The sequence below is a fragment of the Nocardioides sp. NPDC000445 genome, from assembly GCF_040300245.1.
Classification (GTDB): domain Bacteria; phylum Actinomycetota; class Actinomycetes; order Propionibacteriales; family Nocardioidaceae; genus Nocardioides.
The window spans coordinates 54286-110244 of sequence record NZ_JBEPDH010000007.1; the positions used below are offsets into that span (position 1 = coordinate 54286).

At 69.4% G+C, this 55959-nt stretch carries 59 protein-coding genes (2 of these 59 cut by a window edge); 39 read left to right on the forward strand and 20 right to left on the reverse strand.

The features are described 5' to 3' along the window. The 18 genes from secY to rplQ all read left to right on the forward strand — a co-directional run. Positions 1-890 carry the 3' portion of a preprotein translocase subunit SecY gene (gene secY / locus ABT304_RS11200; protein ID WP_160027016.1) on the forward strand. It extends 421 nt beyond the left edge of the window, so the window shows 890 of its 1311 coding nt (coding positions 422-1311); the start codon falls outside the window, past its left edge; the stop codon is at positions 888-890. Then, on the forward strand, positions 887-1462 hold the full coding sequence (locus tag ABT304_RS11205) for an adenylate kinase (RefSeq protein WP_160027018.1): 576 nt from the start codon (positions 887-889) through the stop codon (positions 1460-1462). The genes secY and ABT304_RS11205 overlap by 4 nt, the downstream gene beginning before the upstream one ends. A gap of 30 nt (positions 1463-1492) precedes the next feature. Further along, the gene (gene map, locus ABT304_RS11210) at positions 1493-2308 is read left to right on the forward strand and encodes a type I methionyl aminopeptidase (RefSeq protein ID WP_350715166.1); all 816 of its coding nucleotides are present in this window, start codon (positions 1493-1495) and stop codon (positions 2306-2308) included. 7 nt (positions 2309-2315) lie between these two features. Next, positions 2316-2927 carry a 4'-phosphopantetheinyl transferase family protein gene (locus ABT304_RS11215; protein ID WP_350715168.1) on the forward strand — a complete coding sequence of 204 codons (612 nt, stop codon included), beginning with the start codon at positions 2316-2318 and terminating at the stop codon, positions 2925-2927. Positions 2928-3099: 172 nt separating this feature from the next. Then, positions 3100-4284 (forward strand): enterochelin esterase domain-containing protein, encoded by a 1185-nt coding sequence (locus ABT304_RS11220; RefSeq protein ID WP_350715170.1) that lies wholly within the window; start codon positions 3100-3102, stop codon positions 4282-4284. A 33-nt stretch (positions 4285-4317) separates the two neighbouring features. Next, positions 4318-5352 (forward strand): LLM class flavin-dependent oxidoreductase, encoded by a 1035-nt coding sequence (locus ABT304_RS11225; RefSeq protein WP_350715172.1) that lies wholly within the window; start codon positions 4318-4320, stop codon positions 5350-5352. A gap of 362 nt (positions 5353-5714) precedes the next feature. Further along, the gene (locus ABT304_RS11230; RefSeq protein WP_350715174.1) at positions 5715-6983 is read left to right on the forward strand and encodes a sensor histidine kinase; all 1269 of its coding nucleotides are present in this window, start codon (positions 5715-5717) and stop codon (positions 6981-6983) included. A 29-nt stretch (positions 6984-7012) separates the two neighbouring features. Continuing rightward, the gene (locus tag ABT304_RS11235) at positions 7013-7462 is read left to right on the forward strand and encodes a roadblock/LC7 domain-containing protein (RefSeq protein WP_091052410.1); all 450 of its coding nucleotides are present in this window, start codon (positions 7013-7015) and stop codon (positions 7460-7462) included. Next, positions 7459-7803 (forward strand): DUF742 domain-containing protein, encoded by a 345-nt coding sequence (locus tag ABT304_RS11240; RefSeq protein ID WP_350715176.1) that lies wholly within the window; start codon positions 7459-7461, stop codon positions 7801-7803. Before ABT304_RS11235 ends, ABT304_RS11240 begins: the two co-directional genes overlap by 4 nt. Continuing rightward, a complete protein-coding gene (locus tag ABT304_RS11245; protein WP_160027033.1) occupies positions 7781-8371 on the forward strand; it encodes a GTP-binding protein in 591 nt (196 codons plus the stop codon). Before ABT304_RS11240 ends, ABT304_RS11245 begins: the two co-directional genes overlap by 23 nt. Before the next feature lie 33 nt (positions 8372-8404). After that, positions 8405-9658, forward strand: a complete 1254-nt coding sequence (locus tag ABT304_RS11250; protein WP_350715177.1) for a styrene monooxygenase/indole monooxygenase family protein — start codon at positions 8405-8407, stop codon at positions 9656-9658. Between the two features lie 233 nt (positions 9659-9891). Further along, a complete protein-coding gene (gene infA, locus ABT304_RS11255) occupies positions 9892-10113 on the forward strand; it encodes a translation initiation factor IF-1 (protein WP_011757309.1) in 222 nt (73 codons plus the stop codon). Between the two features lie 27 nt (positions 10114-10140). Next, the gene (gene rpmJ / locus ABT304_RS11260; protein WP_008361054.1) at positions 10141-10254 is read left to right on the forward strand and encodes a 50S ribosomal protein L36; all 114 of its coding nucleotides are present in this window, start codon (positions 10141-10143) and stop codon (positions 10252-10254) included. A 160-nt stretch (positions 10255-10414) separates the two neighbouring features. Continuing rightward, positions 10415-10792 (forward strand): 30S ribosomal protein S13, encoded by a 378-nt coding sequence (gene rpsM / locus ABT304_RS11265; RefSeq protein ID WP_008361056.1) that lies wholly within the window; start codon positions 10415-10417, stop codon positions 10790-10792. A 71-nt stretch (positions 10793-10863) separates the two neighbouring features. Next, on the forward strand, positions 10864-11265 hold the full coding sequence (rpsK, locus tag ABT304_RS11270) for a 30S ribosomal protein S11 (protein ID WP_091052417.1): 402 nt from the start codon (positions 10864-10866) through the stop codon (positions 11263-11265). Between the two features lie 34 nt (positions 11266-11299). Further along, positions 11300-11908 carry a 30S ribosomal protein S4 gene (gene rpsD / locus ABT304_RS11275; protein WP_160027044.1) on the forward strand — a complete coding sequence of 203 codons (609 nt, stop codon included), beginning with the start codon at positions 11300-11302 and terminating at the stop codon, positions 11906-11908. Between the two features lie 149 nt (positions 11909-12057). Continuing rightward, positions 12058-13074 carry a DNA-directed RNA polymerase subunit alpha gene (locus ABT304_RS11280; protein ID WP_008361061.1) on the forward strand — a complete coding sequence of 339 codons (1017 nt, stop codon included), beginning with the start codon at positions 12058-12060 and terminating at the stop codon, positions 13072-13074. A gap of 74 nt (positions 13075-13148) precedes the next feature. Next, complete coding sequence (rplQ, locus tag ABT304_RS11285; protein ID WP_160027046.1) at positions 13149-13676, forward strand: 50S ribosomal protein L17; 528 nt, start codon at positions 13149-13151, stop codon at positions 13674-13676. A 48-nt stretch (positions 13677-13724) separates the two neighbouring features. Here the strand turns inward: rplQ and ABT304_RS11290 are convergent, their stop codons facing one another. Continuing rightward, the gene (locus ABT304_RS11290) at positions 13725-14393 is read right to left on the reverse strand and encodes a hypothetical protein (protein WP_350715180.1); all 669 of its coding nucleotides are present in this window, start codon (positions 14391-14393) and stop codon (positions 13725-13727) included. A 69-nt stretch (positions 14394-14462) separates the two neighbouring features. Beyond that, the gene (locus ABT304_RS11295; RefSeq protein ID WP_350715182.1) at positions 14463-15410 is read right to left on the reverse strand and encodes a ketopantoate reductase family protein; all 948 of its coding nucleotides are present in this window, start codon (positions 15408-15410) and stop codon (positions 14463-14465) included. 44 nt (positions 15411-15454) lie between these two features. On the opposite strand from ABT304_RS11295, the gene truA reads away from it, so the two are divergent. The 4 genes from truA to ABT304_RS11315 all read left to right on the forward strand — a co-directional run bounded on the left by truA (position 15455) and on the right by ABT304_RS11315 (position 18435). Next, positions 15455-16318, forward strand: coding sequence for a tRNA pseudouridine(38-40) synthase TruA (gene truA, locus ABT304_RS11300; RefSeq protein ID WP_160027052.1), 864 nt, complete (start codon positions 15455-15457; stop codon positions 16316-16318). Further along, positions 16305-16922: a class I SAM-dependent methyltransferase gene (locus ABT304_RS11305; protein WP_350715184.1), complete on the forward strand. Its 618-nt coding sequence runs from the start codon at positions 16305-16307 to the stop codon at positions 16920-16922. Before truA ends, ABT304_RS11305 begins: the two co-directional genes overlap by 14 nt. A 135-nt stretch (positions 16923-17057) precedes the next feature. Next, entirely contained in the window at positions 17058-17819 is a 762-nt protein-coding gene (locus ABT304_RS11310; RefSeq protein ID WP_350715185.1) for a hypothetical protein, read from the forward strand. A 235-nt stretch (positions 17820-18054) separates the two neighbouring features. Continuing rightward, positions 18055-18435, forward strand: coding sequence for a hypothetical protein (locus ABT304_RS11315; protein WP_160027055.1), 381 nt, complete (start codon positions 18055-18057; stop codon positions 18433-18435). A gap of 4 nt (positions 18436-18439) precedes the next feature. Here ABT304_RS11315 and ABT304_RS11320 read toward each other — a convergent pair whose 3' ends face one another. Both ABT304_RS11320 and lipP1 read right to left on the reverse strand, forming a co-directional pair. Next, complete coding sequence (locus tag ABT304_RS11320; protein WP_350715187.1) at positions 18440-19780, reverse strand: cytochrome P450; 1341 nt, start codon at positions 19778-19780, stop codon at positions 18440-18442. Positions 19781-19849: 69 nt separating this feature from the next. After that, positions 19850-20776 carry a LipP1 family hormone-sensitive lipase gene (gene lipP1, locus ABT304_RS11325; protein WP_350715188.1) on the reverse strand — a complete coding sequence of 309 codons (927 nt, stop codon included), beginning with the start codon at positions 20774-20776 and terminating at the stop codon, positions 19850-19852. A gap of 118 nt (positions 20777-20894) precedes the next feature. On the opposite strand from lipP1, the gene ABT304_RS11330 reads away from it, so the two are divergent. Together ABT304_RS11330 and ABT304_RS11335 are read left to right on the forward strand one after the other, a co-directional pair. After that, positions 20895-22592: an ABC-F family ATP-binding cassette domain-containing protein gene (locus ABT304_RS11330; RefSeq protein ID WP_350715190.1), complete on the forward strand. Its 1698-nt coding sequence runs from the start codon at positions 20895-20897 to the stop codon at positions 22590-22592. Further along, complete coding sequence (locus ABT304_RS11335; RefSeq protein ID WP_350715192.1) at positions 22589-23611, forward strand: GNAT family N-acetyltransferase; 1023 nt, start codon at positions 22589-22591, stop codon at positions 23609-23611. Before ABT304_RS11330 ends, ABT304_RS11335 begins: the two co-directional genes overlap by 4 nt. A gap of 115 nt (positions 23612-23726) precedes the next feature. On the opposite strand, the gene ABT304_RS11340 is transcribed toward ABT304_RS11335, so the two are convergent. From ABT304_RS11340 to ABT304_RS11350, 3 genes are all read right to left on the reverse strand, one after another. Beyond that, the gene (locus tag ABT304_RS11340; RefSeq protein ID WP_350715194.1) at positions 23727-25076 is read right to left on the reverse strand and encodes a S1C family serine protease; all 1350 of its coding nucleotides are present in this window, start codon (positions 25074-25076) and stop codon (positions 23727-23729) included. A 68-nt stretch (positions 25077-25144) separates the two neighbouring features. Further along, on the reverse strand, positions 25145-26050 hold the full coding sequence (locus ABT304_RS11345) for a TIGR03621 family F420-dependent LLM class oxidoreductase (protein WP_350715196.1): 906 nt from the start codon (positions 26048-26050) through the stop codon (positions 25145-25147). A 76-nt stretch (positions 26051-26126) separates the two neighbouring features. Continuing rightward, positions 26127-26666, reverse strand: a complete 540-nt coding sequence (locus ABT304_RS11350; RefSeq protein WP_350715198.1) for a MarR family winged helix-turn-helix transcriptional regulator — start codon at positions 26664-26666, stop codon at positions 26127-26129. 70 nt (positions 26667-26736) lie between these two features. On the opposite strand from ABT304_RS11350, the gene ABT304_RS11355 reads away from it, so the two are divergent. After that, positions 26737-27987, forward strand: coding sequence for an MFS transporter (locus ABT304_RS11355; RefSeq protein ID WP_350715200.1), 1251 nt, complete (start codon positions 26737-26739; stop codon positions 27985-27987). Here the strand turns inward: ABT304_RS11355 and ABT304_RS11360 are convergent. From ABT304_RS11360 to ABT304_RS11380, 5 genes are all read right to left on the reverse strand, one after another. After that, positions 27984-28622 carry an HAD-IA family hydrolase gene (locus ABT304_RS11360; protein ID WP_350715202.1) on the reverse strand — a complete coding sequence of 213 codons (639 nt, stop codon included), beginning with the start codon at positions 28620-28622 and terminating at the stop codon, positions 27984-27986. The genes ABT304_RS11355 and ABT304_RS11360 overlap by 4 nt on opposite strands. Further along, positions 28619-29923, reverse strand: coding sequence for a citrate synthase (locus ABT304_RS11365; protein ID WP_350715204.1), 1305 nt, complete (start codon positions 29921-29923; stop codon positions 28619-28621). The genes ABT304_RS11360 and ABT304_RS11365 overlap by 4 nt, the downstream gene beginning before the upstream one ends. A 69-nt stretch (positions 29924-29992) precedes the next feature. Next, complete coding sequence (locus tag ABT304_RS11370) at positions 29993-30184, reverse strand: hypothetical protein (RefSeq protein WP_091052443.1); 192 nt, start codon at positions 30182-30184, stop codon at positions 29993-29995. Between the two features lie 35 nt (positions 30185-30219). Then, the gene (locus ABT304_RS11375; protein WP_350715206.1) at positions 30220-31248 is read right to left on the reverse strand and encodes a helix-turn-helix domain-containing protein; all 1029 of its coding nucleotides are present in this window, start codon (positions 31246-31248) and stop codon (positions 30220-30222) included. Positions 31249-31300: 52 nt separating this feature from the next. Continuing rightward, positions 31301-32305 carry an alpha/beta hydrolase gene (locus ABT304_RS11380; protein WP_350715207.1) on the reverse strand — a complete coding sequence of 335 codons (1005 nt, stop codon included), beginning with the start codon at positions 32303-32305 and terminating at the stop codon, positions 31301-31303. Positions 32306-32478: 173 nt separating this feature from the next. Here ABT304_RS11380 and hrpA point away from each other — a divergent pair, with 173 nt between their 5' ends. The 4 genes from hrpA (at position 32479) to ABT304_RS11400 (ending at position 39124) form a co-directional block, all read left to right on the forward strand. Next, positions 32479-36351 carry an ATP-dependent RNA helicase HrpA gene (gene hrpA, locus ABT304_RS11385; protein WP_350715209.1) on the forward strand — a complete coding sequence of 1291 codons (3873 nt, stop codon included), beginning with the start codon at positions 32479-32481 and terminating at the stop codon, positions 36349-36351. A gap of 39 nt (positions 36352-36390) precedes the next feature. Next, positions 36391-36987, forward strand: a complete 597-nt coding sequence (locus ABT304_RS11390) for a hypothetical protein (RefSeq protein ID WP_350715210.1) — start codon at positions 36391-36393, stop codon at positions 36985-36987. A gap of 240 nt (positions 36988-37227) precedes the next feature. Next, positions 37228-37638, forward strand: coding sequence for a type II toxin-antitoxin system PemK/MazF family toxin (locus tag ABT304_RS11395; protein ID WP_350715211.1), 411 nt, complete (start codon positions 37228-37230; stop codon positions 37636-37638). A gap of 154 nt (positions 37639-37792) precedes the next feature. Further along, complete coding sequence (locus ABT304_RS11400; protein ID WP_160027098.1) at positions 37793-39124, forward strand: ABC transporter substrate-binding protein; 1332 nt, start codon at positions 37793-37795, stop codon at positions 39122-39124. An 87-nt stretch (positions 39125-39211) separates the two neighbouring features. Here the strand turns inward: ABT304_RS11400 and ABT304_RS11405 are convergent, their stop codons facing one another. Together ABT304_RS11405 and ABT304_RS11410 are read right to left on the reverse strand one after the other, a co-directional pair. After that, a complete protein-coding gene (locus tag ABT304_RS11405; protein ID WP_350715212.1) occupies positions 39212-40498 on the reverse strand; it encodes an HRDC domain-containing protein in 1287 nt (428 codons plus the stop codon). A 58-nt stretch (positions 40499-40556) separates the two neighbouring features. Then, positions 40557-41195 (reverse strand): DUF3000 domain-containing protein, encoded by a 639-nt coding sequence (locus ABT304_RS11410; protein ID WP_160027100.1) that lies wholly within the window; start codon positions 41193-41195, stop codon positions 40557-40559. 70 nt (positions 41196-41265) lie between these two features. Here ABT304_RS11410 and hemE point away from each other — a divergent pair, with 70 nt between their 5' ends. Then, positions 41266-42348 carry a uroporphyrinogen decarboxylase gene (gene hemE, locus ABT304_RS11415; protein WP_350715214.1) on the forward strand — a complete coding sequence of 361 codons (1083 nt, stop codon included), beginning with the start codon at positions 41266-41268 and terminating at the stop codon, positions 42346-42348. On the opposite strand, the gene ABT304_RS11420 is transcribed toward hemE, so the two are convergent. After that, positions 42327-43271, reverse strand: coding sequence for a LysR family transcriptional regulator (locus tag ABT304_RS11420; RefSeq protein ID WP_350715216.1), 945 nt, complete (start codon positions 43269-43271; stop codon positions 42327-42329). The genes hemE and ABT304_RS11420 overlap by 22 nt on opposite strands. Before the next feature lie 146 nt (positions 43272-43417). On the opposite strand from ABT304_RS11420, the gene ABT304_RS11425 reads away from it, so the two are divergent. The 8 genes from ABT304_RS11425 (at position 43418) to hemG (ending at position 51879) form a co-directional block, all read left to right on the forward strand. Then, positions 43418-44659, forward strand: coding sequence for an acyl-CoA dehydrogenase family protein (locus ABT304_RS11425; protein WP_350715217.1), 1242 nt, complete (start codon positions 43418-43420; stop codon positions 44657-44659). 161 nt (positions 44660-44820) lie between these two features. Continuing rightward, entirely contained in the window at positions 44821-45927 is a 1107-nt protein-coding gene (gene sfnG / locus ABT304_RS11430) for a dimethylsulfone monooxygenase SfnG (RefSeq protein ID WP_350715219.1), read from the forward strand. Continuing rightward, on the forward strand, positions 45924-47132 hold the full coding sequence (locus ABT304_RS11435) for an SfnB family sulfur acquisition oxidoreductase (protein ID WP_350715221.1): 1209 nt from the start codon (positions 45924-45926) through the stop codon (positions 47130-47132). Before sfnG ends, ABT304_RS11435 begins: the two co-directional genes overlap by 4 nt. A 31-nt stretch (positions 47133-47163) precedes the next feature. Further along, positions 47164-48312 (forward strand): LLM class flavin-dependent oxidoreductase, encoded by a 1149-nt coding sequence (locus ABT304_RS11440; RefSeq protein ID WP_350715222.1) that lies wholly within the window; start codon positions 47164-47166, stop codon positions 48310-48312. 11 nt (positions 48313-48323) lie between these two features. Beyond that, entirely contained in the window at positions 48324-49658 is a 1335-nt protein-coding gene (locus ABT304_RS11445) for an MFS transporter (protein WP_350715224.1), read from the forward strand. Then, on the forward strand, positions 49658-50155 hold the full coding sequence (locus ABT304_RS11450) for a flavin reductase family protein (protein WP_160027116.1): 498 nt from the start codon (positions 49658-49660) through the stop codon (positions 50153-50155). The genes ABT304_RS11445 and ABT304_RS11450 overlap by 1 nt, the downstream gene beginning before the upstream one ends. A 95-nt stretch (positions 50156-50250) precedes the next feature. Beyond that, the gene (locus tag ABT304_RS11455) at positions 50251-50541 is read left to right on the forward strand and encodes a ribosomal protein L7/L12 (protein WP_350715226.1); all 291 of its coding nucleotides are present in this window, start codon (positions 50251-50253) and stop codon (positions 50539-50541) included. 33 nt (positions 50542-50574) lie between these two features. Continuing rightward, a complete protein-coding gene (hemG, locus tag ABT304_RS11460) occupies positions 50575-51879 on the forward strand; it encodes a protoporphyrinogen oxidase (protein WP_350715228.1) in 1305 nt (434 codons plus the stop codon). Between the two features lie 3 nt (positions 51880-51882). On the opposite strand, the gene ABT304_RS11465 is transcribed toward hemG, so the two are convergent. From ABT304_RS11465 to ABT304_RS11485, 5 genes are all read right to left on the reverse strand, one after another. After that, entirely contained in the window at positions 51883-52518 is a 636-nt protein-coding gene (locus ABT304_RS11465; protein WP_350715230.1) for a protein TPRXL, read from the reverse strand. After that, entirely contained in the window at positions 52511-53152 is a 642-nt protein-coding gene (locus ABT304_RS11470; RefSeq protein ID WP_350715232.1) for a hypothetical protein, read from the reverse strand. The genes ABT304_RS11465 and ABT304_RS11470 overlap by 8 nt, the downstream gene beginning before the upstream one ends. Beyond that, entirely contained in the window at positions 53152-54360 is a 1209-nt protein-coding gene (locus ABT304_RS11475; protein ID WP_350715233.1) for a hypothetical protein, read from the reverse strand. The genes ABT304_RS11470 and ABT304_RS11475 overlap by 1 nt, the downstream gene beginning before the upstream one ends. Positions 54361-54372: 12 nt before the next feature. Beyond that, complete coding sequence (locus tag ABT304_RS11480) at positions 54373-54669, reverse strand: flagellar protein FlgN (protein ID WP_160027126.1); 297 nt, start codon at positions 54667-54669, stop codon at positions 54373-54375. A gap of 196 nt (positions 54670-54865) precedes the next feature. Next, positions 54866-55786, reverse strand: coding sequence for an alpha/beta hydrolase (locus ABT304_RS11485; RefSeq protein WP_350715235.1), 921 nt, complete (start codon positions 55784-55786; stop codon positions 54866-54868). 71 nt (positions 55787-55857) lie between these two features. Here ABT304_RS11485 and hemQ point away from each other — a divergent pair, with 71 nt between their 5' ends. Beyond that, positions 55858-55959 carry the 5' end (the start) of a hydrogen peroxide-dependent heme synthase gene (gene hemQ / locus ABT304_RS11490; protein WP_160027130.1) on the forward strand. It continues 618 nt past the right edge of the window, so only the first 102 of its 720 coding nucleotides appear in the window; its start codon is at positions 55858-55860; its stop codon lies off the right edge, out of view.

Genomic DNA, 55959 nt, shown 5'->3' on the forward strand with positions numbered 1-55959 from the left:
GCGACCTGCTCCAGGGCTGCACCCAGCCGCTGCTGCACGACGACGGCACCGCCACCTTCCTGGTCATGGTCATCACCATGACCGCCGGCACCGCGGTCATCATGTGGCTCGGTGAGCTCATCACCGAGCGCGGCATCGGCAACGGTATGTCGATCCTCATCTTCACCCAGGTCGTCGCCACGTTCCCGGCCACCATGTGGGCGGTCAAGAACGACAAGGGCTGGTGGACCTTCGCGATCGTGATCGTCATCGGTCTGGCGATCATGGCGGCGGTCATCTTCATCGAGCAGGCCCAGCGCCGGATCCCGGTCCAGTACGCGCGCCGCATGGTCGGTCGCAAGATGTTCGGCGGCTCGTCGACGTACATCCCGCTCAAGGTGAACCAGGCCGGTGTCATCCCGGTCATCTTCGCCTCGTCGCTGCTCTACCTGCCGGCGATGGCGGCGCAGTTCAACCAGAACGCGCAGAACCCGCCGGCGTGGGTCGACTGGATCAACAACTACTTCGTCCAGGGCGACCACCCGGTCTACATGGCGACGTACTTCGCGCTGATCATCTTCTTCACCTACTTCTACGTGTCGATCACCTTCAACCCGCCGGAGGTCGCCGACAACATGAAGAAGTACGGCGGCTTCATTCCTGGAATTCGGGCCGGGAAGCCGACCGAGGACTACCTGTCCTACGTTCTGTCCCGTATCACACTGCCGGGCTCGCTCTACCTCGGTCTGGTTGCGCTCATCCCGCTGATCGCGCTGGCGCTCATCAACGCGAACCAGAACTTCCCGTTCGGTGGCACCTCGATCCTCATCATGGTCGGCGTCGCCCTCGACACGGTGAAGCAGATCGAGAGCCAGCTCCAGCAGCGCAACTATGAAGGGTTCCTCCGATGAGACTGATCATCATGGGCCCGCCGGGAGCCGGTAAGGGCACCCAGGCGAAGTTCATCGCCGAGCACTTCGAGATCCCGGCGATCTCGACCGGCGACATCTTTCGCGCCAACGTCTCCCAGGGCACGCCCCTCGGTGTCGAGGCCGCGTCCTACATGGACAAGGGAGAGTACGTCCCGGACACGATCACGAACCTGATGGTCCGCAACCGGATCGACGAGCCCGACGCGGCCCAGGGATTCCTGCTCGACGGCTACCCGCGCACGCTCGCGCAGGTCGAAGAGCTCGACGGGATGATCAAGTACACCGGCCACGCGCTGGACGCAGTGGTCGTGCTGACGGTCGACAAGGACGAGATCGTGCAGCGGCTGCTGCAGCGTGCCGAGCTCGAGGGTCGCGCCGACGACACCGAGGACGTCATCCGCCGCCGCCAGGAGGTCTACCTCGAGGAGACCGCGCCGCTGATCGAGGTCTACAAGGGTCGCGGCCTGGTCCACGAGATCGACGGCATGGGTGACGTCGACGACGTCACCAAGCGGATCTTCGACGAGCTCGACATCGTCCCTGAGTCCTGAAACAGACATCTTGTACGCAACGGGGGAGCAGTGGGCTTCTTGAACAAGGTCCAGATCAAGACCCCTGAGCAGATCGAGAAGATGCGTCGGGCCGGCCTCGTGGTCGGCGAGACGCTCGAGGTGCTCCGGGCCGCCGCGCGGCCCGGAGTCACCCTTCTCGAGCTCGACGCCATCGCCGAGGACTCGATCCGGTCCCGGGGTGGCGTGCCGTCGTTCAAGGGCTACCACGGCTTCCCGGGCTCGATCTGTGCTTCGGTCGACGAGGTCGTGGTCCACGGCATCCCCGGTTCCCGGGTGCTCCAGGACGGCGACATCATCTCGATCGACTGCGGCGCCATCGTCGATGGCTGGCACGGCGACGCCGCGATCACGGTGCCCATGGGCTCGGTGCCCGAGGAGGTCTCCGAGCTGATGCGCGTCACCGAGGAGTCCATGTGGCACGGCATCGCCGCTGCCCGCCTCGGCGGACGGGTCACCGACATCTCGCACGCCATCGAGACCTACGTCGACTCCCAGGGCGACTACGGCATCCTCGAGGACTTCAGCGGCCACGGCATCGGCACCGAGATGCACATGGAGCCGTCGGTGTTCAACTACGGCAAGCCCGGCAAGGGGCCGAAGCTGCAGCGCGGCATCGCGCTCGCCGTCGAGCCGATGCTCACCCTCGGTGGCCCCGAGGTCACCACCCTGGAGGACGACTGGACCGTCGTGACCGACGACGGCTCCTGGGCTGCCCACTTCGAGCACACCTTCGCGCTCACCTCCGACGGCGCCTGGGTGCTCACCGCTCTCGACGGCGGCGAGGAGATGCTCGGCAAGCTCGGGATGCCCTGGGGCGGTCACTGAGCCGCGCATGACCGAGATCGTGCGCTTCGCGGCAGTGGCCGAGGTCGACGCCGATCTGGGGCTGCTCTCGACCGCGGAGCGGGCGCGTCACGAGCGGCTGGTCGCCGATACGGACAAGCAGGCGTACGCCGCCGCGCACGTCCTCGTCCGCGAGTGCGCCGCGGAGCTGTTGGGCACCGTGCGCGAGGAGATCGTCATCGAGCAGCGCTGCGCTCGCTGCGACAGCACCGAGCACGGAGCCCCGTCGGTGGCCGGTGCCGCAGCGGTCCGGGTGAGCCTCAGCCACACCCGCGGCCAGGTCGCCGCGGTGGCCGCCGGACGACGCTGCGGCATCGACGTGGAGAAGGTCTCGCGCGGTCCCGACCGGGCGCTCTCGCCGCGCGAGGTGGCCTGGGTGGCGGGACAGGAGGACGCTGCGTACGCGTTCACCCGGTTGTGGGTGCGCAAGGAGGCGTTGGTCAAGGCCGGCCACGGAAGCATGGCGGCGGCGCAGCGCCTCGACGTCCTCGCCGGCGACGTCCCGGCGGAGCAACTCGGGGAGGTCCGGCTCACCCAGTGGGAGGGCTCCGGATTCCTCGGCGCGGTCGCGATCTGTGCCGACATGTGGACCGAAAACTGATAGGAAACTGAACGATTCCCGCTTACCAACGCGTTTGACTAGCGGATATGCGACATCACCTATCAGTTGACAGAGAAAGGGACCTCGGCATCTCGCGTAGGGCCCCCGACTGTGAGTAACTTGGTCAGCCCGCGGGGACAGAGAGAGCCCCGTACTCGGGAGGAAGAACCGGATGAGTACGCAGTTGCGACCACCAACGGCGGCGCGACCCAATCCATCAGCACGGACGCGGAGCGCGATCATCGACCGCCTCAGTCCTGAGGACATCGACATGTTCTGGGACCAGATCGCCACCTCGCTCCCGCTCGTCGAGGAGACGGGCGCCGGCGCCGCGGACCATGAGGTGATCGTCACCTTCTGCTGGCGCGATGACGAGGCCGAGGAGGTGCTCCTCTTCGCCAACAGGCTGACCGACGAGCGTCATCTCGCCGAGACGATGCTCGAGCGGAAGGAAGGCACCGACCTGTGGCACGCCTCGTTCCTGATGAACGGCGACTGGCGGGCCTCGTACTCCTTCCTGTGCAAGCACCCCGGCGAGCCGGCCCCGTGGGAGAGCGAGGGTCAGGTCGAGCTGCGTGCCGTGCTGCACCGCGGCTACCTCGACCCGCTCAACCCCGACTGGTGCCACAACCGGCAGGGCATCAAGCAGTCGGTCGTGTCCCTGCCCGATGCCCCGCTGCAGCCATGGCTCTTCCGCCGCGACGACGTCGTCGCCGGCACGGTGACGCTGGAAGTGGGTCCCGACGGCCGCGACGTCTGGCTCTACGACCCCGCCGGCGCCGGTCTCAACGTCGACCTGCCGCTCGTGGTCGCCCTCGACGGTGAGATCTGGACCGACCACCACTCGCTGCCGACCACGCTCGACAACCTGATCGCCGACGGCCACCTCCGCCACGTACGCTGCGTCCTGCCCGCCTCCGGCGGCCGCGACAAGCGGTGGGAGGAGCTCGCCGGCGGCGAGGGTGCCGACTACATCGTCAACCAGCTGCTGCCGTGGGTGCGCGAGCGCCGTGCGGTCTCCGAGGAGACGTACGTCGTGGGTCAGAGCCTCGGCGGCGTCACCGCGCTGCGTGCCGGCCTGACCTATCCCGAGCACATCCACGGGGTCGCCAGCCAGTCGGCCTCGCTGTGGCTCGACGACCTCGCCGACGCTGTCACGGCGGAGGCGAAGACGCGTGTGCACCTGGCGCACGGCACACAGGAGTGGGTCCTCGACGAGCTCCACCACGACCTCGTCGACCGACTCCGAGCGGCGGGGATCGACGTCACGTCCGCCGAGCACAACGGTGGCCACGACTACGCCTGGTGGCGCTCGGCCGTCGCCGACGGCCTGCGCGCGCTGCTGCCGCCGGAATAACGGACGCCCCGGGGCGGGTTGAGACTTCACGTGATGCTGAGCGTTCTCGACCTCGTCCCGGTCCGCAAGGACCAGTCCTCCGCAGATGCCCTGGCCGCGACGCTGTCGTTGGCGAAGGTGGCCGACGAGCTCGGGTTCGAGCGCTACTGGCTCGCCGAGCACCACAACATGCCGGCGGTCGGGTCGACCAACCCGCCGGTGCTGATCTCACTGGTGGCCGGCGCGACCGAGCGGATCCGGGTCGGGTCCGGGGGAGTGATGCTGCCCAACCACGCACCGCTGGTGGTGGCCGAGCAGTTCTCGCTGCTCGAGGCGGCGTTCCCGGGACGCATCGACCTCGGCATCGGCCGCGCGCCGGGGACGGACCCGGTGACCTCCTGGGCGCTGCGTCACGGCGCCGGCGGGGTGAGCGACGACGCCGTCAACCGCTTCCCGGAGTACCTCGACAACATCGTCGCGATGATGGCGCCGGAGGGCGTCGGGCTGATGGCCGGCGGTCGCCAGCACGTCCTGCATGCGACCCCGTCGGCCGCGTCGGTCGCCGAGCTCTGGCTGCTCGGTTCCTCCGACTACTCCGCGCGTCTGGCGGCCGAGAAGGGCCTGCCGTACGTCTTCGCCCACCACTTCGCGGGCAACGGCACCGACACCAAGGCGATGATCGAGCTCTACCGCTCGACCTTCCAGCCCTCCGAGCTCCTCAGCGAGCCGAAGACGTTCCTCACCGTGAACGCGAGCGTGGCCGAGACCGCCGAGGAGGCCGACCGCCGGGCGCTGCCCCAGCTGCTGACCATGCTGAAACTGCGCACCGGCCAGCCGCTGACCGCGCAGCCCAGCATCGACGAGGCCGAGAAGACGGAGATCCCCGAAGCCCACCAGGGGCTGGTCGAGACGATGCGTGGCCGTTGGATCATCGGCTCCGCCGCGTACGCGAAGGCTCGCCTGGCCGGGATGGCCGAGGAGTACGGCGTGGACGAGGTCATGGTGAACCCGGTCGGATCGGCGTACGAGGGCACGGACCCGCGCACCGCGCCGGCTCGTGAGGAGACGCTGCGCCTGCTGGCCGGCTGAGTTGGCCGGCCGCGTAGGATCGGGCGACCTCGTCGTGAGGTGACGGCGCGCCTGAGCCACTTGGGACGAGGGACCTAGGACACTGTCTGCTTCTGGGTGCGTAACTCTGCACTCGCGCACCGGTTGTGCCAGTCTGATCAACGCTCTGTTTCCTTCTCCACATTTGAAAGTGCCGCCTCATGACACGCTGGAGCCTGCGCTGGTTGAAGCGCCGGGGGCCCCAGACTGCGACGCTCGCTGAGCAGTCAGATCCGGGTCTTGCTCGCTCATTCCCTCCGACCGGGGGTCAGACCGTGCCTTTTCCGCCGGTGCCGTCGAACCCCGCCATGCCACCGATCTCCTCCATGCCACCGATCTCCTCCATGCCACCGATCTCCTCCACGCCACCTCCCCTCCAGGAGGAAGAGGACGAGGCCTGGCCCGAGATCATGGAGCAGTTCGGGCTCCACCTGATCAGCTTGGCCGAGCAGATGCGGATCTCGCTCGACGGCCTCGAGGCCGACGAGGACGACCCCGATCGGCTGAAGAAGCTCTATGAGGTCGACCACGCCGTCACCCGCATGCGGCGCGCGAGCCGCGACCTGCGTACGCTCGCCGGCCGCGCCGAGGACGAGATGGGTGGCATCGACACCTCGCTGCTGGACATCATCCGGATGGCGCTGTCGGGCATCGAGCGCTACAACCAGGTCACGATCGGCCGAGTGAGCGACCTTGCCGTCATCGGCTACGCGGCCGACGACGTCTCCTGCCTGATCGCCGCGCTGCTGGACAACGCGACCAAGTACTCCCCGGGTGCGGTGACGGTCAACGTCCACCTCGCCGACGCCGGCGACGTGCTGTTCCGCATCGAGGACACCGGCATCGGCATCCCGGAGCGGTCGGTGGGCCGCCTCAACGCGCTGCTGGCGGGCCCGATCGTGGAGCTGGTCAGCAAGTCCGGGAGCCACACCGGCTTCCCGGTGGTGCACCGGATCGCCCGCAAGTACGACATCGACGTACGCCTCGCCACCCGCCCCGCGCCCGGCAACGGGATGATCGCGATGGTGACGGTGCCGGCCCAGCTCCTGTGCGAGGTGCCGGTCACCCCGCTCGAGCCGGCCGAGCTGCCAAGGGCCTCGAGTGCGAGCAGCGTCGCGGTCCTGCCTCCCGCCCCGCGGCGGCGCGGACCCCAGTCCGCGGCGCAGCCGCCCGCGCAGCCGGTGCGGCGCGAGGCGCGACCCTCCTCGCTCCAGCCGTTGCGACGGCCGACGCCGTCGGCCGAACAGGCGCCGCAGACCGGGCAGCAGCCCGTGGTGCACCAGCCTGTGCAGCCGCCGGCGGCGCAGTTCGCACCAGCACCCAGCGAGCAGCCGTCGCCGGATCTCGCCACCGACACGATGAAGACGTCGATCCCGGTCCCCGGCGAGACGGATGGGACGGATGAGACGAATGAGGCCTCCGTGCCCGCTGAGCAGAGCAGCCCAGTAGAGTCAGGTGCGCTCCCGCGCCGGGAGCCGGTCAGCCTGCGCAGCAAGCCGGCCGTGCCCGAAGCAGCCGCTGGACCGCAGATGGATGAGTCCTCGCCCGAGGACCAGTCGGCGGCCCGGCACTCCTTCGCCGACGATCTCGACGCGTTCTCCCTTGGTAGCTAAGACCCAGCAGTGAAAGGAACCCTTTCGTAATGGAAAGCCCGGTCGTCCCCCGCGACCCCAAGGAATTCAGCTGGCTGATCGACAACTTCGCCAGCTCCACCCCCGGTGTGACCCATGCGCTCATCGTCTCCTCCGACGGACTCCCGCTGATCGGTGCCGGTGGCATGTCCGCCAACGTCGCCGACCCGCTCGCCGCGATGACGGCCGGAGTGATCAGCCTCGGCAACAACATCGCGCGCGAGGTGGGCGAGCCCGGCTGTGACCAGGTGATGCTGAAGTTCCACACCGGTCACTTCCTCTTCATGGGCATCGGTGACCTCGCGGGCTTCGCCGTCCTCGTCGGCGCCGGCGCGAACCTGGGCGTCGTCGCCCACAAGATGGCCCAGATGGTCGACGCCGTCGGCCACGTACTCACTCCCCAGATGCGCGACGAGCTGCGCCAGATGACTGTCAGCTCGATGGCGGGAGAGCGCGCGTGAGTTCGAACCCGTGGGTGCGTCCTTACGTACTGACGGGAGGCCGCACCAAGACCAAGCACCAGCTGTACGTGCACACGCTGGTCTCGGCGGCGCACTTCGACGCGCGCGCGGCCGCCAAGCTGACGCCCGAGTCGCGCCGGCTCTACGACCGCGTACGCCTCGGGCCACAGTCGGTCGCGGAGCTGTCCGCACACTGCGGGATCTCGCTCGGGGTGACGCGCGTGCTGCTCGAGGATCTTGCCTCGACCGAGCACCTGCAGATCAATGAGGGGGCTTACGACTCCCCGTTCGACCACCGTCTGTTGAAGAGAGTTATCGATGGCCTTTCCGAGCTCGGCTGACCGCCCGGCACTGACCGTCACCTCTGCAAAGCTCGTGATCGCGGGAGGGTTCGGCGTCGGGAAGTCGACCCTGGTCGCGTCGGTCTCAGAGATCCCGCCGGTCAACACCGAGGCGTGGATGACGCAGGCCGGCGAGTCGGTGGACCCGCTCTCGGACGCGAGCGCCAAGACGACCACCACGGTCGCGATGGACTTCGGCCGGGTCACCCTCGCCCCCGACCTGCTGCTCTACCTGTTCGGCACCCCGGGCCAGCCCCGGTTCTGGCCGATGTGGGACGACCTGTGCCGCGGTGCCAGCGGTGCCGTCGTACTCGTCGACACCCGCCAGCTCGACGCGTCCTTCCCCGCGGTCAACTACTTCGAGAACGACAGCGACGTCCCGTTCATCGTGGCGGTCAACCTGTTCGACGGGAAGCTGACCCACTCCCTGGAGAAGGTGCGCGACGCGCTCTGCCTCGACGAGCGGACGCCACTGGTGACCGTGGACGCCCGCGACCGCAGGTCGACGGCCAAGACGTTGGTCGCCTGCCTGTCGCACACGATGAAAACCACCCCCACACGCGCCTGAGCCCGGAGGCGTACCCACTCCGAAGGAGTTTCATTGCGCAAGATCCTGATCGTCGGCGCCGGACAGGCGGGCATGCAGCTCGCTCTCAGCCTCCAGGCCGAGGGCTACGAGGTGACGGTCATGTCCGCGCGTACGCCCGATGAGCTGCGCGACGGCTGGCCGATGTCGACGCAGGTCATGTTCGACCCTGCGCTGCAGTACGAGCGCGTCTACGACCTCAACCTGTGGGAGGACGAGGCGCCCCGCATCCCCGCGGTCGGCATCTCGGTCAGCCCGGAGCCCGGAGTCCGTGCGCTCAAGTTCGACGGGCCCTGGGAGCCGTACGCCATGTCCGTCGACCAGCGCCTGAAGATGTCCTCGTGGCTGGAGCTGTTCGAGGACCGGGGCGGCCGGATCATCTACCACCCGGTGATGACCTCCGACCTGGCCGGCCTCGCGTCGATGTACGAGCTGACCCTGATCGCGGCCGGCAAGGGCGAGATCGTCGAGCTCTTCGACCGCGACCCGGTCCGGTCCAAGTACGACACCCCCGGCCGTGCGCTCTCGGCGATCTACCTCCACGGCATGGTCGAGCCCGACGACTTCCCGGCCGGGAGCATGCGGATCAACGTCGCTCCCGGGGTGGGGGAGCTGTTCGTGATCAGCGCCCTGACCCAGTTCGGGCCGAGCCGGGTCGCGTTCGTCGAGGCGATCCCCGACGGTCCCTTCGACTGCTTCTGGGACCGCCCCCGCCCCGATGAGCACCTGCGCCGGCTGCAGCACGTGATGCTCGAGCACATGCCGTGGGAGGGCGAGCTGATGCGCGACTGCGAGCCCACCGACGCCCGCGCCTCGCTCTCGGGCGCCTTCACCGGCACGATCCGCAAGCCGTACGCCGAGGTCGCGGACGACACCTTCGTCTTCGGCATGGGTGACGTCGTCGTGGTCAACGACCCGATCGCGGGGCAGGGCTCCAACAACGCCGCCCACTGCGCCGGGATCTACACGCAGGCGATCCTCGAGCGCGGCGACCGGCCGTTCGACCCCGAGTGGATGCAGGCCACCTTCGAGACCTTCTGGGAGACGCGTGCGCAGCACTCGACCGGTCTGACCGACGCGCTGCTCAACCCGCTTCCCGACCACGTGCAGCAGGTGCTCGGCGCGGCCACACAGCACCAGGCGGTGGCGGACCGGTTCACCCGGCTGTTCCCGCACCCCGAGGACCTCGGACCGTTCCTCGGCGACCCGGAGGCGGCGCTCGCGTACGTCGCGGAGGTCGCTCAGGCGGACGCGGCCACCCGGGCTTGACGATTAGGGCATTGCTGTTCTAGGGGTCTAGGCTTGGTAGTCGGTCCAACGTGGGTCTGTCTCGTCGTGCCTCGCGGCTGCCCGGTCAGCGCGCTTCTGTGCGCTCGCGGGTGAGACATGCAGATGGCTTCACGAGGTCCACTCCGAGTTTTCGGAGAGGTTCCCGGACCGCCCGCGGGTCATCCGATCCGTGGTTTGAACGGTAGATGACCGACCAACAGATTGCAGAGGGCATGCCGAAGAAAGAAGGCGTGATCGAGATCGAGGGCACCGTAGTGGAGGCCCTCCCCAACGCCATGTTCCGTGTGGAGCTGAGCAACGGACACAAGGTTCTCGCCCACATCAGCGGCAAGATGCGACAGCACTACATCCGGATCCTTCCTGAGGACCGCGTGGTGGTGGAGCTGTCTCCCTACGACCTGACGCGCGGTCGGATCGTCTACCGGTACAAGTAACCAGCCGACGATCAAGAAAGGGCTGACATGAAGGTCAACCCGAGCGTGAAGAAGATCTGTGACAAGTGCAAGGTGATCCGTCGCCACGGCCGCGTCATGGTGATCTGCGAGAACCCGCGCCACAAGCAGCGCCAGGGCTGAGCCCAGCTCGCAGCAACAACTGAATATTCGCATCGAGTCGCTAGGACGTTGAACCAGATTTCTGGAGTCCGAAGTCACCTCCGGAGCAGAGGCCGGAGCCCGAGGGTGCCACCCCGGGGCGCGACCCGACCGACACCTCTGTCGAAACGTAAGGAACACAATGGCACGCCTCCAAGGTGTTGACCTTCCGCGCGACAAGCGCGTGGAGATCGCTCTCACCTACATCTACGGCATCGGCCGTACCACCTCGCAGAAGCTCCTCGAGGCCACCGGCGTCAACCCGAACACCCGGGTGCACGCTCTGGCTGAGGACGAGCTGGTCAAGCTCCGTGACGAGATCGAAGCCCAGGGCATCCAGACCGAGGGTGACCTCCGTCGTGAGGTCCAGGCTGACATCCGCCGCAAGATCGAGATCGGCAGCTACCAGGGTCGCCGCCACCGTCAGGGCCTTCCGGTCCGCGGTCAGCGCACCAAGACCAACGCGCGCACCCGCAAGGGCCCGAAGCGCACCGTCGCCGGCAAGAAGAAGGCCAAGTGATCCGACGCGCCCTGCGCGTTGATCCGGCTTTCGCCTCGATCTCACAGACCAGCCAACACAGGAGTTAATGCATGCCTCCGAAGACCCGACAGGGTGCGACGAAGGTTCGTCGCAAGGAGAAGAAGAACGTCGCTCAGGGCGAGGCCCACATCAAGAGCACGTTCAACAACACGATCGTCACGATCACCGACCCGACCGGTGCGGTGATCTCGTGGGCCTCGGCCGGCACCGTCGGTTTCAAGGGCTCGCGTAAGTCCACCCCGTTCGCCGCTCAGATGGCCGCCGAGGCCGCTGGTCGCCGTGCGATGGACCACGGCATGAAGAAGATCGACGTCTTCGTGAAGGGCCCGGGCTCGGGCCGCGAGACCGCGATCCGTTCCCTGGGTGCGATCGGCCTCGAGGTCGGCACCATCCAGGACGTCACGCCGGCCCCGCACAACGGTTGCCGTCCGCCCAAGCGCCGCCGCGTTTGATCCCCACCGAGACATAGAAGGAGACTGAAGAGTAATGGCCCGTTACACCGGACCCATGACCCGCAAGTCGCGCCGTCTCGGTGTCGACCTTGTCGGCAACGACGCGGCGTTCGAGAAGCGCCCCTACCCTCCCGGCCAGCACGGCCGCGGCCGCATCAAGGAGAGCGAGTACCTCCTCCAGCTTCGTGAGAAGCAGAAGGCTCGCTTCACCTACGGCGTGATGGAGAAGCAGTTCGCTTCCTACTACGCCGAGGCCCACCGTCGTGGTGGCAAGACCGGTGACAACCTGCTCCAGCTGCTCGAGGGCCGCCTGGACAACGTCGTCTACCGTGCCGGCTTCGCCCGCACCCGCCGCCAGGCCCGCCAGCTGGTCGTTCACGGCCACTTCCTGGTCAACGGCAAGAAGGTCAACGTGCCTTCGTTCCAGGTCTCGGCTCACGACGTCATCGACGTTCGCGAGAAGTCGCTGGAGATGACCCCGTTCATCGTGGCTCGCGAGACCCACGGCGAGCGCGTCGTCCCGGCCTGGCTCGAGGCTGTCCCGAGCCGGATGCGCATCCTGGTTCACCAGCTCCCCGTCCGGGCTCAGATCGACGTCCCGGTCCAGGAGCAGCTGATCGTCGAGTACTACTCGAAGCTCTGATCAGCCCCACGCAGTAACCACGGTGAGTCCCCGGCGTTCAAACTTCACAGAAGACGTACGCCGGGGCCTTGCCGCCCCCACAGCCTTCCGTCATCACCCCTTGAAGTTCGGGTCCGTCAAATAGCGGTCGGCCCGGAAAGGACAAATCAGTGCTTATCGCACAGCGCCCCACCCTGTCGGAAGAGTCCGTCGAGGAGTTCCGCTCCCGCTTCGTGATCGAGCCCCTCGAGCCGGGCTTCGGTTACACGCTGGGCAACTCTCTTCGCCGCACCCTGCTCTCCTCGATCCCCGGTGCTTCGGTCACCTCGATCAAGATCGACGGCGTCCTCCACGAGTTCTCGACCATCGAGGGCGTCAAGGAAGATGTCACCGAGATCATCCTCAACCTCAAGGGTCTGGTCGTCTCCTCGGAGCACGACGAGCCCGTCACCATGTACCTGCGCAAGTCCGGTGCCGGTGACGTCACCGCCGCCGACATCGCGCCGCCGGCCGGTGTCGAGGTGCACAACCCCGACCTGAAGATCGCGACGCTGTCCGACAAGGGCAAGATCGAGCTCGAGCTCGTCGTCGAGCGTGGCCGTGGCTACGTCTCCGCCGTCCAGAACAAGGGCGCCGAGAACGAGATCGGCCGCATCCCGGTCGACTCGATCTACTCGCCGGTCCTCAAGGTCAGCTACAAGGTCGAGGCCACCCGTGTCGAGCAGCGCACGGACTTCGACAAGCTCGTCATCGACGTCGAGACCAAGCCGTCCATCGCTCCCCGCGACGCGATCGCCTCGGCCGGTAAGACCCTGGTCGAGCTCTTCGGTCTGGCCCGCGAGCTGAACGTCGACGCCGAGGGCATCGACATCGGCCCGTCGCCGGTCGACGAGCAGCTCGCCGCCGACCTCGCCCTCCCGGTCGAGGACCTGCAGCTGACCGTTCGTTCCTACAACTGCCTCAAGCGTGAGGGCATCCACACCGTGGGTGAGCTCATCTCGCGCTCGGAGCAGGACCTGCTCGACATCCGCAACTTCGGCGCCAAGTCGATCGACGAGGTCAAGCTGAAGCTGCACGAGATGGGCCTGTCCCTCAAGGACAGCGCTCCGGGCTTCGACCCGTCCGCCGCCCTCGCCGCCTACGGCGACGATGACGACGACGCGTTCGTCGAGGACGAGCAGTACTGAGTTTCCACCAAAACCGCCCCGTGAGGGGCGTCTACCCCGGTACCTGATACGGCCGGAGAGAAGGAGCAGGCACGATGCCTACCCCGAAGAAGGGTGCCCGTTTCGGCGGTTCGCCCGCGCACCAGAAGCTGATCCTCTCGAACCTCGCCACCGCGCTGTTCGAGAACGGCCGCATCACCACCACCGAGGCCAAGGCTCGGCACCTCCGCCCCGTCGCGGAGAAGCTGATCACCAAGGCCAAGAAGGGTGACCTGCACAACCGTCGCGAGGTCCTCAAGACCATCCGCGACAAGTCCGTCGTGCACACCCTCTTCACCGAGATCGCCGAGCAGTTCGCGGAGCGTCCGGGTGGCTACACCCGGATCACCAAGATCGGTCCCCGCAAGGGCGACAACGCTCCGATGGCTGTGATCGAGCTCGTCAACGAGGCCTACGAGCCGAAGACCAAGGCTGCTCCGGCTGCCGCGGCTCCGGTTGCGGCCCCCGTCGAGGAGAAGGTCGAGGAGGCGCCGGTCGAGGAGACCGCCGCCGACGAGACCACCGAGGCCGCCGCCGAGGAGGCTCCCGCTGCGGAGACCACCGAGGACGAGGCCAAGGCCTGATCTGGTTCTGAACTGTGGCCCGTCACCCGCGAGGGTGACGGGCCACTGTCATTTCCCGGCGGTCTGTTCTGATCGGGCCAGCAGCCAGCAGACGATCCCGCCGACGACCATGACGACGGTCGTCGCCACGGTCGAGGCGGCCGACAGCAGCTGTGCCGCGGCGATGTTGTCGAAGGACATGGCGGGCGCGAGCGCGAGGGACAGCGGCGTCTGCACCACGATCAGCAGGACGTAGGTGATCGGCAGCCCGATCAGCCATCGGCGACCGGTCCACGCGGCACATCCCCAACCGGCCAGGACCATCAGGAGGAACAGCGGTCCGAGAAAGCCGATGACGGCCGGGTTGTAGAAGTCCAGCAGTCGGATGAGGCCGTACCAGAACACCGTGCTCAACAGCCAGGAGAGCATCGGCAGCACGATGCCGAGGAGCCGGCCCGTCGGGGTGCGGGCGATGAGCGCGGCGCCACCTGCGACCACGGCGTACAACAGTGCGTTGAGCACGATGGTCACGATGTTGGAGATGGACATGCTGGCGATCGTGCCGCCGAGGAAGTACGTCAGCAGGAAGCCGATCACGGCGATCGCGATCTGCAGGACCACCACCGCCGCGATCACGACGATGGTGATGGTCATGGTCGACCGAGGGGCGGCACCGGTGGCGTGGGTCGGTGGCAGCGGCGTCGGTGGCGGCGGGGGAGGCGGCGCGGCGTGGCTCATGGCAGGCAGCCTGCCGGACCCGCTGTGTGCCTGCCACCCCTTTCAGAGACGGGTTTCCGCGGTCGGCTGTCAGAGGCCGGCGAGGAAGGTGGCGCCGTCGATGCTGCCGGGCTCGGCGCCGGTGCGGGCGATGTCGTGGACCGCGCGCTGGATGGCCTCGTTGACCGGGGTCGGGACGCCGTGGAGGCGACCGAGCAGCACGATCTCGCCGGAGAGATAGTCGATCTCGACGCCGGTCCCGCGGGTGAGGCTCTGCCAGGTCGAGCTGTTGTTGGCACGGCCGCGTCCGGTGATGTGGCCGGCCCGCCGCGTACGGTCCTGGTCGGCGGTCACGACGCCGATCCCGGCGGCGGCGAGTGCGGCTTCCGCCTCGGCCAGGCAGCGGGCGTGGATCTCCTCGTCACTGGGGCCGGGGGCGATCGCGGCGTTGATGCCGTTGCCGAGGTTGTTGAGGAGCTTGCGGTGCTTCCAGGCCATGATGTCGGCGCGCGGCTCGCTCAGGAACGCAGCCTTGACCAGGTCGTTCGCGATCTCGGTGGCGGTGTCGTCGATGCCGGTGGGGTAGCGGCCGATGTCGAGGATGCCGGGCGTGTTGCCGGAGTCCTGGACCACCGCGCCGGGGGTCAGGAAGGTGGCGGGGAGGATCACGTGGATGGCGTACGTCCGGGCGAAGCGGCGCAGGATCCGCGGCTCGTTCGCGACGCCGTTCTGCATCGCTACGACCGGCGTGCCAGACGGCGCGTACGCCGCCAGGTCCTCGAGCGCAGCCTCGGTCTGCTGACCCTTGACGCTGAGGAGGACGACGGTGTCCTCGGTCCAGGCGACCTGGCTCGCGTCCTCGACGGCGGGTACGTCGAGGGTGAGCACGCCGTCGGGGGTGTCGAGGGTGAGGCCCTGCTCGCGGATCACCCGGAGGTGCTCGCCGCGGGCCACGAGAGTGACGTCGACACCTGCACGGTGCAGCAGCCCGCCGGTCACCCCACCGACAGCCCCGGCACCGAAGATCACATAGCGCATGCGCCGAGTCTGGCAAACGACGTGGTCGCTGCGAGAATGGGCCCGTGCGCATCAGGATCGACCTCGCCTACGACGGCACCATGTTCCACGGCTGGGCGACCCAGCCGGGGCTGCGTACGGTCCAGGGGGAGCTCCAGAACGCGCTGGCGACCGCGCTGCGGGTGCCGGCGACGGGGGAGCGGTCCCAGGTGTGGGTGACGGTCGCCGGGCGTACGGACTCGGGTGTGCACGCCCGCGGACAGGTCGCCCACTTCGACATCGACGCCGACGTGCTCGAGTCCTCGCGGGGACGGTCGGAGCAGTCGCCGCTGGACTCGCTGGTGCGCCGGCTGAACGGGATCCTCCCGGCCGACCTCCGCGTACGTGCCGCGGTCGAGGCGCCGGTGGGCTTCAACGCCCGGTTCTCGGCGCTGTGGCGACGCTACGTCTACCGGATCGTGGACGACCCGGCGTACGTCGACCCGCTGCTGCGCGGGCACGTGCTCTACCGGACCCGGCCGCTCGATCTGTCGCTGATGAACGTCGCCTCCGCCGACCTCATCGGGCTCAACGACTTCGCCAGCTTCTGCAAGCCGCGCGAGGGCGCGACCACGATCCGCGATCTGCGCCAGCTCAGCTGGGAGCGGCGCCCCGACGGGATCATCGAGGCGACCGTGCTCGCCGACGCCTTCTGCCACTCCATGGTGCGCTCGCTGGTCGGCTGCCTGATGGTGATCGGGGAGGGGCGCAAGGACGTCAGCTGGGCCAAGGAGTCGCTTGCCTCGCGTTCACGGTCCTCGTCGATCCCGATCGCGCCGGCCAACGGCCTGACCCTCGAAGAGGTCGCCTACCCGCCCGACGAGCTGCTGGCGGCCCAGCACGAACGCACCATGAACCGCAGAGAGGCGAGCGAGCTTGACCGGGACTGACGACGAGCACTACTTCTCCGCCGACCCGTCGGTGCCCTTCGAGCGGATCCCCGTCTCGACGACCGTGTGGGACATGGACCTGTCGTTGGTCTCCGGGTCGGGCGTCTTCGCCAAGGGGCGCCTCGACATCGGCACGTCGGTGCTGTTCAAGGAGACCGAGCCGCCCTCGCTGAAGCCCGGCGCGCGGGTCCTCGACCTCGGCTGCGGTTACGGCATGATCGGGCTCGCTCTGGGTCTCGCGGTGCCGGAGGCGTACGTCACGGGCGTCGACGTCAACGAGCGAGCGGTCCTGCTGGCCAACGAGAACGCGGCGAAGCTGGGTCTGGGCGACCGGTATCGCGCCGCAGTGCCGGCCGAGGTCGACCCCGAGGTGACGTACGACGAGATCTGGAGCAACCCGCCGATCCGGATCGGCAAGCCGGCCCTCCACGAGCTGCTCCTCACCTGGCTCCCGCGTCTCGCCCCTGACGGCCGAGCGGTCATGGTCGTCGGCAAGAATCTCGGCGGCGACTCGCTGCAGCGCTGGATCACCGAGCAGGGCTTCCCCACCACCCGCATCGGCAGCGCCAAAGGCTTCCGCGTCCTGGAGACACGCCGCGCCTGAGGCTTCGCCACGGCGCGGGAGCCGACAGTTCGGTGACATCACCTGCGGAACGTGGACTCATGCGTCAGGCTCCCTGCGTGAGCGTGGACGAGGCGATAGCAGGATCCGGTACCGAGCGGGCGGGCTGTTGCGGGCGTGGTGCAGATCCGCTTCGCCAGCCTCGGGCCGGACTGGCTGCCTGACGAGAGCCGCCGGGCCTACGTCGAGGGCCAGGTGCTCACCGGTGCCGTTGCGCTCTGGGCGGTGGTCACCTTGCTCGCCGGTTTGATCGCGCGGGTCGCGATCCCCGCTCTCCTGACCGTCGTGGCGGCGGTGGTCATCTTCGCGACTCGCTTCGGCCCGGCTGACCAGGAGCTCGTCAGGCCGCTCTTCGATGCGGAGGGGCCGGGAGCGTTCCTGGGCGATCTCGGCGAGCTCCTGTTCGGACCACTTCTGCTTGCCCCGCTGATCGGAGCTCTGGCGATCCGTGACCTGTGGCGGCTGATCGCCTGGGTCGTGGGGCGAGTGCCGCGTCCCCTCTGGGTCGCTGTTGCCAAGGTGGTGATCCCGGTGCTGGCGTTGGTCGCCTCGGATGTTGCGTACGCCATCCACATGCGCGAGAAGATCGTTGACTCGACGATCGCGGTGCAGCTGCCAGGAGCGGACTCGGAGTGGCAGGTCGTTCAGGGATCACTGCAGATGACGGCCTGGCCGGAGTACGACGTAGTGGAGTACCGGATTCAAAGAGGTGGCGTGATCTGGGACGTGTTTCTGTTCCCAGACGACAGGGCTGGTTTCCGGCTATCCGGGGACGTGGCTCGCGACGACGGCTCCAACGCAGCCGAGATCTTCATGGAGATGGAGCCAGGCACACCCGGCGAGCTTGTCAGGGCCAACTGCTGGGCCTGCCCGGGCTAACTGGGACAGGGTCGCTCACTCGGCGACTATGGCAGAGGGTCCGAGTTCGTGAATCGTTCACAAACTCGGATCCTCCGCCATAGTCAGGTGCAATCCTCGTAGGCGCGGGCGGACCGGCAGGGCCAAGGGCTTCTGAGTCCTCGAGCCCGCCGCGCCTGAACGGTCCAGATGCCGGTTTCCGCCGTCTCGCGCGTCTCGCGGCCGGTCGCGCCTGGCGCGCTGCGAGACTCCGGCCATGACCAACCGTGCGATGACGACTCCCGCACTGACGAACCGTCAGCGCCTGGCCCGCTCCTACAAGGCCTGGGGCGTCGCCGCGCTGGTGAGCCTGGTGACGGTGCTGCCTGTGTACCTTGCCGTGACGAGCTCCGGCATCGAGATGTCGCGGCTGGTGAGCGTGCCGGTGATGGTCGTCGTGGGGTTGATCGGGCCGGTGGTCGGAGCGTTCTTGAGCATGCGCGCCGGGCTGGGGCGGTTCTGCACCGGGGCCGCGTTCGTGATCATCGCGACCCCGATGACGAGCCTGCCCTTGCTGGCAATCCCGGCGTACGTCCTGGCACCCTGGATCGCCGTGGCGATCAGCGAGGAGCCGGTGCCTCAGCGCCGGAACGGCTGAGCGCTCAGGCGGGGACCGGGTCCTTGGCCAGGCGGACCGGGAGGCGGTCGAGGCTGTAGACGACCGAGAGGTCGCGCCAGCCGAGGTCGCCGGGGTCGTCGGTGGCCATGGCCAGGTCGGGGAAGCGGCGGGCGAGGCCGGTGAGGGCGGCGCGGAGCTCCATGCGGGCCAGCTCGGCGCCGACGCAGCGGTGCATGCCGTGGCCGAAGGCGAAGTGCATGGTGTCGGCGTTGCGGAGGTCGAACTGCTCCGGCTTCGGCATCACCGCGGGGTCGCGGTTGGCGCCGGTGAGGCTCACCAGGACGACGGCGCCCTTCTTGATCGGTACGCCGAAGAGGTCGTGGTCCTCACGGGCGAACCGCGGGAACGCGAGCTGCACCGGGCAGAGGTAGCGGAGCAGCTCCTCGACGACCTTGTCGACCTCGGCCCTGTCGCCGGAGCGCAGGATCTCGTACGCCTCCCGGTTCTGCATCAGGACGTAGGCGCCCATGGAGAGCATCGAGGCGGAGGTCTCGTAGCCGCCGAGGAAGACGCCGTCGGCGAGACCGCCGAGCTCGACGTCGTCGTACTCCGCGCCCTTGTTGCGGATGATCTCGCCGATCATGCCGTCGCCGGGGTTGGCGCGCTGCTGGCGGACCTGCTCGATGAGGAACGTCCTGGTCTCGGTCGCCGCGCCGAAGGCTCCGGCGCCCCCCTCGGAGAGGTCGAAACGGGCCATGCCGAGCTTGTGGAACTCGTCGCGTACGTCCTCGGGCATGCCCAGCAGCTCACAGATCACCCGGAACGGGATCTCGAAGCCGAAGTGGTGGACCAGATCGACCTCAGGGCCGTGGGCCTCCATGCCGTCGAGGGCGTCGGTGACGATCCGGTCGATCATCTCGTTGAGCCGGCCGAGGCGGCGCATGGTGAACTCCGGGGTCAGCAGCCCGCGGAGCTTGGTGTGGTCGGGCGGGTCGGTCATGCCGAGGCCACCGATGCCCTCGGCGTCGGTGCGCTTGCGCGTGCCGAGCAGGTGGCGCATGTCGTTGGAGTAGGCGTTCTTGTCGGCCAGGACGTGCTTGGACTCGGCGTGCCCGGTGACCAGCACGATGTCGAGGCCGAGCACCGAGCCGAGCTTGGTGACCGGCGCCTGCTCGCGGCTCTCGGCGAGCAGCGGCACCGGGTCGACGCCGTCACGGCGCAGCGGGAAGGTCAGGTGCTCGGGGATCTTGCGCAGCGTGGTGATGTCGGGAATCGGCGACTCCTTGCCCCGCATCGCGAACTGCAGGGCAAACTTGCGGACACGCTCCGTCAGCGGTCGCGTCATCGCCCGTCCAAAGGAACGTAGCTGGGCAGCAATCGGCATGCGGCCAGTCTGGACCATCGTCAATCGACGGTCATCAGGAATACCCCTGGTTTGACCGTGTGTCTTGGCTCACCCGTGGAGCACGGTCCTGAACAGCGCACACGTCTCCTCGATCGCGAGCTGTGCGGCCTGCGAAAGATGGCCCATGGCGAAGAAGCCGTGGATGAGACCGTCGCAGTGGCGGTACGTCGTCGGGACGCCTGAGCTCTCCAGCGCCTTGGCGTACGCGATGCCCTCGTCGCGCAGCGGGTCGAACTCAGCGGTCACCACGACCGCCGGGGCGAGGCCCTCCAGGTTGCCCTTGATCGGGCTCAGCCGGGGGTCGGCGCGATCGGCGTCGCCCACGTAGTTGTCCGAGAACCACTTCATCGTCGGCAGCTCGAGGAAGTAGCCGTGGCCGTTCTCCGCGTACGACGGGTAGCCGCTGGTCATGTCGATCCCCGGGTAGATCAGCAGCTGGCCCGCGAGCTCGCGTCCTTCGTCGCGGAAGGCCTGGGCGACCACGGCCGACAGGTTGCCGCCGGCGCTGTCGCCGGCCACCGCGACCCGGCCGTCACCACCGAGCGTCGCGGCGTTGTCGCTGACCCAGCGAGCGGCGGCCACCGCATCGTCGTACGCGGCGGGGAACGGGTGCTCCGGGGCGAGCCGGTAGTCCACGGCGACGACCACGGCGTCGCAGATGGTGGCGAGGTTGCGGGCCTGGTCCTCGTGGGTGTCGAGGTCGCCAACGACCCATCCGCCACCGTGGAACATCACGATCGTGGGCAGCGGCCCCTGCGTGGTGGGCCGGTAGATGCGCACGTCCAGGTCGCCCGCCGGCCCTGGGATCACCCCGTTCTCCACCGAGCCGACCGGTGGAAGCGGGATGCCCTCGCCCAACGCACGGTAGAGCGCTCGTGCCGTCGGCGGGTCGAAGGACTCCAGGGGCTGGCCCTTCGCGAAGAGGGTGAGCAGGTCAGCGATCTGGCTGTCGAGCGGAGGCATGGCGTCAGTCATATCGCTATTCGCCAAAATGTGTCGAGCGTCACGTTCTACTGATGGGACCGCTCGACTCAGAACGTCTGCGGGGCCGATACGGAATAACCATTCGACACGGGTGCCAGACTGGACGGTTGTGGGACATGTGGACGTTGCTGGAGTGAGTTTCCAGCTGCCTGACGGACGAGTGCTGCTCGACGACGTCTCCTTCCGGGTGGGCGAGGGTGCGAAGGTCGCGTTGGTCGGCGCCAACGGCGCGGGAAAGACGACGCTGCTGCGGATCGTCACCGGTGAGCTGGCCCCGACGACGGGATCCGTCGTGCGCTCGGGCGGCCTCGGGGTGATGCGGCAGATGGTCGGCAAGGGCTCCTCGACCGTCGGTGAGCTGCTGCTCTCGGTGGCGCCCGCGCGGGTACGCGAGGCGGCGGCCGGGGTGGAGGCGTGCGAGCTGGAGCTGATGTCGTCGGAGGACGAGCGGCTGCAGATGCGCTACGCGACCGCGCTGGCCGAGTACGCCGACGCCGGCGGCTACGACATCGAGGTCGTCTGGGACGTGTGCACCATGGCCGGGCTCGGGGTGCCGTACGACCGCGCCCGCTACCGATCCCTGGACACCTTGTCCGGCGGTGAGCAGAAGCGGCTGGTGCTCGAGTATCTGCTGCGTGGTCCCGACGAGGTGCTGCTGCTCGACGAGCCGGACAACTTCCTCGACGTGCCCGGCAAGATCTGGCTGGAGCAGCGCATCCGGGAGTCCCCGAAGACGATCCTCTACGTCAGTCACGACCGTGAGCTGCTGGACAACACCGCGACCAGGGTGGTCACGGTCGAGCTCGGCGCGTCCGGCGCCGGAAACAGCACGTGGACGCATCCTGGTGGGTTCGCCTCCTACCACGAGGCCCGCAAGGACCGGTTCCTGCGGTTCGAGGAGCAGCGCCGTCGCTGGGACGAGGAGCACGCCAAGATCAAGGCACTGGTCCTGCGGCTGAAGGTCAAGTCGGAGTACAACGACGGGATGTCTAGCCAGTACAAGGCGGCCCAGACCCGGCTCCGGAAGTTCGAGGAGGCCGGGCCGCCCGTCGAGCAGCCACGGGAGCAGGCGGTGCAGATGCGGCTGCGCGGCGGGCGCACCGGCAAGCGGGCGGTGGTCTGCGAGGCGCTCGAGCTCACCGGATTGATGAGCCCGTTCGACCTGGAGGTCTGGTACGGCGAGCGGGTTGCCGTGCTCGGCTCCAACGGTTCGGGTAAGTCCCACTTTCTGCGGCTGCTCGCCCGCGGCGGCACCGACCCGGACGTGGAGCACCGCCCGGTCGAGGACACCCCCATCGAGCCGGTCCGCCACCGTGGGAAGGCCAAGCTCGGTGCCCGCGTGCGGCCGGGCTGGTTCGTGCAGACCCATGCCCATCCGGAGCTGGTGGGACGTACGCTGCTCGACATCCTGCACCGCGGCGAGGCCACGTCGGACGGGCGGGGGCGCGCGGGGATGGGCCGCGAGGCCGCCTCGCGAGTGCTCGACCGCTACGAGCTCGCGCACGCCGCGGAGCAGACCTTCGACTCGCTCTCGGGCGGGCAGCAGGCGCGCTTCCAGATCCTTCTGCTCGAGCTCAGCGGCGCTACCCTGCTGCTGCTCGACGAGCCGACCGACAACCTCGACGTCCAGTCCGCCGAGGCCCTCGAAGCCGGGCTGGAGTCGTTCGAGGGCACCGTCATCGCGGTCACGCACGACCGTTGGTTCGCCCGTGGCTTCGACCGCTTCCTGGTCTACGGCGCCAACGGTGATGTCTATGAGTCCCCGGAGCCGGTCTGGGACGAGACGAGAGTGGAGAGGTCCCGATGAGTGAGCTGGTGATCGAGCGCGTCGATCCGTTCGACGACGACGCCTTCGACGCGTGGTACGACGTGATGACCGCGTCGTGGCTCGACGTACGCGGCCCCGACGCGGACCTGTGGGCGCGTGAGGAGCAGCGCGTCGAGCTGCAGCAGCAGACCGAGAAGACCGACCGCAGGGCCTACGTCGGCCGTGTCGGTGGTGAGGCGGTCGCCGCCGCCTGGATGGCCATGCCGCTGCTCGACAACCTCCACCGAGCGACGCTCGTGGTGGCGGTCCTGCCGGCCCACCGGCGTCGGGGCCATGGCACCGCTCTGCTCGACCATGTCGAGGCGGAGGCCCGTGCCCAGGGGCGTACGTCGTTCACGGGCGAGGTCTGGTGGCCCTGGCCGCTCGGCTCCGGTGGTGAGGGATCGCCGGGGCGGGACTTCGGGATCGCGCGGGGCTATGCGCCCGCCCTGGTCGAGGTACGCCGCCTGCTGCGGCTCCCGGTGCCGGACCACGTCCTCGACCGGCTGGCGGCGGAGGCCGCAGAGAAGCACGGCGACTACACGCTGCGCTCCTGGGTCGGCCCGGTGCCCGACGACATCGTGGAGAGCTGGGCCGTGCTCGACGCCAGCCTGGAGACCGAGGCGCCGACCGGCGACCTGGACATCGAGGCGCTCGAGCCCGACGTGGCGAAGGTGCGCGAGTCCGAGGAGCTGGTCGCGGCCCAGAAGCGGACCCTCTACCACTCGGTGGCGCTGGACGCCGACGGCCGGGTGGTGGCGTACACGGTGATCGGCTACTCGAGCCTGGACGGCAACAGCTATCAATGGGGCACCCTGGTCGAAGGGGCTCACCGGGGCCACCGGCTCGGCCTGGCGGTCAAGGTTGCCAACCTGAGGCTGCTCCAGTCCGAGCGACCGGAGGTGCCGACCCTGGCGACGTACAACGCCGAGGTCAACACCCACATGATCCAGGTCAACGAGGCCATGGGCTTCGAACCGGTCGAGTGGCTGTGCAGCATCCAGAAGCAGGTCTCCTGAGTCGCAACGGGGACGAGCGCCTCATACCCGATCTGTGTCGGGTATGAGGCGCTCGGTTGTTGGCACCCCGCGGCGCTGAGGTTTCCGTCGGAAGCCCCAGCGTCTTGCGGGGAGATCAGGTGGCGTCGGAGTCCAGGGTGATCTTCGCGCTCTGCTCCTTGCCGTCGCGAGACCAGGTCACCTCGACCTCGTCGCCGGGGCGATAGGAGCGGACCGTGGCGACCAGCGAGTCGGAGCCGTTGATCTGGTGGTCGTCGACCTTGGTGATCGTGTCACCCTTCTTCAGCCCGGCCTTCTCGGCGGCACTGTCCGCGGTGACCTCCTGCACGACGGCACCGGTGACGGTGTTCTCACCGGACTGGGCGGCGGAGCTGTCGCCCACCGAGATCCCCATCCGGGCGTGGGTGGCCTCGTCGCCAGCCTTGAGCTGGTCGATGATCGGGAGCACCTCGTCGATCGGGATCGCGAAACCGAGGCCGATGGAGCCGGCCTCCTCGCTGGAGGATGAGTTGGACCTGATCGAGGCGTTGATGCCGACGACGTTGCCGTTCATGTCGACCAGCGCCCCACCGGAGTTGCCGGGGTTGATGGCGGCGTCGGTCTGGATCGCCGGGTAGACGGTCGCGTTGCCGGAGGAGTCCGAACCGACGTTGACCGGGCGGTCCAGGGCGCTGACGATGCCGGTGGTGACGGTCGAGTCCAGGCCGTACGGGGACCCGATCGCGACGACGTCCTGCCCGACCACGAGGTTGCTGGACTTGCCGATCGTCGCCGGGGTGAGGCCGGAGACGTTCTCGGCCTGGATCACCGCGGTGTCGGTGAGCGGGTCGGTGCCGACCACCTTGGCCGCGGCCGAGGTGCCGTCGCTGAAGTCGACGGTGATCGAGGAGCCCTGCTGCTGCTCCTGCCCCTGGTCCTGGTCGGGCGAGCCGGGGAAGCCGGGGTTGGTCTCCTGGGTGCTCTCGGAGGAGAGGTCGACGACGTGGTTGTTGGTGAGGATCAGCCCGTCGGAGGAGAGGATGATCCCCGAACCCGACCCGCTGCCGCCCTGGGCGGCGACCCCGATCTTGACCACCGAGGGCAGCACCTTGGCCGCGACCTTCTCGGCGGTGCCCTCAGGTGCGTCGCTGTCGACGACCTGGGAGCCGGTCGCCGAGCTGCCGCCGTTCCGGGCGCCGTCCTCCTGGGTCGAGTAGAACAGTGCCGCGCCACCGAAGCCGGCACCGCCGCCGAGCACGAGAGCGCCGACGAGTGCGGTGGCGGCGAGCGTGGCCCGGCGCGCCTTCGGCTTGGGGGTCGTGGCGAGGGCCGCCGGGGCCGTCGACAGGACTGCGGTCGGAGCCACCCCGGGAGGCGGGGTGGTCGGAGCGGCGGGGGGCGGAGGCGTCGCGGTTGCGTCGGCACCCGGGGGTGCCCACTGCGGCGGGGTCCCACCGGGCTGCTGCTGAGGAGTGGGTTCGGTCATGTCATTCAGTGTGCTCAGCGTCGCTGTGAACCTGCTGAGACTGGGCTATGCGGTCTCGAAGAGATGCCTCAGGATCCGGCGAGAAGACCGACGACCGGGGCGAAAGCCTCCATCAGCTCGTCGCCGACCAGGACGTAGGAGATGCCCAGCCGCTCCCGGCGCTCGCGGAGCTGGTCGGCCATCTCCTCAGCAGAGCCGCTGACGACGCCGACGGCACCCTGCGCGGCGAGCGCGGCGGGGTCGAGCCGTCCTGCCAGATAGCGCGGAACTGCGTCGCCCACGGCCATCAGGTTCATGTTGAGCTCGGCGGTGCCGCCGTCGGGGCGGTCGGCGGAGCGTACCTGATAGACGGCTGTGCGTACTGCTGACTCCTCGGCGTCGAAGGGGACCCCGAGAGCGGCGATGTCGGCATGCTCGCCTGCGATCCGCAGCATCCGAGGACCGCCGCCGGCGATGAGGATCGGCACCTGCTGGGGTGCGGTCCCGTAGGGGAGCACCGAGGCTTCGACAGTCCGGTGGTGGGGTCCGTCGACGGTGACGGTCTCACCGGCCAGGAGCCTCTTGATGATGTCGATCGACTCCACGAGGCGGTCGATACGTACGCCTGGCCGGTCGAAGCGCAGCCCCAGCATCGCGTTCTCCCGAGCCGAGTCGGGGCGCCCGGCGCCGAGGCCCAGCTCGAAGCGGCCGCCCGAGAGCACGGCGAGCGTGGCCGACTCCTTGGCGACCTGGACGGGGTGGCGGAAGTCGTTGGCCAGGACGTACGTCCCCACGCGGAGCCTCGTGGTCACCGCCGCGGCGGCCGCCAGGGCGGGGAAGACGGCGTGGCCGAAGGACACGTTGTCCGGCATGACGAGCGTGTCGTAGCCCGCGCTCTCGACGCGGCGGGCGAGGTCGCTCCAGGCGGCACCCGTGGGCGCCAGAGCTGCGACGACGCCGAAGCGGAAGGGTCTGGTCTCAGGTGTGGTGGTCATGCCTCCAGGCTGGTCCTGGCGGAGCGTGAGCGGATCCGCTCACCGGCGACCGCGGCGTACGCAGATCCGCGCAGCCCTACTCGGCCTCGATCCGCAGGGTCACCTGCTTGAGCAGAACCGCCAGCTCCGTACGCCGCTCCGGGCTCAGCGTCTCCAGCAGTCTGGTCTCGGCCTCGCCCCGCAGGTCCATCGCCCGTCGCCAGATCTCGATGCCTGCCTTGGTCGCCTCGACGCTGATCTTGCGACGGTCCTCCACCGAGGCCGTACGCCGCACCCACCCGGCCTTCTCCATGCTGTCGAGCCGGCCCGTCATCCCGGCCGGGCTGATCCCCAGATCCTTCGCGAGCGTCGTGGGGGAGGCGTGTCCAGGGGTGTCACGGATCATCAGCTCGTGCAGTGTCATGTACTCGAAGTCGGCGAGCCCGACCGCGCTCGCCGCGTCGGCACGAGCGTCGTTGAAGAACTTCGAGATGCGGCCGATGCGTACGGTGATCGCCTCGATCTCGTCGTCGAAGTCGATGTCGATCCAGTGGTCACGCCAGCGGGCGACGTGACGGTCGGCAGCGTCTTCGTTGAGGTCGCCGTCGAACGTGTCGGAGGGTCTCGGGTCGGACATGGCTCGACCTTACCCTTCGCTCACTGATAATTCGTTGACGAATAATTCGTCGGCGAAGTATTTTGGGATCATGACCGCCACGACCGAACCGCAGAGCCCGCCACCGACCCAGCGTCGGTCGCCGCTGAGGCACCGCAACTTCCGCCGGCTCGTGACCGGGACGGCATCCTCGTCGCTGGGCAACGCGATCACGCCGATCGCGCTGGCGTTCGCCGTGCTCGACCTCGGCGGGACCGTCACCCAGCTGGGCATCGTGGAGGCCGTCTTCGCGACCTGCCAGGTGGTGACCACGCTGGCCGGGGGAGTGCTCGGCGACCGGGTCTCGCGCAAGCTCATGATGGAGGGCACGGCGGCGATCAGCGCCGTCGTGACCGGTGCGCTGGCTGCGACGGTGATCCTCGGGATCGCGACGATCCCGTCGATCGCGGTGATGGGCGGGCTCGCGGGCATCGTCGCCGCGCTCAACCAGCCCTCCGCGATGGCGATGACCAAGGTCGTCGTGCCCGCGGAGGACCTCGGCGCCGCCGTCTCGCTCCGGTCGCTGCTCCAGACCACCGCCTCGACCATCGGCTACGCCCTCGGCGGGGTGCTCGTCGCGGCCGTCGGTCCCGGCTGGGCGATCACGGTCGACGCGCTCACCTTCGCCGTCGCGGCCGTCGCGTACGCCGGCATGCGGGTGCCCCATGAGCGCCCGCCCCACAAGGCGTCGATGCTCGGCGACCTGGCCGAGGGCTTCCGCGAGGTGATGCGGCACTCGTGGCTGTGGTTCCTCATCCTGCAGGCGCTGCTCTACCACCTGTTCTGGTCGGGGGCGCACAGCGTGCTCGGCCCGATCGTGGTCGGCGAGGGCATCGGCCGGGCCTCGTGGGGCTTCGCGCTCGCCGCCCTGATGGCCGGCTTCTTCGTCGGCGGCCTGTTCTGCCTGAGGTTCCGCCCGCGCCGGCTGCTCTCGGTGGGCGTGTTCTTCCTCGCGATGACCGGTCTCTTCCCGATCTCGATGGCGGTCTCCGACACGCTCTGGCCGATCCTCCTGGGCGCGTTCCTGCACGGGTTCGGCCTGCAGGTCTTCGACATCTTCTGGCAGATCGCGATCCAGCAGGAGATCCCCGAGGAGAAGCTCTCCCGGGTCTACTCCTTCGACATCGTCGGCTCGTTCGTCGCCCGCCCCGTGGGGCTCGCGCTCGTCGGCCCGGTCGCTGTCGCGGTGGGCTTCGACACCTGGCTGCTCGTGGTCGCCGCGGTGATCTCCGGCAGCGCCCTGCTGTCGTTCTCCTTCGCGGGCGTACGCCGTCTGGAGCGCGCGCCCGACCAGGCCCCCTAGAGCGGGAGGCCGAGCGCGACCAGGTCCTTGCGGAGCTTCTCGGCCCCGGTGAACTGGATCGCGTGCATGCCCAGCGCGGCGGCGGCGGCCACGTTGGCGACGCTGTCGTCGATGAACACCAGCCGGTCCAAGGGCTTCCCGGCGCGCTCGGCGACGAGCCGGTAGATCGCCGGGTCGGGCTTGGCCAGGCGCACCTCGCCGGAGACGACGACGTCGCCGAGCAGCTCGATCACGTCGTACGTCGACGGGGCATGCGGATAGAGCTCGGCCGACCAGTTGGTCAGTCCGAGCTGGGGGACCCCGGCCGCGGCGAGCTCGCGGACCATCTCATGGGTGCCGGGGACCGGGCCGAGCAGGGAGAGCGGGAAGTTGTCGACGTACGCCGCTCCGGCCGCGAGCCACTCGGGCGCCGCCTCCTCGAGGACCGTGAGTGCCTGGGCCCAGGTGCGGCCGGCGTCCTGGACGTGGTTCCACGACCCGAAGTCGAAGGACTCCATGAACCTGCGGGCATCGGCGTCCCCGACTCCGGCTGCGATCGCCGGGAGCGGGTCCCAGCGGATCAGAACGTTCCCGAAATCCCAGACAACCCCGTCCACCACGGGGGTGGACGGGGTCTGCGTGTCGGGGACGCTCACTTCCAGCGAACGTCGCGCGGGACGAAGGTGAGTCCGCGCTCGCCGGTGTAGATCTGCTTCGGACGAGCGATCTTCTGCTCCTTGTCCTGGACGAGCTCCAGCCACTGGGAGAGCCAGCCCGGCGTACGCCCGATGGCGAACAGCACGGTGAACATCTCCGGCGGGAACTCCAGGGCCTCGTAGATCAGGCCGGAGTAGAAGTCGACGTTCGGGTAGAGCTTGCGCTTGACGAAGTACTCGTCCTCGAGCGCGATCTTCTCCAGCTCCATCGCGATGTTGAGCAGCGGGTTGGTGCCCGTGACCTCGAAGACGTTGAGCGCCTGCTGCTTGATGATCGTCGCGCGCGGGTCGTAGTTCTTGTAGACCCGGTGGCCGAAGCCCATCAGCCGCTCGTTGCCGGCCTTGACGCCCTCGATGAAGGCGGGGATGTTCTCCACCTTGCCGATGCGGCGCAGCATCCGGAGCACGGCCTCGTTGGCGCCGCCGTGGAGCGGGCCGAAGAGGGCGCCGACGCCGGCAGCCACCGAGGAGTAGGGGTCGACCTGGGTCGAGCCCACGCTGCGGACGGCGTTGGCCGAGGCGTTCTGCTCGTGGTCGGCGTGCAGGATGAAGAGCGTGTCGAGCGCCTTCTCGATGCGGTCGTCCGAGGCGTACTTGCTCTCGCTCATCTTGAAGAGCATGGAGAGGAAGTTGCCGGTGTAGGACAGGTCGTTGTCCGGGTAGACGTACGGCTTGCCCTGCGCGTGCCGGAACGCCCACGCGCCCAGCGTCGGCATCTTGGCGATCAGCCGGATGATCTGCAGGCGACGGTTGTCGGGGTCGGAGATGTTCGCGGCGTCCGGGTAGAACGTCGACATCGCACCGACCGACGCCATGAGCATGCCCATCGGGTGGGCGTCATAGCGGAAGCCCTGCATGAACTCCTTGATGTTCTCGTGCACGAACGTGTGGAAGGTGATCTCGTGCACCCACGCGTCGTACTCCTCCTTGGTCGGCAGCGCGCCGTGGACCAGGAGATAGGAGACCTCGAGGAAGCTCGACTTCTCGGCGAGCTGCTCGATGGGATAGCCCCGATACTCGAGCACGCCCTTGTCACCGTCGATGAAGGTGACGGAAGATCGGCAAGAAGCGGTGTTGACGAAGCCGGGGTCATAGACGGCCAGGCCAGGACCTTCTTCGTCGGTGGCCGGGTCAGCGGCCTTGATCTTCCCCAGGTCGGCGGCGCGGATGGTGCCGTCGGTGATCGGGATGTCGTACTCCACCCCGGTGCGGTTGTCACGCACTGTTAGAGATTCGGTCACGATCAGCAACGGTAACCCTCTTGAAATCCCGTACGTAACTCGGCGTCCCACCCATTGGCCGATTTCGACTCAGAGTCGGAACCTGTCCCGCGCCGGTTTGGTGTCGCCGGACGGCTCGTCGTCGCCGAACCGGGTCAGCGCATCGCGCAGCCGATGGAGGTCGAGAGCGGTCTGCACCGACCGCTCGTTGAGGGTGTCGTCCTCTCCTCGGAGCGCACGCAGCGCATCCTGGACCTCGGTCTCGCTCGGCTCCCCGGTCATGGGGACATAATCTAGGTGCCCGGACCAAGACCCGCCTAGTGCGGATCGCCCACGACCTGCTGTTCGGTGCCGTGGGCCACACGCCACAGCAGCAGCGTGACCGCCGCGCGCTGCCGTCCACGCCCCTTGGTGGGCGCGTAGCCGAGCTGTCCGCTCAGCCAGGTCAGCCGCTCCTGCAGGGTCGAATGGTGCACATGGAGCATCGCGGCCGACTGCCTGAGACTCGGCTGGTCGAGCACCGCGTGGAGTGTGTCCACGACCCACGGATGTCCGGCGAGCAGCTCATCCAGACGTCGTACGTCACCCACGCCCGCCGCCTCGTCGGCGCTGATCCGCTCGGCGATGACGGCAAGTGCCCCGAGGTCGTCGTAGCGGACCATCGCGGGCGCGAGACCGCCCACGTCGGCGGCGAGCCGGAGAGCCGTACGTGCCTGCTCCAGCGCGGCCGGCAGCTGCAGCGGGTCGGGGGCGACGGCGGCCCCCGCGCGGACGCCCTCCGGGATGGTGGGCGTGCCGGGAAGCAGCGCGACCACCAGCGCGCCGACCGTGCTGATCAACGTCGCTCGGAGGTGGGCCGAGGTGCTCAGCACGACCGTGACGGGGCCGCTCAGGCCGAGCCGGGCGACCGCGTCGCGACGGTCGGCGTCGGTCGCGTCGGGGTCGCACGCGATCCTGACCAGCCCGCTCGTCGAGGGATCGGACGAGCCCGTGCTGAGCGCCTGCAGGGCGCGGGCGGCGCGCTCGAGGATGAGCGCGTCGAGCGGGCCGTCGCCCCCGGTGCGCTCGAGCCAGAGCCAGGAGCCGGGCTGTCCGGGGATCGGCTCGTGGCGCCAGCCGCCCTCGGCCTCACCGGGCAGCGCGCGGCCGTCGGCCGCGAACCGCTTGACGAGGCCCCGCGCGGCGTCGTGGAGTCCCGCGGGGGAGCCGGCCAGCGCCGCCGCGGCGCGCACGACCGCGGCGGTCGACGTCCGTTCGTCCACGAGCCGGTCGAAGTGGTCGATGACGCGCAGCGCACTGGCCGCGTCGTCATCGACCACCTCGAGCTTGCCGATCAGATCTCGCACCTGGAACCTCCCCCCGCCACTATTGCCCACGGGACGCGAGCGGGCCAGGGGATCAGGCCTCGAGCGCTCTGCGGATGAACTCCTCACGCGTCGCGACCGAGGCGCGGGAGAGCGCCGTGTGAGCGGCCATCAGGTCGAACCCGTGGAACCCGCCGCCCCACATGTGGAGGTCGACGCTGACACCGGCCTCCGACAGCCGGCGCGCGTAGGTCAGCGTCTCGTCGCGGAACGACTCCGCCGAGCCGGTGTCGATGTAGGTCCGCGGGAGGCCGGTGAGGTCCTCGGCACGTGCCGGCGCTGCGTACGGCGAGACGTCCGGCCCGCCGCGTCGCTCGCCGAGCAGCGCGGTCCAGCCGAACAGGTTGGAGTTGCGGTCCCAGACCCCCTCCTCGTCGAGCATGCGGCTGCTGTGGGTCTCCAAGCGGTCGTCGAGCATCGGGCAGATGAGGATCTGGTGGCTCAGCCTCGGGAAGGCCCGGTCCCTGGCGAGCAGGGCCGTGCCGGCGGCGAGACCCCCACCGGCGCTGGCTCCCGCGATGATGATGCGCTCGGGGTCGATGCCGAGCTCCGCGGCGTTCTTCGCCGTCCAGACGAGGCCGGCGTAGCAGTCTTCCACGGGAGCCGGGTCCGGGTGCTCGGGGGCGAGACGGTACTCGACGGAGACCACCACGGCGTTGCCCTCGGCCACCTGCGGCAGGAAGGTCTCCACGCCGAAGCTGCGGTCGCCGACCACCATCCCGCCGCCGTGGGTGTGGTAGACCGCCGGGCGCGGGGCGCCCTCGGCGGTGGGCCTCAGGATCAGCAGGGTGATGTCCGGAGCGCCCTCGGGGCCGGGAACCTGCCGCTCCTCGACCTGGACCGCGCCGCCGACGGTCAGGTCGACCGGGTCCATGCCGGGGAAGCCCTCGGCGGTCTGCTGCCTCACCTCGGCGAGGTTCTCCGCGGTGAAGGTCGGGAGGGCCTGGCGTACCGCTTCGAGGACCGGCACGAGCTCGGGATCGAACGGCGGTCGGACGGGGGTGTCGGGGAAGATCTGGTCGGCGGTCTGCTCGGTCATGGGGGTGCTCCTTCGGTGAACGGGGGTGGATCCAGCCTCCTCCCGGCGCCGCCGGTCACGGTACCCGGCCTGTGGCGGGAATCACATCGGCTGCCCCCGCCATCCGGCGGGCCGGGCTCTGCGAGAAACCGATGTGCGGTCGAGGGGTACGCCGGGGGAGAATGGGTGACCTCATGTCCACCGACCTGCCTGCCGCCGTCTCCGTGGCGATCACCTACCCTGCCGAGCTCCCGGTCACCCAGCGCCGCGAGGACATCGCCGCGGCCATCCGTGACCACCAGGTCGTGATCGTCGCCGGTGAGACCGGCTCGGGGAAGACGACGCAGCTGCCCAAGATCTGCCTGGAGCTCGGGCGCGGGTCGGCCGGCCTGATCGGGCACACCCAGCCGCGCCGGATCGCGGCACGCTCGGTGGCCGAGCGGATCGCGTCCGAGCTGGGCACCGAGCTCGGGGACCTGGTCGGCTATCAGGTGCGGTTCATGGACAAGTCCTCGGCCGCCTCGCGGATCAAGCTGATGACCGACGGCATCCTGCTCGCCGAGCTCCAGCGCGACCGCGACCTGCGCCGCTACGACACGATCATCATCGACGAGGCCCACGAGCGGTCGCTGAACATCGACTTCCTGCTGGGCTACCTGCGCCGGCTGCTGCCGCGGCGTCCCGATCTCAAGCTGATCATCACCTCCGCGACAATCGACCCGGAGCGGTTCGCGGCCCACTTCTCCGACGTGAAGACAGGCGAGCCGGCGCCGATCATCGAGGTCTCCGGGCGCACCTATCCGGTCGAGGTCCGCTACCGCCCGCTGATGGAGCTCTCCGAGGAGGACGAAGAGGGCGAGGTCGTCGTCCGCGACCAGACCGAGGCCATCGTCGACGCGGTCAAGGAGCTCTCCGCCGAAGGGCCCGGAGACGTCCTCGTCTTCTTGCCCGGTGAGCGCGAGATCCGGGACGCCGCCGATGCTCTGGGCGACGCGCTCGGGCTGAACAAGGGTCGCTCCGGAACGGGTCTCGTCGAGATCATCCCGTTGTTCTCCCGGTTGTCGGCCGCCGACCAGCACCGCGTCTTCTCGCCCCACACCGGCCGCCGGATCGTGCTCGCCACCAACGTCGCCGAGACCTCGCTGACGGTCCCCGGGATCAAGTACGTCGTCGACACCGGTGTCGCCCGCATCTCGCGCTACTCCGCCCGCACCAAGGTGCAGCGGCTGCCCATCGAGCCGATCTCGCAGGCCTCGGCCAACCAGCGGTCGGGACGTACGGGCCGGGTCGAGGCGGGCATCGCGATCCGGCTCTACTCCGAGGAGGACTATCTCGGAAGGCCGGAGTTCACCGACCCGGAGATCCTGCGCACCAATCTGGCCTCGGTCATCCTGCAGATGGCTTCGCTCGGCCTGGGGGACATCGCCCGCTTCCCGTTCGTGGAGGCTCCGGACCGGCGCAACATCACCGCCGGCGTACAGCTGCTCGAGGAGCTCGGCGCGATGCGGGGGCAGCGGCTGACCAAGCTGGGCCGGCGGCTGGCCAGGCTGCCGATCGACCCGCGGCTGGCCCGGATGGTGCTCGAGGCCGAGCGGCTCGGGTGCGTACGCGACGTCATCGTCGTCGCCGCCGCGCTCTCGCTCCAGGACCCGCGTGAGCGGCCGGGGCAGGACCACCCCAAGGAGCAGGCGCAGGCCGACCAGCTGCATGCGCGGTTCAAGGACGAGACCTCCGACTTCCTCACCTGGCTCAACCTGTGGCGTTACCTCAAGCAGCAGCAGCACGAGCTCTCCTCCAGCGCGTTCCGGCGGCTGTGCAAGCGGGAGTTCCTGCACTACGTACGCGTCCGCGAGTGGCAGGACCTGGAGTCGCAGCTGCGCCAGGTGTGCCGGGAGATGAAGATCGACCTCGGCAAGGGACACCGCGACGTCATCGAAGCCGGCGCAGACGCAGGCGAGGACAAGGTCGCCTACGACGCCGACGGGATCCATCAGGCGCTGCTCTCCGGGCTGCTCTCGCACATCGGGGCGCTGGAAGAACGTGACAAGAACGCAGAGGCCGCGGCCGGACGTGATCGCCGCCGGCCGGGCCCGCGGGAGTACGAGGGTGCCCGCGGCGCGAAGTTCGCGATCTTCCCCGGGTCGGCGCTGCACCGGAAGAACCCGCAGTTCGTGATGTCCGCCGAGCTCGTCGAGACCTCCCGGCTCTGGGCCCGGCAGAACGCCTCGATCAAGCCGGAGTGGGCCGAGAGCCTCGGTCGTGACCTGGTCAAACGCACCTACTCCGAGCCGCACTGGTCGCAGAAGCGGGCCTCGGTGATGGCCCGGGAGAAGGTGACCCTCTACGGGGTCCCGCTGGTCGCGGACCGTCCGGTCGCCTTCGGCAAGATCGATCCCGAGCTGAGCCGGGAGCTCTTCATCCGGCATGCGTTGGTCTACGGGGAGTGGCGTACGAATCACCGCTTCCTCCGCGACAACGCGAAGCTCGTCGAGGAGGCCGAGGAGCTCGAGCACCGAGCCCGGCGCCGCGACATCGTGGTCGACGAGCACGCGCTCTTCGACTTCTACGACCGCCGGCTGCCGGCCTCCATCGTCTCCGGGGCCCACTTCGACCAGTGGTGGAAGCAGGCCCGGCGGGAGACGCCCGACCTGCTCACCTTCGAGCTGTCGATGCTCACCAACGACGCCGCGGGGGAGGTGACCGAGAGCGACTTCCCGGCCGAGTGGGACGCCGGGCCGCTCACGTTCTCGCTGAGCTACCACTTCGAGCCGGGTGCGGCCGATGACGGACTGACGATCGACGTACCCGTCGCCACGCTCAACCGTGTCGGCGCCGACGACTTCTCCTGGCTGGTGCCGGGGCTGCGCGAGGAGCTGGTGACCGCGCTGATCCGGTCGCTTCCCAAGCCGCTGCGGGTCAGCTTCGTGCCGGCCCCCGACAAGGCGCGCGCCTTCCTGAAGGAGACCCCGCCGGGGGAGGAGCCGCTGCTGACCGCGCTGGAGCGCTGGGCGCGCTCGACCGCGGGCGTACACATCCCTCGCGAGGCCTGGGACTGGGCCAAGGTGCCCGAGCACCTGCGGCCGACCTACCGAGTCGTCGGCGAGGACGGCAAGGAGACCGCGAAGGGCAAGGACCTCGACGCGCTCAAGGCGCCGCTCGAGGGCGAGTTCAAGGCGGCCATCGCCGAGGTCGCGGCGTCGGCCGGTCACACCCGAACCGGCGAGACGAGCTGGGTCTTCGGGGACATCGCCACCACGGTGACCGAGAAGCGTGCCGGTCATGAGGTCACGGTCTTCCCGTGCCTCTCCGACGAGGGCGCGACGGTCGGTCTCGTCGTCGCCGGATCCGCGGAGGAGGCCGAGGCGCGCCATCGTCTCGGCGTCGTACGCCTGCTGCTCCTGGCGCTGCCCGACGTCACCAAGCAGGTCGTCGACGGGCTCTCCACCATGGAGAAGCTCGCGCTGGCCGGATCCCCCTACCCGAGCGCCGCCGAGCTCGTCGAGGACTGCCGCGCCGCCGTCGTCCGCCAGCTGGTCGATGCCCGTCCGCTGCCGCGGACGCAGGAGGCGTACGCCGCCGTCCTGGCCGCCGCGGGCACGCCGGCCGACCTGGTCGCGGCCGTGCGTGCGGTCCTGGCCGACGTGATGCGGGCGCTCGAGGCGTATCGCGAGACCGACAAGGCGCTCTCCGGGCGGGCCGACATGTTCCAGCTCCCGGCGTTGACCGACATGAAGGACCAGCTCGCCCGGCTGGTGCACCGTGGGTTCGTCGCGGAGGCGGGTGCCCAGCAGATCAGGCGGTATCCGACCTATCTGAAGGCCATCGTCGAACGCCGCCGCAAGCTCGACGCCGACCTGCGCGCCGACCGGACGACCCACGACCGGATCGCGTCGCTCCAGGACGCCTACCTGCACCAGATCGAGGCACTGGCCGAGGGACGGCCGCCCGGTCCGCGGCTGCGGCAGGTGCGGTGGATGCTCGAGGAGTACCGCGTCCAGCTCTGGGCCCAGCATCTCGGCACCGCCGAGAAGGTCTCCGACGCGCGGATCCGCAAGCTGCTCGGGTAGCGCTGTTACATGCGTGCGGCGGCCGCTACGCTCAATCCGATGTCCAGAGAGTTCCATTCGCCGATGCGTCCCGGGGACGGCTTCTTCGACTCCCTCCTCGGGGGCGACGACCCTGCCCTGGTGCAGGAGGCGGCCGACGCGGCGGCGACGGCGCTCGTACGTGGCGCGCGGGACAGCGACGACCCGGCGGTCGCCGAGCGGATCCTCCATCTGGCCGAGTCCGAGGGCATCGAGACGATCGCCGAGGTCTGGTCGAGCTCGCCGGCGGAGTCGCTGGCCGGCTGCCTGTGGCGCCTCTACCTGCTCCGCAGCTGGGTCTACGCCGACCCGGTGGGCGCCGCGCGCGAGTTCGACGCCGGCCGGGCGAAGGCCCAGGTCGCGCAGGTCGTGGCCGGGGTCGCGGATCCTCCCGGCCCGGAGGAGCTCAAGGCGATGGTCGACGAGGTGCTGCGCGGCATCGCCGGCAGCGACTTCGCCGTGGTGCTCCTCCGCGCCGCCGCGTTCTCCCGTGTCATCGCCGCCGGGCGGGCGGCCCTGGACCCGGACGCGGCCGCGAAGGACGTACGCAACATGCTGCAGCTCTCCGAACAGCTCGAGGCGGCGGGTCATGCCGAGCTCGAGCAGCGGTTGATCTGACTGCAGAGGAACAGCCCGTAGCGATAGGTTGTAGCCTCCTGTTCGCTTTGATGCGGAGGAGGTTGGGGGCACCGTTACACTGGTGCCGAACACGTCGGGCTGCGGCAGCCCCGGGTCCCAACTTCAGCCGCTTCGAGCGGCCTTGCGCCGTGAGGCGCTCCCGGTCCGGCGTGTTCATCATCTTTTTCGGTGCACCTCGGCTGGGTGGCCATGACGCCAGCCACCGACGAAGGAGCCGTAGTGACCGACACCCAGCCCGCAGCGCGCGAGGGCGCCATCTCCTACGAGCCCGAGATCGGTGACGGCAACGCCGACCCGGGCGAGGTCGTGTGGGGTTGGGTGCCCTACGAGGACGACGAGACCCAGGGCAAGGACCGGCCCGTTCTCGTGATCGGCCAGAAGGCCGGCGTACTCCTGTGCCTGATGCTGACCAGCAAGGACCACGACCGCGACGAGGCGCAGGAGGCGCGGCACGGGCGGCACTGGATGGATGTCGGCACCGGCGGCTGGGACCGCCAGGGGCGACCCTCCGAGGTGCGCCTGGACCGGCTGATCCGGATGGATCCCGCAGACGTACGCCGTGAGGGCGATGTGCTGGCCAAGGAAATCTTCGATGATGTGATCAAGGCCGCACGCGATCACCTCGCCTGAGCCGGTCCCCCGGGGCGCATTCTCAGGAAGTGTCCAGGTACGTATCGTAAAGTGAATCGCTGGTAAACCGGGTCTGTGGTTGCATCACAGACCCGGTCCTGGTGTTGAGATGGAGGAAATGGTGCGGCGCACGCGGCTGGCAACGGCGCTTCTGGTGACGGTTCTCTCGGCGTCCCTCGCCGCCTGCGGTGGTGGTGACCCGGCCTCGAAGCCCTCGCCGAGCACCACGACGAAGGCCCCTGCCGAGGTGAAGCTCGTCTTCGGGGTCTCCGGCCACAAGACGCTGGTCGACACCTACAAGCAGCTGGCCGCCGAATACACCCAAGAGGTCCCCAACGTCACCGTCGAGGTGAAGTCCTGGCCGACCGCCGACCAGCTCACTGCGGCGGTCAACAGCGGCGAGAAGGTCGACGTGGTGCTCACCCCGCGTGCCGACGTCGCCGCGTTCGCCGAGGACAAGCGGATCCAGCCCGTCGACACCCTGCTCGAGGCCCGCAACGTCGACTTCGGCGACAAGTACTCCCGCGAGGCGATGGAGGACTTCTCCGTCGAACGCCGCCTCGAGTGCATGCCCTACTCGGTCTCGCCGCAGGTCGTCTACGTCAACACCGGGCTGCTCGACTTCGACGCCATGAAGGAGGAGGGCCTGCCCACCCCCAGCGTGCGGGCCGACGGCTCCCTGCGTGGCTGGACCCTCGAGCAGTTCAGCTCGGCGATGACGTACGCCGCCGAGCACCACAAGGGTGTCCGGGGCACCTACGTCGAGCAGAACCTCTCCGCGCTGATGCCCTGGCTCGCCGGCGCCGGCGCGACCCTCTTCGACGAGCCGCTGGCTCCGACGTCCACCGCGCTGGAGGACTCGGCCGGGGCGTACGAGGACCTGGTCGAGGCGCTGACCCAGCCCAACGTGCTGGCCACCGCGAAGGACCTCAACGGCCGCACCCCGTTCCAGGCCTTCAAGCAGGGCCGCCTGGTGGCGCTGGTCGGTGACCGTTCGCTGGTCTCGGACCTGCGCGCGACCGACGCGATGGAGTGGGACGTGATGCCGATGCCGGGTGGCAACGGCACCACCGGCGACTACGCCGGATTGTGCATGGGCTCGGAGACCGCCGACCCCGATGCCACCGCCGACTTCCTCACCTACCTCATCTCGACCGAGTCGGTCGTGAAGATGGTCCGCACCGGCCACTTCGTGCCGGTCAACTCCGAGGTCGGCTACGCGCCGGTCTTCACCCAGCCCGAGCGCAACCCCAAGAACGCCCGGATCTTCACCGACACCGTGCGCGACATGCAGGTCCTCCCCGAGGCCACCCAGCTCGCCCAGCTCCAGAAGGTCGCCGCCGTCGCGGTCCGAGGCTCCTTCGCGGTCACCGAGCCCGACCAGATCGAGGACTACGCGGTCCAGATCGACGAGCTCTCCAAGACCGTCTTCCCCCAGCCCACGCCGGCGGCCTCCCCGTCGCCCTCGATCTCGCCCAGCTCCTAGCTGCCGAGGCGTCACCCCCGTCGCCCGAGCCGTCACGGGCGATGCCAGCTCGGCCGTCCTGGGTGACGGCTCGGCCGGGCGTACGGGTCAGGGCTCGATGTCCGCGTGGAGGACGGCGTCGGTGAGGAGCGGGGCGGTGAGGGCGATCTGCCAGCCGCGGGCGCCGAAGCCGGAGAGGAGCTCGATGATGCCGTCGAGCAGAGCGCCGGGGTCGCGGGTCTTCGGGGGTGTCCACATGGCGCGGCGCAGGAAGTCGGGAGTGAGCAGGTTCTCGGCGGGGAGGTTGCGGGCCTCGGCAAGGGCGTTGACGGACTCGCGCGCCAGCGTGAGACGACGGGCGGCTGCGGGATCCTTGTCGGCCCACGCGCGCGGCGGGGGAGGACCCTCCGAGCGCGGTGACCGCACCGGGAGCTCGTCCTCGTCCATCGTGACCGCGCGGTTGAGCGCCTTCACCCAGGAGGTCGCGTAGCGCTCGGCGCCACGGCCGTGGAACCCCTTCAGCCCGAGCAGCGCGGCCTTGTCCTGCGGGAGATCCTGCGCGGCGGCGACGATCGCGGCATCGGGAATGATCCGGCTCGGGGTGACGTCACGCTGCTGCGCGATCCGGTCGCGCTCGGTCCACAGCTCACGCACCGCAGCGAGCCCGCGGCGGCCGCGGACGCGGTGCATGCCTGAGGTGCGTCGCCAGGCATCCGTACGCACCGGCGCCTCGAACCCGCGCAGCCAGTCGAACTCCTGGCGGGCCCAGGCCTCCTTGCCCTGCGCGACGAGCTCGTCGGCCAGCGCGTCGCGCAGCTCGACGAGCACTTCGACGTCGAGCGCGGCGTACTCGAGCCAGGCGTCCGGCAGCGGCCGGGTCGACCAGTCGGCCGCGGAGTGCTCCTTGAGCATGGTGAAGCCCAGCACCGTCTCGACCAGGGTGCCGAGCCCGACGCGCGGATAGCCCAGCAGCCGTCCCGCGAGCTCGGTGTCGAACAGGGCGGAGGGGTGCAGGCCGAGGTCGCTGAGGCAGGGGAGGTCCTGGGTGGCGGCGTGCAGGATCCACTCGGTGCCCTCGAGCGCGTCGACCAGCGGCTGCATCGTGGACAGCTCGATCGGGTCGATCAGCCAGATCCCGGAGCCTTCGCGGCGCAGCTGGATGAGGTAGGCGCGGTTGGAGTAGCGGTAGCCGGAGGCGCGCTCGGCGTCGATCCCGACCGGACCCGAGCCGGCGGCGATGGCCGCGGCGGCCTTGACCAGGCCTTCGTCGGTGTCGGTCACCGGAGGCAACCCGTCGCGCAGGGTCAGCAGCGGCGCCGGAGCATCTTCTGGTGTGTCCGGCCCTGTCTCGGCCTCGGTGTTGTCCTCGATCACGCCGCCACCTCCGTCGCGCATGCGCCATGATACGGACGCGGCGGCGTGTTGGCCCGATGGGTCACTCGCTGACGTTCGATCACACGCCTCGCTGCCCTCGCCGGCTCGGTATGACGGTGACGCCCTCCGGCACCGGAGGAAGTCCCGCGGCCGTGCAGAGCAGCTCGCCCCATGCCTCGGTGTGTGGTCGCAGGTCCAGGTCGCCCGAGGCCGTTCCCACCGGCGTCCAGGAGGCGCGGATCTCGATCTGCGCGGTGCCGTCCTCATCGGCCATCCCGCCGTAGGCCTCGGTGGCGACGCGGGTCACGGTGCCGGCGGCGGCGACGTGCTCGGCGCCGTGACCGGAGAGCGCGTCGAGGAGCCAGGACCAGCCGACCTCACCGAGCAGCGGGTCGCTGATGTGCTCGACGTCGATGTCGGCCCGTGCGTAGGCCACCAGCCGGAAAGTGCCGGGCAGTCCGTGCACCGTGCCCCAGGCATCGTTGCCGTCGGGGTCGTGCAGCAGGATCAGCCGTCCGGTCGCCACGTCGACGTCGCCGACGGTCACCTCGGCGGACAGTGCCGCGGCGTACGGAGCGATCCGCTGGGGCGCCGGCATCTCCTCGGCCAGCACCTCGGGTCTGAAGGTCGCGGCGCGCATCCCTTCCGCGGCGGACCGGAACACGGCAGGACCGGTCTCCGGTCCCGCGGCGGGACGCGACTCTCCACGGACGACCATGTGAACAGGGTATGTCTTCTGCGCGATTCGCGATGTGCGTACACGCCGCGCCGGGTGGGACCATTGCCGAGTGGCTGCCGTGAACCCTCCTGAGAACCCCTCCGACGCGCTCGCGTCGTCCCCGTTCCTGCAGGCGCTCAGGGGAGAGAAGCCGAGCCGTACGCCGGTGTGGTTCATGCGCCAGGCCGGCCGGTCGCTGCCCGAATATCTCAAGGTCCGCGAGGGCATCGGCATGCTGGAGTCCTGCCAGGACGCCGACCTGATCACCGAGATCACCCTGCAGCCCGTACGCCGCTACGGAGTCGACGCGGCCATCTTCTTCTCCGACATCGTGCTGCCAGTGAAGGCGGTCGGGGTCGACCTCGACATCAAGCCCGGAGTCGGCCCGGTGATCGCGAATCCGGTGCGCACGCTGGCCGACGTGGAGGCGATCCCGGACCTCACCCCGGAGCACGTCACCTACATCACCGAGGCCGTCCAGAACCTGGTCGGCGAGCTCGGAAGCGTCAACGGCGGCACCCCGCTGATCGGCTTCGCCGGCGCCCCGTTCACCGTCGCCTCCTACCTGGTCGAGGGCGGCCCCTCGAAGGAGTACGCCAAGACCAAGGCGCTCATGTTCGGGGCCCCCGACGTGTGGGACGCCCTGATGCGCAAGATCGCCGGGATCTCCGGCGCGTTCCTGGAGGTCCAGGTCCGCGCGGGTGCCTCCGCGGTGCAGCTCTTCGACTCCTGGGCCGGTGCCTGCACGCCCGCCGACTACGAGCGCCACGTGCTGCCCTACTCCGCCCAGGTGTTGACCCGGATCGGCGAGCTCGGCGTCCCGCGGATCCACTTCGGCGTCAACTCCGCCATGCTCCTTCCGCTGATGGGCAGCGCGGGCGCCGAGGTCGTCGGTGTCGACTGGCGTACGCCGCTGGACTGGGCGATCGGCCAGCTCGGCGACGGCTTCGGCGTCCAGGGCAACCTCGACCCCGCCCTCGTCTTCGCGCCCACCGAGGTGATGCTCGAGCAGGCCGGGAAGATCCTCGAGACCGGACGTACGGCCAAGAGCCACGTCTTCAACCTCGGTCACGGCGTCATCCCGACCACCGACCCCGACCAGCTCGCCCGGCTCACCGATTTCGTGCAGAGCTACGAGCCGGCCGAGGGCTGAGACCGAGAACGCTGAGACCGAGAGCGCTGAGAGCGGGCGGCCGTCTCGGCGAGCAGGTCCAGGAGACTGCGCGCCCCCGAGGTCGTACGTGCGTTGTGCCGTCGCGCCGCGACCATCGTCACCCGCGAGCGGTCCCCGGCGAGGGGACGTACCGTGATGTGCCCGCCCGTCTCGCGCGGGTCGCCGACGACGCTGTAGTCGGGCAGCAGGGTCAGTCCGAGGCCCTCGCCGACCATCATCTTGCCCATCTCGGCGCCGTCGGTGGCGTGCCAGTGGTGGGGGAGGTCGCGACCGAAGACGCGATGGGCGAAGCGGTACATCAGGTAGCCCGAGCGCATGCCGACGAACGGCTCCTCGCGGAGCTCCTCGACGGTGATCTCGTCGCGGGACGCGAGCGGGTGGCCGACGGGCAGCACCACGATCGGCCGTCCGTGGAGAAGAACGGTGCCCTCGACCGTCGGCGGCAGGTCGTCGCCGTCGAGCAGGTTGACCAGGCCGATGTCGATGGTGCCCTCGGCGAGGGCGAGGTAGATGTCTTCCTGCACCATGGTGCGCACCTCGACGCTCGTGCGCGGGTGCTCGTCGGCGAATCTCCGCAACGTCGGTAGCAGCACGGTCGAGGTGCCGGCGTGGACCGTGCCGACCCGCACCGAGCTCACCCCGGCACTCTGGTCGCCGGCGGCCAGGCGGAGCCGGTCGACGGCCTCCAGGACGTCGGACATGGAGTGCAGCAGCTCCTGGCCCTCGCGGCTGATCCGGGCCCCGGCGCGGCGCCGGTCGAGCAGGGTCACGCCGAGCTCGCGCTCGAGCTTCGTGATCGCCTCGCTCAGGGCGGGCTGGGAGATGTGGAGCTGCTCGCTCGCGCGGCGCAGCGAGCCGTACTGGGTCACGGCTGCGATGTACTCCAGCTGCTCGATCCTCACGCTGTCCTCTTCGTCGGTCGGTGATCGGTCATCCCGAGCGGGTGATCGGTGATGGCTGGCGTCCAGCCTGTCTCACGCCGCTCATTCTCAAGTAATTTGGTCGATTAAAGACAGAAACATCCACGACGCAAGACTGAGAGGGCGCGATGACAACCGAAGCTGTACGCAACGCCGCGGAGTTCGGCGCGGCACCCACGACTCCGGAGGGCTGGGTCGACCGTGCCCGCGAGGTGGCCACCAGGCTCTCCGTGGACGCGGTCGCCCGTGACCGGGCCAACCAGGTCCCGACGTACGAGGTGAACCTGCTCAAGGAGAGCGGCCTGGTCACCCTGCTCGGCCCCGCCGAGCACGGCGGCGCCGGCCAGGACTGGACGACCGCGCTGCGCGTCGTCCGGGCGGTCGCGGCGGGCGACGGCTCGATCGGGCAGTTGCTCGGCTACCACTACCTGTGGGCCTGGGCGGCGCGGCTGGTCGGCACCCCGGAGCAGATCGCCGCCGTCGAGCAGCTCTACACCGAGAACAACTTCTTCTTCGGCGGCGCGGTCAACCCGCGCGACGACGACCTGGTGATCAGGGTCGAGGGTGACGAGCTCGTCTTCACCGGCCGCAAGTCGTTCTCGACCGGCGGGCGGATCTCCGACCTGACCGTTCTCGAGGGGGTCATCGAAGGCACCGAGAAGCATGTCTTCGCGATCGTCCCGACCCAGCAGGAGGCCATCGTCTTCGCCGGCGACTGGGACAACCTCGGCCAGCGGCTCACCGAGTCCGGCGCCGTCGAGATCAACGGCGTGCGCGTCCCCTGGGAGTCCGCGGCCGGCTATGTGAAGCAGGAGGACGGGACGTACGAGTTCGTCCCGCGGGTCTACAACACCCTCAACGTGCCGATCATCCAGCTCATCTTCACCAACTTCTACCTCGGGATTGCGGAGGGTGCCCTGACGACCGCCGCGACCTACACCCGCGACACGACCCGCGCCTGGCCCTACGCCGGAGACGTCAAGGAGAAGGGGAGCGAGGAGTTCTACATCCAGGAGACGTACGGCGACCTGACCTCGAAGCTGTGGGCGGCCCAGGCGCTGGCTGAGCGGGCGGCGGGCCTGATCGAGGCCATCAACGCGCACGCCGACGAGGTCACCGAGCAGGAGCGCGGCGAGGCGGCGGTCGTGATCGCCGCGGCCAAGCAGGTCGCGATCGACGCCGGCCTGGAGATCGGCACCAAGGTCTACGACCTGACCGGTGCCAGGGCGACCTCCAACAAGGTCGGGCTGGACATCTTCTGGCGCAACATCCGCACCCACTCGCTGCACGACCCGGTCGCGCACAAGCGGGCCGAGGTGGGCCGCTACGCGCTGCTCGGCGAGATCCCCGCGCCGACCTGGTACACGTGAGCCGCCTGCGGTGATCAGCAGGGCCTCTCGCCTTCTCGCCGCCTGATAGGCCGCGCCTATCACGGGATCGGGTCTTCCGGTGGTCCACATCGGAAGATCCGGTCCCGTCTCCTGTTTAATCAGATAAGTTTAGTAGACATTAGCGATCCAAGGAGACCAGCATGACTTCACCGGCAACCGAGCCCCTGAAGTTCGCCTACTGGGTGCCCAACGTCAGCGGCGGCCTCGTGGTGAGCAAGATCGAGCAGCGCACCGACTGGAGCTACGACTACAACAAGAAGCTCGCGCAGCTGGCCGAGAACAACGGCTTCGAGTACGCCCTCTCCCAGGTGCGCTACATGGCCTCCTACGGTGCGGCCTACCAGCACGAGTCCACCTCGTTCTCCCTCGCGCTGCTGCTGGCCACCGAGCGACTCAAGGTGATCGCCGCGGTCCACCCGGGGCTGTGGCAGCCCGGCGTACTCGCCAAGTTCCTGGCCACCGCCGACCACCTCTCCGGTGGCCGCGCGGCCGTCAACGTGGTCAGCGGCTGGTTCAAGGACGAGTTCACCCAGCTCGGCGAGCCGTGGCTCGAGCACGGCGAGCGCTACCGCCGCTCGGAGGAGTTCATCCGCTACCTCCGCGAGATCTGGACGAGTGAGGCCGCCGAGCTCAACGGCGACTTCTACCGGCTGCACGACTTCGACCTGAAGCCGAAGCCGCTGGCCAGCGAGGGCCGTCCGCACCCGGAGATCTTCCAGGGCGGCAACTCCTCCGACGCCAAGGCGATGGCCGGCCGCGTCTCGGACTGGTACTTCGCCAACGGCAACACCCCCGAGGGCCTCGCCGCGCAGATCGCCGACGTCAACGCGGTCGCCGGCCCGCTGGGGCGGCGGGTCCGGTTCGGGATCAACGGCTTCATCGTGGCCCGCGACACCGAGAAGGAGGCGCGCGACACTCTCCGGGAGATCATCGACAAGGCCGACCGCGAGGCCGTCGAGGGCTTCGGCTCGGCGGTCAAGCAGGCCGGGCAGTCCACCGGCGACAAGACCGGGATGTGGCAGGACTCGACCTTCGAGGACCTGGTGCAGTACAACGACGGCTTCCGGACCGGGCTGATCGGCACGCCCGAGCAGGTCGCCGAGCGGATCGTCGAGCTCAAGCGGGCCGGCGCCGACCTGATCCTCGGCGGCTTCCTGCACTACCTCGAGGACGTGGAGTACTTCGGTCAGCGCGTCCTGCCGATCGTGCGCGAGCTCGAGGCGCAGCAGCTGGAGTCCGTGGCTTGAGCACGACGGAGATCGCCCGGCTCGACGCCGAGACCGCGCCGCTGGTGGCGAGGCGGCTGGCCGACGAGCTCGCGCTCGGCGACGGCGGACGCGACCGGGTCAGGGCGCTGCCCTACGACCAGGTCAAGGCGTACGCCGCCGCCGGGCTCGGCGCGCTCACCGTCCCTCTCGAGTTCGGTGGGCCTTCGCTGCCCGCCACGACCGTGGCCGAGGTGTTCCGGCTGGTCTCGTGGGGTGATCCCAACGTCGGCCAGGTCCCGCACAGCCACTTCGTCTTCCTCAACCAGCTCCGGCTGAACGGCACCCGCGAGCAGCAGCAGCGGATCTACAGCGAGGTGCGGGCGGGGGCGCTGGTCGCCAACGCGCAGTCGGAGTTCGGGACCAAGCACGTGCGCGACATCCGGACGACCCTCACGCCTGCCCGGGAGGAGGGCGAGTGGCTGCTGAACGGCGAGAAGTTCTACTGCACCGGCTCGCTCTTCGCCGACTATCTCGCCGTGCTCGCGCGGCGTGACGTCGACGGGCCGCTGCAGGTGGCCTGGGTCCGCACCGAGACCCCCGGCGTCGAGATCGTCGACGACTGGGACGCCGTGGGGCAGCGTACGACCGGGTCCGGCACGGTGCGCCTCACCGACGTCGCCGTGGCCGAGGAGTGGGTGACGCCGTTCTCCGTCACGTTCGACGTGCCGACGACCTACGGCGCCTTCGCGCAGCTGCTGCACGCGGCCATCGACGCCGGGATCGCCCGGCGCGCGCTGGACGAGGCCTCCGAGTTCGTACGCACGAAGTCCCGCCCCTACGCCGACGCCGTCGCGCTCGCCGGTGCCGAGACGGCCGCACAGGACCCGCTGGTCGTCCAGGCCTTCGGCGAGATGGAGCTGGCCGTACGCAGCGCCGAGGCGCTCCTCGCCGAGGCGGCGCGACACGTGGACGAGGCCGACGCGGACCTCACCGAGGCGTCGGCCGCGGAGGCGAGCCTGGCCGTGGCGGCGGCCCGCGCGTCGACCGCGAACGTGTCGGTCGACGTCACCAGCCGGCTGCTCGAGGTCTCTGGCACCCGGGCGGCTCTGACGTCGACCAACCTCGACCGCCACTGGCGCAACGCGCGCACGCACACCCTCCATGACCCGGCCGCCTGGAAGGTCCAGCACCTCGGGCGATGGGCCGTCGACGGCACCCGGCCGCCGCGCCACGGACAGATCTGACACCCCCACCACATCCCACTGAAAGGCAGCGATGAGCACGCTCAAGTTCCACTGGTTCCTCCCGACCAACGGCGGCGACGGCCGGCACGTGATCGGCGGCGGTCACGGCGTCAGCGCGCTGGCGTCGGGCCGTCCGGCGACGGTGCCCTATCTCGGCCAGATCGCCCGCAGCGCCGAGCAGCTCGGTTTCGAGGCGGCGCTGACGCCGACCGGCGCGTGGTGCGAGGACGCCTGGGTGACGACCGCGATGCTCAGCTCCCTCTCGGAGCGGCTGAAGTTCCTGGTCGCGTTCCGGCCCGACTCGGTCTCGCCCTACCTGGCCGCGCAGATGGCCGGCACGTTCCAGAACCTGTCCGGGCAGCGGCTGCTCCTCAACGTCGTCACCGGTGGCGAGGACCACGAGCAGCGGATGTACGGCGACTTCCTGGCCAAGGACGAGCGGTACGAGCGGTGCGGGGAGTTCCTGCACATCGTCCGCCGGCTGTGGGCGGGGGAGACGGTGACCTTCTCCGGGAAGCATCTCTCGGTGGAGAACGCCCGGCTCGAGCAGCGGCCGACGCCGGTCCCGGACGTCTACTTCGGCGGCTCCTCGCCCGCGGCCCTGGATGTCGCCGCCGAGCACGCCGACGTCTACCTGACCTGGGGTGAGCCGCCGGCCGCGGTCGCGGAGAAGATCGGACGCGTGCAGAAGCTCGCCGCCGACCGCGGCCGCGAGCTCCGCTTCGGGATCCGGCTGCACTCGATCGCCCGCGAGACCTCGTCTGCCGCGTGGGCCGAGGCCGACCGGCTGCTGGAGAACATCTCGGACGAGGACATCGCGCGGGTCCAGGCGGGACTCTCCCGCAGCGTCTCGGAGGGTCAGCGGCGGATGCTGGAGCTCAACCAGGGTTCGCGCGACGGGCTCGAGGTCTACCCCAACCTGTGGGCGGGCGTCGGGCTTGTCCGTGGTGGTGCCGGAACCGCGCTGGTCGGCTCCTACACCGAGATCGCCGACCTGATCGAGGCCTACCACTCGGTCGGGATCTCCGAGTTCGTGCTCTCCGGATACCCGCACCTGGAGGAGTCGTACTGGTTCGGCGAGGGCGTCCTGCCCGAGCTCGCCCGCCGCGGCCTGTGGTCGCACCCCGCTCCTGTCGTCGGCCGAGGGGCAGCGGTGCCCTTCGGTGCCGCCGCCCAGTAGGGAGGACGCGCATGTCTGCAGCGACGGCCAACCCGAAGCGGGTGGCGCTGGCGGCCTCGGTCGGCGCCACCATCGAGTGGTACGACTTCTTCCTCTACGGCACCGCCGCCGGCCTCGTCTTCGACAAGCTCTACTTCAACGGGCTCAGCGGCACCGCGGCGACCTTCGCCTCGTTCGGCACCTTCGCCGTGGGGTTCCTGGCCCGCCCCGTCGGGGGCCTGATCTTCGGCCACTTCGGCGACCGGATCGGTCGCAAGACCATGCTGATCTGGACGCTCGTGATCATGGGAGTGGGCACCTCGCTGGTCGGGCTGCTCCCGACGTACGACTCCATCGGGGTGCTCGCTCCGATCGCGCTCGTGGTGCTCCGGATCCTGCAGGGGATCGGCGTGGGTGGTGAGTACGGCGGCGCGGTGCTGCTGGCCACCGAATACGCACCGGCCGGCCGCCGCGGGCTCTATGGCAGCTTCGCGCACATCGGCGTCCCGGGCGGGCTGGTGCTCGCCTCCGGGGCGTTCGCGGTGGCGTCGCAGCTGCCCGACGCGGCCTTCCTGGCGTGGGGATGGCGGGTCTGCTTCCTGATCTCGATCGTGCTGCTCGCCATCGGTGCCTGGATCCGGCTCTCGATCATGGAGACGCCGTCGTTCCAGGAGGTGCAGGCCGAGAAGAAGGTCTCCAAGCTGCCGGTCGGGGAGCTCTTCCGGCGTCAGCCGCGCACGCTGCTGCTCGGGATGGGGACGCGGTTCGTGGAGGGGTTCACCTACAACCTCTACTCGGTCTTCCTGCTCTCCTACGCGGTGGCCGACGCGGGGCTGAGCCGGTCGGTGGTGCTCAACGCGATCATGGCCGGCGCGCTGCTGGGCGTGGTCATGACCGTGCTCTCCGGAGCGCTGAGTGACCGGTTCGGACGGCGGCCGGTCTACACGGTCGGGGCCGTGCTGGGGCTGGTGATCGCCTTCCCGGTCGCGGCCGCGGTGCAGTCCGGCGCGGTGGTGCCGTCGGTCGCCGCCTTCGTCGGCGGGCTGGGTCTGGTCTACGGCACGGTCTACGGCCCGCTGGCGGCGTTCTGGAGCGAGCTGTTCGACACCCGCTACCGGTTCTCCGCGCTCAACGCGCTCTACCAGATCTCCGGAGTGGTGGCCTCCGGGCTGACGCCGCTGATCGCGGCCGCCCTGGTGGCGCTCTCCGACGACCGCTCGCTGTGGTGGGTGGCCGGCTACAACGTCGTGGTCGCCGTGGTCAGTCTGACCTGCATGTGGCTGCTGCCGGAGACCCGTGGCGAGAGGCTGCGGGACACGGCGGTGGACGAGGCGCGGGCAGTGCCCGCGAGAGAGGTGGTGGCGTGATGACGAGTCCGCTGCGTACGAATCAGGATCTCGACCCGGCCGCGTTGCGGCAGGCCTTCGGAGTCTTCCCCAGCGGGGTGGTGGCGGTCGCCGCGGTGGTCGACGGTCGCCCCGTCGGCCTGGCCGCGTCGTCGTTCACCTCGGTGTCCCTGGACCCGCCCCTGGTCTCCTTCTCCGTGGCTCGGACCTCGAAGACGTGGCCCGACCTACGGCGCTCCTCGCACCTGGGCGTCACCGTCCTCGCCGAGCACCACGGCGAGGTCTGCCGCCAGCTCGCCGGCCCCGTCGACTCCCGCTTCGACGGCCTCGTGGTCAGCTCGTCCCTCGACGGAGCCCTCACCCTCGACGAGGGCCTCGCGCAGTTCGACTGCACGATCTACCGCGAGGTCGAGGCCGGCGACCACATCGTCGTACTCCTCCAGCTCCATGCCGCCGACCACGGCGCCGGCCAGCCCCTCGTCTTCCACCGCTCCAATTTCGGAAAGCTGGCCAGCTGACCCCCTCCCGCCGAGGCGTCAGGTACGTCGGCCGAGACGGCACCTCGGTGCCGTCTCGGCCGACGGGGGTGACGCCTCGGCACTAGGGTTCGGCTGTGGACATCTTCGGAGTCGTCGCCCTCGCCGGTCTGATCCTGCTCTACGTCGTGATCGAGTCCTCGGCGACCAGAACTCGGGCGGAGCTCACCCGCCGGATGAACAGGCTCGAGGACAAGGTCGACCTGCTCCTGAAGCAGGCGGGGCTGGAGGAGCCGCCGGTACCGCGCCAGGACGAGGTCGTCGCGCTGGTGCGCGCGGGCAAGAAGATCGAGGCGATCAAGGTCTACCGGGAGGCAACCGGTGCGGGGCTGCTCGAGGCCAAGGTCGCGGTCGAGCGGCTCACCTGATCCTGGCGATCAGGGGGATGCGAGACTTCTCCTGTGCGTGTCATCGTCGTCGGAGCAGGGATCGCCGGGCTGACCGCGGCCCGCGATCTGTCCCTGAAGGGTCACCGGGTCACCGTGCTGGAGGCATCCGACCGGGTCGGCGGAAAGATCCGCGGGGAGTCCGTCGCCGGGCAGACCGTCGACGTCGGCGCCGAGGCGATGCTCAACCGCCGGCCGGAGGGCGTGTCCCTGGCTCGTGAGGTCGGCCTCGACGTGGTCCACCCGACCGAGGCGAAGTCGTCGATCTGGTCCCGCGGCGCGCTGCGCCCGATCCCGCGGTCGATCATGGGCGTGCCCCTCGACCTGGCTGCGCTCGAGTCCTCGGGGCTTCTCTCGGAGGAGACCCTGGAGGTCGTACGCCGCGAACCCACGCTCCCGCCTGCGAAGACGGATGAGGACATCTCGGTCGGTGACTTCATCGCGTCCCGTTTCGGGGACGAGACGGCCGACCGGCTGGCGGAGCCGCTGCTCGCGGGGGTCTACGCCGGCCACGCCCGTGCGATCTCGGTGAAGGCGGCTGCGCCGCAGCTGTTCATGCTGGCCGAGAAGGGGTCGCTGCTGGAGGCTGCCGCCGCGCTCCCGAGCTCGACGGTCCCGGTCTTCGCCGGGATCGACGGCGGCATGTCCCGGTTGACCGCGACCCTCGCCGATGGCCTCGACATCCGGCTGCACACCCACGTCGACACCGTCACCCGGACCCCGCAGGGCTTCCTGATCGAGACCGGCGACGAGGTGGAGGCGGCCGATGCCGTGGTCGTCGCGACCCCCGCTCCGGTCGCCGCGAAGCTGCTCCGCTCGACCGCGCCCTCGGTGGCGCGCGAGCTCTCCGGGATCGAGACCGCGAGCGTCGCCGTGGTCACCTTCGCCTTCCCCGACCTCCCCGCGGAGCTGGCCGGCAGGTCCGGATTCCTCGTACCGCCGGTCGAGGACTGCGCGATCAAGGCCTCCACCTTCTCCTTCGCCAAGTGGGCCTGGGTGGGGGAGCGCGGCAACTACCTGCGTACCTCCATCGGGCGGCACGGCGAGCCCCCCTCGGACGACGACGACCGGCTCGTCGCCGACTCGCTGGCGGCCCTGGAGCGGATCGCCGGCATCACCGCGAAGCCGTCCGACGTGCACGTCCAGCGCTGGACCGACGGGCTCCCGCAGTATCCCGTCGGGCATCTCGACAGGGTCGCCCGGATCCGGCAGGGCCTCAGAGCGGTCCCGGGCCTGGCCCTCGCGGGCGCCTCCTACGACGGGGTCGGCATCCCCGCCACGATCGCCTCCGCCCACCGCGCCGCCGCGGACATCAGCTGATCCTCAGGCCGGCACCCACCGCAGGGTCGAGACACAGACATCCAGTGCCAGCTTCCACGCCAGGAACTTCTCGTCGGTCGCGGCCATGTCCATCGGCCGGGCGATCGTCGCGGTCAGCTGGAGCCCTCGGCGTCGCTTCGAGCCGGGGACGGGTGTCATGTAGACGATCGTCGTCGCGACCACCGGCTCGTCGCCCTGGGCGGTCTTGGTCGACTCGCGCTCGTACCTGATGAACCGCTTGTCGCCGAACAACGGCTTCGCGCCGTGGTCACGGATGATCGCGGCGACGTGGGTGTCGAGGGTCCCGCCGTTGTGCGCGTGGAACGTCGTCGCGACGATCGCGCCGGGAATGATGGCGAGGCTGTCGGTCTCTGCGGTGGCGGCGAAGTAGGCCTTGACCTGATGCTGCTTCATGAGCGCGTACGCCTGATCGAGCTGCACCCGCATGGAGGCGTGGAGCTCGGGCCTGTTGATGCTCATGAAGCGCTTCTTCAACGCCGCGTCCATCGCGGCCCGGTCGGCCTCGCCGGGGGAGTGTCGTTCCCAGCCGGGGAGGAGCCTCAGCTCGAACTCCGGCTCCTTGGTGCCGCCGAGCAGCTCGCGTAGCGAGGACTGCGGGGCGGGTGCTGCCTCAGACAAAGGACGTGTCCTCCCATGCGTCGAACGGGTCGCTCGTCACGCCGGGGACCGGCTCTGCCGAGAAGGGGGTGCCATCGGGGCGTACGACCTCGAGCTCGGCGAGGAAGAGCGGCATGTCCGCGATGGTGAGACCGAAGGTCTCGGGTGCGCCTGCCTCGACCACGACCATCACGCTGATCTCCTGCGTCGAGAAGACGAAGATGCCGGTGAGGAACTCGACGGTCTCACCGTCGATCTCTCCGGTCCTGGACGCGAGGCATCTCAGTCCGGGACCGAGAGCGGCCCCGGCGTACTCATCGACGTCGAAGCCCTGCTGCCGCCACTCCTCGGGCGAGGTCGGCTCGCCGCCCCCGAGTACGACCCGCACCCGGCTGACGACGGGGGCGGGCAACGGCCAGTGGAGCATCGAGGCCAGCGTCCCGGGGTGGAGGTCGCCGGCGAGGTGGTGGGCGAGCAGGGCACGCGCGCCGGGGTCGACCTCGTCGGTCCACTCGCCGTCCCAGGTGTCGCGGAGCGTGGCGAGCACGTCCTCGACCCACGTCTCCGCACCCGAGGTGTCGAGCTCGCCCGCGTGCGGGACCCAGATCCATCGCTCCGACGGCTGGGCGATCTCAGCTTCCCACGTCTCCGGCATCATCCCTCCGAGGGCTGTGCGCTCTGCTGGTCATTGGTGCGCCGCTCGTTCAGCGCCTGGCTCGTCGAGGTGGTGCCGTACCACTCGCCGGCCCACTTCCCCAGGCCGCTGAGCCCGTCGAAGCCGGCCCCGACCTTCTGGCCCCAGGTGCCTGTGCGTATCCCCCCGTAGATGGCCATCCCGGTAGCGATGTCGGAGCCGCTCATGATGCCCACGGGAATGTCCTTGGGCGGCTTGAACGGGTTGGCCATCCAAGCGGCCCTGGTCCGGGGGACCTCCCTGAAGCCGGTGGAGATGGAGAGCGCGGTCTTGAACTTGGCGCCGAACGTGACGTTCACGGGAGGTGGGTTCAGTGGCGCCGCTCGTTTCAGAGCGAAGTTTCCGTAGCCTCGTCCGGCCGCGCCGGCGGTCTTCCCGCCGGAGGCGGCACCCTTCCCCATCGCTGTCCAAGCCTTCCCGATCTGGCCGAGCTTTCCGAAGGGGAGCACCGCGAGAACCGCTAAGAGCACGTCTGTCACCTCGCACTTGCCGGCTGACGCCTGGACGATCTTGCCGATCAGCACCAAGGCGCCGAGGGCGAACCCGATGACGGCGACGATGCCACCGAGGAAGAGCCCGGCGATCATGAAGACCATGGCGATGGCCTCGAGAATGTTGATGAGGAAGCCGAAGATCTCCCAGAAGCCGTCCTTGATGCTGCCGGCCATCTCGTTGCCGATGCCGTTGACCGCGAGGTCATAGGCGTCTTCCCAGGTGTCGTACTGGGCGTCCCAGCTCTCCGCGTCGTCCTGCCATTCGTCGTACGCGGCTTTCTTCGCCTGCCCCTCGGCGTCGTCCTCTTCGCGGTCTCCCGGAAGCCCCTCATAGGTGGTCCACTTGTCCGTGCAGGACTCGACCAGCGGTCCCATCCTGGTCTGGATCTCCCCGAGGCTCTTGCCGTACGCAGCGATCAACGGCCCGACGGGCGTGTACAGCTCGCTGGCCTCCCGCAACGTCTCGTAGGAGGACCCGATCTTGTCCTGCAGCTCAGCGACGGCCTTTCCCTGCATCTGGCCGTCGGCCAGCTCTCCGGTGGCGATCTGCTCGAGCACGGTGGCCGCCTCGGACATCTGCTCGCCGAGCTCTTCGATCTTGTTCCCGCGAGCGACGATCACCGCCGAGTCGCCGGTGACGGGTTGGATCTCCCGCCCCTTGGGTGACTGATCCATGACTCACTCCATCTATTTCTGCTGGAACAGGAGAGCCGTCTCGCTGTCCCAGTTCTGGAAGCCCTCGACGACGCCCTTGATGTGGTCTCGCACGTCGGACAGCTCGTCCTTGAGATCGTTGCGCTTCATGTCCCAGCGCTGTTCGAAGTCGTCGGCCTGACTACGCAGCTCGCCGCGGCGGAACGGGTTCCCGATGGCGCCTTCGAGCGCGTCGGCATTGCCGACCGCGTGGTCGAACTCGTCGATGATCGAATCCAGCTTCTTGACCGTCTGATCAAGAGTCTCGATCTTGATGGAGACGTCTGGCATGTCGCTACGCCTTTCCGTGTGCGCAGGGCTCGCCGAGGACTCGCGAAAGCGCTCTCAGTCGCAGGCGAATGGGGGGATCCAGGTGGCGCACAACCCGAGACAACCTGGCGACGGACACCTGGGTGGAACGTTACAACACGGCCCGGCGCCGAGGGTTAACAAACTCCTAAGCGAATGTAGAAAGCTCCTGATGATCTCACCGCAGGAACTCGATGATCGCGTCCAGAGCCTCCCGAGCAGCCGGAGCGACGCCGGGGAGCGACATGAACCCGTGGAACGCGGTGTCGTAGTCCACGAGCGAGACCGGCGTCCCGGCCGCACGGAGGACCTCCGCGTACCGCGTGCCGTGGTCGCGGATCGGGTCGTGCAGCGCCGTGATGATGTGGGCCGGCGGCAGGTCGGCGTGGGACGCAGCACGCAGGGGAGAGGCCTGCCAGGACTCGTCCCCGTAGCGCTCGCCCATGTAGAGGTGGCCGAAGGTGCTCATCTGCGTCGAGGTCAGCACCGGACCGTTGGCGTTGGCCGCCTCGGAGGGGAACTTCTCGTACATCTCCACCGCCGGGTAGATCAGCACCTGAGCCCGCACCGACGGCCCACCCGCGTCACGGGCCATCAAGGACACCACTGCTGCCAGGTTGCCGCCGGCACTGTCGCCCATCACCGCGATCCGCGACGGGTCCCCGCCCAGGTCGGTGGCATGTTTCGCGACCCACTCCAGAGACGCCCAGGCGTCCTCGACCGCAGCCGGGAACGGATTCTCCGGCGCCAGCCGGTAGGACGGCGCGACCACGATCGAGCCGGTCCCCGCGGCCACGTGCGACGAGACCCACGCGCTCTGCTCCGGCGTCCCGAGACACCAGCCGCCGCCGTGGTAGTTGATGACCACCGGTGCGCCGTCGCCGACGCCCGGAGGCGTGTAGATCGCGAACCGGCGCCCGTCGACGTACGTCTCCTTGATCTCGACGTCCGCGGGACGGCCGAAGAGGAACGCGGTGACCGGCCCGGTGCGGAGACCCTCGCGCTGGGCGCGCAGGGCGATCATCTCCTCGGCGTTCAGCGGTGTCTTGACCAGGCGCTCCTGGAGGAAGGCGAAGATGCGGGTACGCAGCGGCAGCATGCCCACACCCTAGAGGCCGGAGGATGGAGCCCGGCGCGGATCGGCGACCGGCGGTAGCGCAAAATGGGGGCATGACCGACCCGCAGGCCGACATCAAGTCCAACGCAGCCAAGATCAACGAGCTCAACGACACGATCCGCTACACGATGTGGTCGGTCTTCTCCCTCGAGGAG

Coding starts and splice junctions, on each gene's coding strand:
- ABT304_RS11380 (WP_350715207.1), bottom strand. CDS start 32,305: ATGACCGAGCAGACCGCCGACCAGATCTTCCCCGACACCCCCGTCCGA.
- ABT304_RS11440 (WP_350715222.1), top strand. CDS start 47,164: ATGAGCACGCTCAAGTTCCACTGGTTCCTCCCGACCAACGGCGGCGAC.
- ABT304_RS11350 (WP_350715198.1), bottom strand. CDS start 26,666: ATGTCCGACCCGAGACCCTCCGACACGTTCGACGGCGACCTCAACGAA.
- ABT304_RS11405 (WP_350715212.1), bottom strand. CDS start 40,498: ATGCGCGACGGAGGTGGCGGCGTGATCGAGGACAACACCGAGGCCGAG.
- ABT304_RS11425 (WP_350715217.1), top strand. CDS start 43,418: ATGACAACCGAAGCTGTACGCAACGCCGCGGAGTTCGGCGCGGCACCC.
- ABT304_RS11345 (WP_350715196.1), bottom strand. CDS start 26,050: ATGACCACCACACCTGAGACCAGACCCTTCCGCTTCGGCGTCGTCGCA.
- lipP1 (WP_350715188.1), bottom strand. CDS start 20,776: ATGACTGACGCCATGCCTCCGCTCGACAGCCAGATCGCTGACCTGCTC.
- ABT304_RS11230 (WP_350715174.1), top strand. CDS start 5,715: ATGCCACCGATCTCCTCCACGCCACCTCCCCTCCAGGAGGAAGAGGAC.
- ABT304_RS11410 (WP_160027100.1), bottom strand. CDS start 41,195: ATGGTCGTCCGTGGAGAGTCGCGTCCCGCCGCGGGACCGGAGACCGGT.
- ABT304_RS11290 (WP_350715180.1), bottom strand. CDS start 14,393: ATGAGCCACGCCGCGCCGCCTCCCCCGCCGCCACCGACGCCGCTGCCA.
- ABT304_RS11355 (WP_350715200.1), top strand. CDS start 26,737: ATGACCGCCACGACCGAACCGCAGAGCCCGCCACCGACCCAGCGTCGG.
- ABT304_RS11480 (WP_160027126.1), bottom strand. CDS start 54,669: ATGCCAGACGTCTCCATCAAGATCGAGACTCTTGATCAGACGGTCAAG.
- ABT304_RS11335 (WP_350715192.1), top strand. CDS start 22,589: ATGAGTGAGCTGGTGATCGAGCGCGTCGATCCGTTCGACGACGACGCC.
- ABT304_RS11245 (WP_160027033.1), top strand. CDS start 7,781: ATGGCCTTTCCGAGCTCGGCTGACCGCCCGGCACTGACCGTCACCTCT.
- ABT304_RS11225 (WP_350715172.1), top strand. CDS start 4,318: ATGCTGAGCGTTCTCGACCTCGTCCCGGTCCGCAAGGACCAGTCCTCC.
- ABT304_RS11445 (WP_350715224.1), top strand. CDS start 48,324: ATGTCTGCAGCGACGGCCAACCCGAAGCGGGTGGCGCTGGCGGCCTCG.
- ABT304_RS11485 (WP_350715235.1), bottom strand. CDS start 55,786: ATGCTGCCGCTGCGTACCCGCATCTTCGCCTTCCTCCAGGAGCGCCTG.
- ABT304_RS11475 (WP_350715233.1), bottom strand. CDS start 54,360: ATGGATCAGTCACCCAAGGGGCGGGAGATCCAACCCGTCACCGGCGAC.
- ABT304_RS11205 (WP_160027018.1), top strand. CDS start 887: ATGAGACTGATCATCATGGGCCCGCCGGGAGCCGGTAAGGGCACCCAG.
- ABT304_RS11295 (WP_350715182.1), bottom strand. CDS start 15,410: ATGCGCTATGTGATCTTCGGTGCCGGGGCTGTCGGTGGGGTGACCGGC.
- sfnG (WP_350715219.1), top strand. CDS start 44,821: ATGACTTCACCGGCAACCGAGCCCCTGAAGTTCGCCTACTGGGTGCCC.
- infA (WP_011757309.1), top strand. CDS start 9,892: ATGCCGAAGAAAGAAGGCGTGATCGAGATCGAGGGCACCGTAGTGGAG.
- hrpA (WP_350715209.1), top strand. CDS start 32,479: ATGTCCACCGACCTGCCTGCCGCCGTCTCCGTGGCGATCACCTACCCT.
- ABT304_RS11220 (WP_350715170.1), top strand. CDS start 3,100: ATGAGTACGCAGTTGCGACCACCAACGGCGGCGCGACCCAATCCATCA.
- ABT304_RS11315 (WP_160027055.1), top strand. CDS start 18,055: ATGACCAACCGTGCGATGACGACTCCCGCACTGACGAACCGTCAGCGC.
- ABT304_RS11215 (WP_350715168.1), top strand. CDS start 2,316: ATGACCGAGATCGTGCGCTTCGCGGCAGTGGCCGAGGTCGACGCCGAT.
- rpsD (WP_160027044.1), top strand. CDS start 11,300: ATGGCCCGTTACACCGGACCCATGACCCGCAAGTCGCGCCGTCTCGGT.
- rpmJ (WP_008361054.1), top strand. CDS start 10,141: ATGAAGGTCAACCCGAGCGTGAAGAAGATCTGTGACAAGTGCAAGGTG.
- ABT304_RS11340 (WP_350715194.1), bottom strand. CDS start 25,076: ATGACCGAACCCACTCCTCAGCAGCAGCCCGGTGGGACCCCGCCGCAG.
- ABT304_RS11235 (WP_091052410.1), top strand. CDS start 7,013: ATGGAAAGCCCGGTCGTCCCCCGCGACCCCAAGGAATTCAGCTGGCTG.
- rpsM (WP_008361056.1), top strand. CDS start 10,415: ATGGCACGCCTCCAAGGTGTTGACCTTCCGCGCGACAAGCGCGTGGAG.
- rpsK (WP_091052417.1), top strand. CDS start 10,864: ATGCCTCCGAAGACCCGACAGGGTGCGACGAAGGTTCGTCGCAAGGAG.
- ABT304_RS11450 (WP_160027116.1), top strand. CDS start 49,658: ATGACGAGTCCGCTGCGTACGAATCAGGATCTCGACCCGGCCGCGTTG.
- ABT304_RS11470 (WP_350715232.1), bottom strand. CDS start 53,152: ATGCCGGAGACGTGGGAAGCTGAGATCGCCCAGCCGTCGGAGCGATGG.
- ABT304_RS11390 (WP_350715210.1), top strand. CDS start 36,391: ATGTCCAGAGAGTTCCATTCGCCGATGCGTCCCGGGGACGGCTTCTTC.
- ABT304_RS11320 (WP_350715187.1), bottom strand. CDS start 19,780: ATGCCGATTGCTGCCCAGCTACGTTCCTTTGGACGGGCGATGACGCGA.
- ABT304_RS11370 (WP_091052443.1), bottom strand. CDS start 30,184: ATGACCGGGGAGCCGAGCGAGACCGAGGTCCAGGATGCGCTGCGTGCG.
- rplQ (WP_160027046.1), top strand. CDS start 13,149: ATGCCTACCCCGAAGAAGGGTGCCCGTTTCGGCGGTTCGCCCGCGCAC.